We start from the raw sequence: 56,812 nt of genomic DNA, 5'->3' as shown, positions 1-56,812 counted from the left end.
AGGGTTTCGGGGATGTAGATGCCGGCTTCGCGGTACACCCGGTTCAAGGGCTCGACCGCGCCATGGCTGAGGATCGGGCCAATGCTGGCGTCGATGCCATGCAGGATGCGCTGGGCCTTGCCGAACGAATAACAGAACAACACGCTGGCCTTGCCGGCGGCGATGTTGGCCTGCCACCAGTCATTGATCCCGGCGAAGATCTGCGCCTGGGGCTGCCAACGGTAGATCGGCAGGCCGAACGTGGATTCGGTAATAAAGGTGTGGCAACGCACCGGTTCGAAGGGCGCGCAGGTGCCGTCGGGCTCGACTTTGTAGTCGCCGGAGGCGACCCAGACTTCGCCCTGGTATTCCAGCCGCACCTGGGCGGAACCCAGCACGTGCCCGGCAGGGTGAAAACTCAGGGTCACACCGTGGTGCACGAGTTGTTCGCCATAGGCCAGGGTTTGCAGATTGATGTCCTGGCCCAGGCGCGAGCGCAAGATGCCTTCACCGGGCGCGGCGGCCAGGTAGTGCTGGTTGCCGGTGCGGGCGTGGTCGCCGTGGGCGTGGGTGATGACCGAGCGCTCCACCGGCCGCCATGGGTCGATATAAAAATCTCCGGCGGGGCAGTAGAGGCCTTCGGGCCGGGCGATGACAAGGTCCATGGGCGTGCCGGGGGCGATGGGCTTATCAGGTATGAGGGGACGGTGGGGCGAGAAGTTCTATCGGAATGCATAAGGTCAATGTGGGAGCGGGCTTGCTCGCGAAGGCGGTGGTTCAGCCAACTATTGAGTGACTGATCGACCGCCTTCGCGAGCAAGCCCGCTCCCACATTTTTGATCCGGTTTCTTCAGTGAGAAACCGGGTTATTTGCCAGGCGTCAGGGTCAACCGGGTTTTGCCGTACACCTTGTCAAAGTTCTGCGGCTGCATCGGGAAGCTCAGGTATTGCGCCTTGAGCGACGGGTCGATGCCGTTCGCATAATTCGGGCTGGCCGGGTTGCCGGACTGGCCAATGCCGCCCTGGCCCATCATCGGTTCAATCTGACCGAAGTCGACAATCATGCGCAGCGCCGGCACCTGGGTGGTGGTGAAGTCCTGGCCCCAGCGGTAGGGCGCCGGGTTCAGGGTGTTGTGGTCGCCGCCGCTGGCGAACGGGCCGCGAATCACCTGGCCGTTGGTGTTTTTCCACGTGGTGGTGTGCAGCTTGCCCCATTGCCAGGCCTTGTGGTCGCCGCCCAATTGGCTGTCGCCGGCCGTGATCGCGGCGGCCAGGCTGTGGGCCAGGATCGCCGGTTTGTCTTCTTTTTGCGCCGTACGCACGTCGTCCCAGAACGGGCTGTCTTCGCGGCCCAGCAGGTGGTCGGCGCTGGCGGAGTAGGACAGGTTGGCGTTGCTGATAAAGGCTTTCCAGCTGGCGCTGTTTTCCGGGCCGAGTTCGTCGAGGAAGATCTGCTTGGTGCTTTCCTGCAGGAACAGCTCGTAGATCGCCGCGTCGGCAGACGTTGGCGCCAGTCGGCCATCAAACGCCATCAGGCGATTCAGCGCCTCGCGTGCCTTGGCCGCGTCAGCCGCCGGTAATGCATCAATCGCCTGTTTCAGCGGTTGGGCCATGCCCGGCGCCTGGAACATGGTCTTGAGTTTGGCGGCAAAGAGGGTGGTCTGGTCGTACTGCATGGCGATCATGCTGCGGCTGTCATGCTTGCCGGCGTTGGCCAGCTGCGCCAGGCGTTCGCTGCGCTCCGGTGCATCCCAGGAGTTGGACAGCTGCATGCCATAGCCGCGTGGCGCGGTGCGCTGGTTGGCGGTGCCGATCCAGCCTTGGGCCGGGTCCTGATCGTAGGGGTGCAGCATCGCGTCGGCGTAGCCGTCCCAGTCAAAGCGCGCGTCCCAGCCCGGCGACGGCAGCAAGCCCTGGCCTTCGCGACGGTTGGGGAAGCGGCCGGTGACTTGCCAGCCGATGTTGCTGGCGTCGGCGAAGATCATGTTCAGGGCGATGGCGCGGATTTCCCGGGTCGCGTCCGACGCCTTGCCGGCGTTTTGCGCACGGGACAGGTCGAAAAACGCGTCCAGGCTCTTGTCGTCCTTGAAGTCGGCGGTTTGCAGGGCCAGGCCGAAACCGCTGGTCAGCGCCTGGCTGCTGTTGAGCAGGGCGCCGTGGCGAGTTTCGTAGACCACTTCACGCAGTGGCCGCTGGCCTTTGGCGAAGTAGGTTTCGTTGCGCACGGTGGCCGGCAGCCATTTGCCGTTGTTCTCGTAGTACAACGCGTTGCCTTGGCGTTTGACCTTTTCCAGGAACAGGTCCTGGGTGTCGCCCTTGACCGCGCTCATGCTCCACGCGACTTTGCCGTTGAAGCCGGACAACAGGGTCGGCAGACCGGCAATCGAGGCGCCGACTGCCTGGTATTTGGGCGCACGGATCTGCACGTAATTCCACGGCGACGGCGCTTGCGGCTGGGCGGCAAGGTCGCTGGCCAGCAGGCTTTTGCCGCTGCGGCTGCGTTGTGGGCCGATGGCCCAGTTGCTGGAGGTGGCGACCGCCAGGGCGTTGAGGCTGCTCAACTGCTGGCCGACACTTTCCAGGCCCGCAAGGCCGGTGATCTGGCCCAGGTTCACGCCCTTGAGCTTGTCGGCCTCGTCCGCCGGGATTGGCTCATCCGGCGCACTTGGCGTGAGCCAGGCGAGCTTGTCGACGCCGACTTTCTGCGCCAGCACCAACGAGGAGAGCTCTTCTTGCAGGTTGCTCGATTCGCTGAAATTCAACAGGCAGAACAACAGCGCCGAATCCTCCGGTTTCCAGTACTCGGGTTTGTAGCCGGTCTGGGCGAGGTCCGGCGGCAGCTTGTCGCGGTAGCGGAACAGGTAGGCGTTGACGCCCCGCGCATACACTTCAAAGAAGCGCTTGAGGCGCGGCGACGAAGCGTTGTACAGCTCGCCGGCGCTTTTTTTCAGGTTGACCGCGCGCATGAAGCGGTCGACATCCAGCACTTCTGGCCCGGACATTTCCGCCAGACGGCCCTGGGCCAGCAGGCGCAAGGTGACCATCTGGGTGATGCGGTCGCTGGCGTGCACGTAACCGAGGCTGAACAGCGCGTCATGGAAGGTGTTGCTTTCGATCAGCGGCATGCCTTGGGCATTGCGGCGTACCGACACATTCTGTGCCAGGCCTTTGATCGGCTGCACGCCGGCAACGGGTGGCAGGGTGTCCTGGGTGCTCTGGAGCTGGCAACCGGCCAGGCTTAATGCACTGGCCACTGCCGCGGCAACGCCGAACCGGGGAAGAAAATGTGAGAGGGCTGGCGAGGCCATGGCAAAGCTCCTGCGGGGGGTAGCGTCATTAAAGGCGCTACGTTAGTGAGCGCGGCGAAACGACGCAAGCAGGAGTTTGAGTCTTGCGCAAATCAACTGTGGGAGCGGGCTTGCTCGCGAATGCGGTGTGTCAGTCAACGAAGGTCTGACTGAACCACCGCATTCGCGAGCAAGCCCGCTCCCACATGTTGACCGAGTAAGACTTCAGATCAGGCTTTGGGTGGGTTCACTTTTTGCACCAGCTCATATGCCCGAACCGTCGCTGGCCGTTCCTTGATGCTGTTGAACCATCGCTGCACATGGGGGAAATCTTCCAGGCGCTGGCTCTGCCACTTGTGGGAAACAATCCACGGGTAGATCGCCATATCGGCAATGCTGTAGTCATCGCCTGCCACGAACGGGCGATCCGCCAGGCGCCGGTCCAGCACGCCATACAGGCGCGCGGTTTCATCGACGTAGCGCTTGATCGCGTAAGGGATTTTTTCCGGTGCGAACTGGCTGAAATGATGGTTTTGCCCGGCCATTGGCCCCAGCCCGCCCATTTGCCAGAACAGCCACTGCAATGCCTCCTGGCGACCGCGCAGGTCTTTGGGCAGGAACTGGCCGGTTTTTTCCGCGAGGTACAGCAAGATGGCGCCGGATTCAAACAGTGAAATCGGCGCGCCGCCGTCGCTCGGGCGTTGGTCGACGATGGCCGGAATACGGTTGTTGGGAGCAATCTTCAGAAAGTCTGGTTTGAACTGGTCGCCCTGGCCGATGTTGATCGGGTGCACCTTGTAGGGCAAACCGGCTTCTTCCAGGAACAGTGAAACTTTGTGACCGTTGGGGGTAGTCCAGTAATACAGGTCGATCATGAAGCTCTCCAAATGAGCGAATGCCTGCAGGTATAGGTGATGATCGAAGGGCAATAATTCAATCAAACATTTGCGTCTAACCTTAGAAGCGTTTTACACAGCCCCATCGACCAGCACCTGCAACGACTGCTGCGAGCACCGTTCAATGCGCACCCGCACGCCGTAAACGTCGGCAAACAGTGCCGGGTCAAGCACCTCGTCCGCCACGCCACTGGCGTACAAGCGGCCCTGGCGCAGCACGGCAATGTGGTCGGCAAACCGCGCGGCGAGGTTGATGTCATGCAGCACTACCACGGCGATCAGGTTGTGTTCGCGTACCAGCCCTCGCACGCAGTCCATGACCTTCAACTGGTAATTGAGGTCGAGGGCGCTGGTGGGTTCGTCGAGCAACATCACCTGTGGGCGGCGTGCGATGAGTTGGGCGAGGCTGACCAATTGGCGTTGGCCACCGGACAAGGTGCTTAGCAGTTGATCGGCCAGGTGTGCGATACCGATGCGCTGCAATGCCTCAAACGCTTCACGCAGACAGGCCTCGCTGGACAAGGGAATGCCTTCAACATGGGCCACGCGCAGTGCGGCGATCACGCTTTCCATCACGCTGAGGCTCAGGCCCGGCGGCAGGTTTTGCGGCATGTACGTGACGCGGCGTGCACGCTCGGCCACGGACATGGCCGACAGGTCCAGTTCACCCAGCCTTACCACGCCTCGCATCTTTTCCAGTCCCGCCACGGCGCGCAGCAAGGTCGACTTACCGGCGCCATTGGGGCCGATCAGCGCGGTCAGGCTGCCGTGGGGCAGGGTAGGCAAGCTCAGGTCATGCACGATGTGCCGCCGGCCATAACTGACGTTGGCGTTGTGCACCGATAAGCCCAGGTTCATAGCTGCCTCCCGCGCTTGAACACCAGCACCACGAAAATCGGCACGCCCACCAGCGCAGTGACGATGCCGACCGGCACGATCACACCCGGCATGATCAGCTTGCTGGCAATCGACGACAGCGCCAGCAATAACGCGCCGGTCAAGGCGCTGGCGGGCAGCAGGAAGCGTTGGTCTTCACCCACCAGAATCCGCGCGATATGCGGACCGACCAGGCCGATAAAACCGATGGTGCCTACAAACGCCACGGCGGTGGCTGACAACAGGCTGATACGCAGCAATGAGAAAAACCGCAGGCGCTTCACGTCCACGCCAAAGCTTTGCGCGCGGTCCTCGCCCATGCGCAGCAGGGTCAGGCGCGGTGCGGCGACGAAAGAAAACGGCATCACCACCGCCACGACCAGCGCGAGGATGCCGAGCTTGTCCCAGTTGGCCCGGGTCACGCTGCCCAAGGTCCAGAACACCAGTTGCTGCAAGACATCTTCAGTGGCGACCAGTTGCAGCAGGGCCACGACCGCATTGCAACTGAACACCAGCGCGATGCCGAACAACACCAGGCTTTCCACGCCCGCGCCGCGTAGGCGTGACATGGCTTGCAGCAAAAATACCGAGGCCGCCGCGAAGATAAAGGCCGAGATGGAAATTGCCGTGTTGGCCGACACCCACAACGTGGTCACCGGAAATACGATGACCAGTGATGCGCCCAACGCCGCCGCCGACGACACGCCCAAGGTAAATGGACTGGCCAGCGGGTTGTTCAAAATCGCCTGCATCTCAGCGCCGGCCAGCGACAGCGCGCAACCGACCAGCACCGCCATCAGTGCATAGGGCAGGCGCACGTTCCAGATGATCACCTGGTCGGTGGCGCTCAGGTGCGAGGGGTGCAGGATGCCATCGAGCAACGCCAGCAGGCCCATGCCCGAGGGGCCACTGGCCAGGTCCACCAGCATCGCGCAGACCAGCGCCGTGCCCAACAGCGCGAGCAGCCAGGCGCGGCGTGCCAGCAAGCGGCGGTAGCCGTGAGTGGCAGTGGCGAGGTCAAGGGTTTGAGTGGTCATTGGGCTCACACACATTTAACAAACGATGAAAATCCAAATGTGGGCGCTGGCTTACCTGCAATAGCGGTGTATCAGTCGACTGATTCAGTGACTGACACTTTGCTATCGCAGGCAAGCCAGCTCCCACACTGACTGCATTCCAACAGGGCGATAGGTGTTACTTGGTTTTTGCGTCAACCCAATAAGCACCCTGCAACGGCATGCCCAGGAACTGTTGGTTGATTTGCTCCATAGTCGTCTGCGGATCGAGCGTGGCGAACAGCTGCGGGTGCACCCACTTGGCCAGCGCTTCGATCGCCAGCAGGTTGTACGGCGAGTTGTAGAAGTCATGCCACAGGCCGTGGGCATTGCCCTCGCGGATGGCCCGAAGATGGGCGAATTCTGGCCGCGCCAACACCCGGTCAAACGCCTCACGTGCTTCGTCAGTGCTCACGCCTGCGCCCAGGATCAAGCCCGGCTTGTGGTTGCCGGTGGCCACGTACACGTCCGGATCTGCTTTCAGTGCGTACTCGACGCTGATATCGCCCAGCGCACCCGGCACCACGTCGGCGGCGATATTGCGCCCGCCGACCAGCTTGATCACTTCACCCATGCCGCTTTTGCCGGTGGTGTGCCCTGGCGCCTGCCAGGCACCGGCCAGCAATTCGAGGAACACGCTGGGGCGTGGGCCAGCGGGCAAGGTGGCGACGGCATCGGTGATGACCTTGATGTGCTGGTCATAGAACGCCAGGAAGGCGTTGGCCTGGCTTTCACGACCCAAGGCCTGGCCCAGCGCGTTCATGCTGGTGTGAGTGCCTTGGACCGGGTTGATGCGAAAGTCGACGAACACCACCGGGATGCCGGCTTTGGCCAGCACGTCTGCCACCGCGCTGTGTTCGGTCGGGCCGTGGCCCGAAATGCTGAACACCGCCAGGTCGGGTTTGAGCGAGAGAATTTCCTCGGCGCTGACGCTTTGCTCCGACGCCTGCCCGATCAACGGGATGTCTTTCACCGAGGGAAACTTCGCCACATAAGCGTTGTAGGTGTGCGGGTCCAGCAGCTTCAAGTCGTTCTGCCAACCAACGATGCGCTGGAACGGCGCGTCCTTGTCGAGCAGGGCAAAGGCCGAAATCAAGCGGCCTTCTCCGAGCACCACACGTTTAACGTCGTCCTTTACCTCGACCTTGCGGCCCAGCACGTCGGTAACTTCATGGGCGGCGGCGGTTTCGGCATGGCCGAGTACCAGCGCGGCGAACAGCACGCCGAGCTTGAGCACGTTGCGGGGTTTGAACATGGACAGGACTCCTGGTGAGGGAAAATCAGAATTCATAATCGACACTGGCGGTGAGGGTGCGGCCTGCGCCTGGGATGCCGTAGAGCTGGAAGCCATCGAGGGACGCGCCGACCTGGCTGTAATAAAACGTGTTGAACACGTTGTTCAGGTTGAGGTTGACCGTGGTGTCCTTGTTGACCTTGTATTGCGCGGCCACGTTACTCAGCCAGTAACCGGGGGCTTTTTCGTGGTCTCGGGTGTAGATCGCATCGACGCCGGAAGGGCCATTGGCGTAGCTGCTGTTGTTGTTCAAACCGCCGACATACTTGTTGTCGCTGTAGCGACGACGGCCCACGTATTGCTCGCCGTAGCTGAGGCTCAGGGCGTCGGTGACGGCGTAGGTGGTCCACAGGTTGGCGGTCAGGTCGGGGACGTTCTTGGCTTCCGCGCCCTTGTTGATGCCTTTGGTCTGCGTGCTTTTGAGCGCCGAAAAGCCGGTGTAGGCGGTCCAGCGCGGGGTGATGTTGCCTTGCAGGCCGAGTTCGACGCCGTCCACGCGTTTGGCGGGCAGGGCGCGCACCGGGGCGGATTCGCCGTCCTGGTATTCCCAGGCGTTGTCCAGTTCGGTGCGGAAGATCGCCGCCGTAACATTGAGCCGGTCGTGGGCAATGTCCCACTTGGTGCCCATCTCGTAGGTTTTCGACTTGGCCGGGCTGTAGTTGCTGGTGGTGGACGCGCCGTAGATCTGGTTGTTGGTGGACGCGCCCAGCGCCGACGGTTGCGCCGCCTCGCTGTAGGACACGTAGATGCTGGCGTTTGGCAACGGCTTGTACACCGCGCCGACGCGCCCGCTGACCGCACCGTCGGTGCTGCTGATGGTGGCCTGGCCGCGCTGGCTGGTTTGCGCGCGCCAGTTGTCGTAGCGCAACGAGCCGAGCACTTGCCAGTGTTCGTTGAGGGTGACGGTGTCGCCCAGGTAAATGCCGGCGTTGTCGATCACCGAGCGCGGGTCGCCTTCGCCCTTGGTCACGTAGGTGCTGGCGAAGCTGTGGCTGGGGTCGTTCAGGTTGAAGAACATGTCGCCGGCCGGCACTTCAGCGTTACGTTTCAGGCCGCCGTAGGTCTCGTGGTAGAACTCCAGGCCGCTGACCACCGCGTGTTGCAGGCTGGCAGTGTTGAACGTGAAGCTGAAGTCGGTCTGGTTATCCAGGATGGTGTAGCGCTTGGACAGCCCGAAATCGCTGCCACGCAGAATGCCGTAGCCGGTGTTGCTGTTGTTCACGTAGTCGGTGTAGGCATTTACCGTGCTGCCCGGCACTTGGCTGAGCGGGCCTACACCCGTGTAGCCCAACGTCGCACAGCGCGTGCCGGTACAGGTTTTTTTGCCATTGGCGTCGGCGGCGAAAAAACGCGCCGGGGACAGCACCGCGAAGTTGTCGCTGCGCTCCCAACGCGTCTGGTTGCGCAGGTTGGCTTCGTTCCAGTCAAAGTCATGTTCGAAGCGTGCGGTCAGCGCGGTGGTTTCGTTTTGCTGCGTATACAGGCTCGAATCGCCGTACCCGTTGGAACGTTTCACACCCGGCATGCGATGGCCGTCGGTGCCACGCTGGATCGGCACGCCGCCGTCCGGGGTGTTGGTGTCTTTTTGATAGAAGGTGTCGACGAAGAACCGCGTGTCGGTGCCCAGGCCGAAGCCGAAGGAGGTGGCAATGCCCCAGCGGTCGTAGTCCACGTCGTCGCGGTCGGCCACCTGGTTGTAGTGCTTCATCAGGTTGATGCGTACGGCGCTGGTGTCGGTCAACTGCTTGTTGATGTCGGCAGTGAGGCGCCGGTAGCTGTCGGTGCCTATCCCTGCGGAGACTTTGCTGGCATCGCCCAGGTGCGCTTCTTTACTCACCAGGTTGACGCTGCCGCCCACCGCCGAAACCCCGGACTCAATGGAGCCGGTGCCCTTGAACACTTCGGCCTGTTGCAGGTTGAAAGTGTCGGTGCGCGTGGACATGCCGGCGTCGCGCACGCCGTCGACAGTCAGGCTTTGCTCGGACGAAAAGCCGCGAATCGAAAACAGATCGCCCCAGCCCAGGTTGCCCTCACCGGACATGAAGGTGATGCCCGGCACGTTGCGCAACACTTCCTGCAGGGTTTGCGCGTTCTGCTCTTTAAGCACTTGCTGCGGCACGATGGTCACGCTTTGTGGCGCGTTGAGCAGCGGCTGGCTGATTTTCGCCGAGGTCACCCGGTCGACTTTGAAGGCGGACGTGGTTTCTTCGCCGTCGACCTTGATTTGCGGCAGGCTCACCACCGAATCGTCAGGCGCGGCGGTGGGCGCATCGGCCCAGGCCGTCGGCGCGACGCTGCCGGCAGCAAGAAAGCCGAACATCGGTGCCAGGGTGGTGTGCAGCGTGTGACGGTGCGGGGTGGGCAGTGACATGGGCAGTGATCCGAGTCTAAATTACAATTACTCTCATTTAGGTTCGGTAGTCTAAAGAGCGATTCCGCCTGCCATACCCCGGCTTTGTATCGCTGATGCGTGATTATGGTTTCCCACAACATTCCATTACATTTGCGCGTACCACTGGCTGAGCTTTCGGCTATCTCCTGCGTTTTGAGTTTTCGGATTGACTGCCCATGGCAAAGCTTGACCACCTGTTGATCGTTGATGACGACCCGCAAATCCGCCAACTGCTCTGCGACTACTTGAGTGACGCGGGCTTTCAGGTGTCTACCGCCGCCGACGGCAAGGAAATGCGCCGTCGCCTGGCGCTGAATGTGATCGACCTGATCGTGCTCGACCTGATGCTGCCCGGCGAAGACGGCCTGAGCCTGTGCCGCGAGCTACGGGTCAGCTCCAACACGCCGGTGGTGATGCTCACGGCCAAGGGCTCGTTGATCGACCGCATCGTCGGCCTGGAAATCGGCGCCGACGACTACCTGCCCAAACCCTTCGACCCGCGTGAATTGCTGGTGCGCATCAAGGTGGTGTTACGCCGGGTACAGAGTTTTCCGGACCGTGCGCGCCTGGATGAGGCGCCCAGCATTCGGTTCGCCGGCTGGCAACTCGACACACGGGCGCGGCAGCTGCTCAGCCCCGAAGGCGTGGTGGTCAGCCTCGGCAATTCGGATTACCGCGTGTTGCGCCTGTTGTTGCAGCACCCCAATCGCCCGTTGAGCCGCGACTTTCTGCTCAACCATGTGTTCGACAAGGACAGCACGCCGTTCGACCGCTCCATTGACGTGTGCGTCAGTCGCCTGCGCTCGCAGCTGCCGGCGGGGCTGATCAAGACCGTGCGCAACGAGGGTTACATGCTCACCGCCGATGACGTGGTGCTGGGCTCGTGAGACTGCTGCCGCGTTCGCTGTTCGGGCGCCTGGTGCTGATTCTGGTCAGCGGCATGCTCGCGGCCCAGGCGCTGACCAGCAGCATCTGGTACGACCGGCGTCATGGTCAGGTGCTGGAAATCCCCGCACGGCTGATCGCCACGCGTTTGGCGGACGTGGTGCGCCTGATGCACAGCGACCCGCAGCAGGCCCACCAGTTGATCCAGCTGCTTGATACGCCGCACTTTCGGCTGGCCTTGAGCGACCAGGCCAGCAGCACGCCAAGCACGCTCACCGACAGCGACCGGCCCACCGAGCGCCTGATCAAGCAGGTGTTGGCGCAGAAAACCGGCTACGCGCAAACCCTGAGCCTTTTACGCCTGTCGCTGGTCGATGGCGAAGGGCAGACCGCCGGGCTTTCAACCTTGCTCAGCTCAAAGCCTGTGGTCGGGCAGTTTCTGATCGACCTGCGCCTGCCCGATGGGCGCTGGTTGCGCGTGGACGCCAGTGAAGAGCAGGGCTGGACCAGTACCTCACCGCTGGACCTGTTGTTCGATTACGTGATGCGCATCTATTTGCTGCGAGTGCTGGTGCTGGTGGTCATCGCTCTGGTGGCGGTGCGCCTGGCCATCCGCCCGCTGAATGCCCTGGCCAAGGCCGCAGAGGCGCTGGGTCGGGACATCCAGCGCCCACCGTTACCGGTGGATGGCCCGACTGAAGTGCGCCGCGCCGCCCAGGCGTTTAATGCGATGCAGCAACGGCTGATCGCCAATATCGCCGAGCGCACGCGCTTTCTTGCGGCAATTTCCCACGACCTGCGCTCGCCGATCACACGCCTGCGCCTGCGCACCGAAATGCTCGAAGACACGCGCACCCAGGAGCGTTTTCGCAGCGACCTGGAAGAAATGGAACACATGGTGGCCAGCACCCTGGACTTTGTCAGCAGCGGTGAGATCAACGAGACGCGACAGAACATCGACATCAATGCCTTGCTGCAAAGCCTGCAGGCGGACCTGGAAGACGTGGGCGAAAGCGTAACCATCGTGGGCCGCGCCAAGCAACCGTTGCCGGGGTATGCGCGCAGTCTCAAACGCTGTGTGCAGAACTTGCTGGAAAACGCGGTGCGTTATGGCAGCGAGGTGGTGGTGCGGGTCGAGGATCAGGCGGACAGCTTGCAGATTGTCATCAGTGACCGCGGACCGGGGATTCCCCAGGAACAGCTGGAGCAGGTGATGGAGCCGTTTTACCGAGTGGAAGGTTCACGCAATGCCGAAACCGGCGGGTATGGGTTGGGGTTGAGTATTGCGCATACGATTGCGCGGGCGCATGAGGGGCGGTTGAGTTTGAGTAACCGGGAAGGCGGGGGCCTGGAGGTGGTGCTGCTGTTGTGGCGAGCGGGCTTGCCCCGCGCTGGGGTGCGGAGCAGCCCCAAAACATGACATTGCGCTTTGTTGAGGAAACGCGTTGATCTTATTGGGGCTGCTGCGCAGCCCAACGCGGGGCAAGCCCGCTCGCCACGGCAAGCCCGCTCGCCACGGCAAGCCCGCTTGCCACGGCGAGCCGGCTCCTGCGGGGTCAGGGCATCAGGCCCCGTGGCACTTCTTGAATTTCTTCTCGCTGCCGCATGGGCAAGGATCGTTGCGGCCGACGTCTTTCAGGGCGTTGCGCACCGGCTCCTGGTGAGCGTGGCCGCAGTTCGGGCCGTGGACATGGCCGTGGTCGCGATCATGGTGATCGTGATCGTGGTTGCAGTCAGGACCATGGACATGGGGTTGCTGAGTCATCGATGTCGCTCCGGAATAAAATCGCCGGGGATTATCTCGCCATTGTGGTTCACCTGCACGTCATTACCGATGAATAATCCGGTTTTCAGCTCGCCTTCCAGGCGATAGGGCACGGGTTTGCTCGGGTTTTTAAGCATCTGTACCACATCGCGTATCTGCGGCCAGAGGTTGGTCCGCACCTTCACCCGGAAAAAAGCATGGCCGCGCGGTGGTACGGTCAGCCATTCGTTGGACTCGCCTTCGGTGAGCACGAAATCGCCCAGGCTGACTTTGTAGATCAGGCCGCGCACCGTGAGGTCGGCGTCGTCGCGGTTATCCACGCGAAAGTACAGCTTGAAGCGCTGCTCGAGCAATTTGGCGCGCACCACTTCAACCTTCACCAGGGAGACATGAGGCGGGGGCGAGCTGTCCTCGAACCAGGACGCGCACCCGGTGAGGCTCAGGGTCAACGCCAGCATCAAGCTGTACATCCGAAGCATGGCGTTTTCCCTGTCAGTTGATTAGAGGTAGCTGGAGCAGCACTTCTTGAATTTCTGCCCACTGCCGCACAAACATACATCATTGCGCCCGGCCTTCACCTCCACTGTCGGGTCGATGAAGTACCAGCGCCCCTCATTCTGTACGAAAGAGGACTGTTCACGGTGGCTGTGTTCTCCGGTGCTGTCGTGCCAGCGAGCAGTGAACGTCACGAACGCATGCTCCGGCTGGCCGCCAAACACCTCGGAGCTTTCCACTTCCAGGCCCAGCCAGGTGCTCTGAGCACTCCAGGCGCCGATGGCGGCGCGGTCCAGTCCGGCTTGTTGCGCGGGCAAAGTAGTGGCTACCAGGTAGTCCACCAACCCCAGCACGTAGGCGCTATAGCGCGAACGCATCAATGCGCTGGCACAGGGCGCCGGGTGACCGGCGTGATAATGGCCGCAGCACGCATCCAGCAGATTGCCGCTGCCGCACGGGCAAATGGATGTACTCATGGTTACCACCAATACTTTCCGAAGTTTTCCGGGTTGGCCCAGAAGCGGGCGTTGAGCCAGTCCGGCACCTGTTTATAGTCAAGCAGATCATAGGTAAACAGCGTCAAAACCTGATCATCACGCTGGAAACGCTCGCCGGCCTGCAGCGCCAGGGAGAAGAAATCGGTTTCTTTCCAGCCGCAGGCGTTCAGGTCTGCCAGCACCGCAATGCGACTGGCATTGAGGTTGCGAATGCCGCCGAGCAGCGTCAGGCCTTGCGGTTTTGACAGGTGCTCCAGGCAATCGACCACCAACGCCAGGTCAAAACGCTGCGCCGCAAGTTCTGCCGGTAACGGCCCGGGCGCCGCGATCGCCACTTGGGTGTCCGGGTGTTCGGCCTGAAAGGCATCCAGCGCCGGGAACTGGCTGGCACCCAACAACAACAGGCGTTTGGGCTGGTGCAAATCCAGCAAGGCGGCCAGGGCTTGCTGTGGCGTACGGGAAGAAATACCAGCGATCATCAGAGATCCTCACATCAGGACCCTAGAGACTAGCGCGGCTGAGCGTGCGGGCCTAGAGCGGGCGGCGTGCAAAAGTCCTGCACATAGGGCGATCTCCAATAAATACGGGGGTGCGGCGCAGTGGCGCAGATGAAAAGAGCGGTCTTTACTCCACCCGTCGGCCCCCGCCGATCCCCTCAGGAGAAATCAGATGAGCATCATGCGGACAGCTCTACCCTTGGTTCTGCTAACCGGAGTATTGACAGGTTGCGCAGGTTTGCAAAAAACCGATTGGCCCACCTGTGCAGCCGTCGGTGGTGTGACCGGCGCAGCGATTGGCGCCACTGAAAGTTCGGCGTACGCAGGTTATGGCGCGCTGCTGATCGGCGGCATGGCTGGCGCCTATTGCTGGGTGCACGGTGATGGCGACGAAGATGGCGATGGCGTGCCGGACAGCCGCGACAAGTGCCCGGGCACGCCTAAGGGCGTGCAGGTTGATGTCAATGGCTGCCCACCTGTAGCGGTGGCGGCCGTGGTGGAAGAGGTGGTCGTGGTCAAGGAAGAAACCATCGTGATCCGCGATGTGCACTTTGAGTTCGACTCGGCCAGGCTGACGGCGGCGGACAAAACCAAGCTCGACATCATCGCCACGCGCCTCAAACGCGAAGCCCCGAGCGCCCAGCTACGGGTCAGCGGGCATACCGACAGCGTCGGCAAAGACGCCTACAACCAGAAACTCTCGGAAAAACGCGCGCACTCGGTAACCGATTACCTGGTGAGTGCGGGCGTGCCGCGCAGCAACTTTGTATCGGTGGTGGGCGCGGGCGAAAGTCAGCCGGTGGCCGATAACAAAACCGCTGACGGTCGAGCCTTGAACCGTCGTGTGGAAATCAAAATCAACCGCTGACGGCCCTTGCCCCTGTGGGAACCCCAGGGGCATTGCTGGCGATCCTCGCCGAAACCGCAGGCAAACCGTGCCTTTATCAAGTTTTTTCATCCTTCACTGGCAAATCGCCTGCAGAAGTCGGTACTGTGCGCCCAAAGAATAATAGGCAGGGGCGTGCAGGATGAAGGTGTTTTGGGGGCTGGGAAAGTTTCTGACGTTGCTGTTCTGGGTTGTGGTGGTGGTCAATTTATTCCGGCCGCTCGCCAATCCGTTTCACCTGTTGGTCAGTCTGGCCGGCAGTCTGTTGTTGCTGACTCATCTATTGGAATTGCTGTTGTTCAACAGCAGCCTGAAACACCGTGCCCACCCCTGGCGTGACCGCCTGCAGATTCTGCTGGTGGGGATGTTCCATGTGCGGGGCCTGTCGGCGCCTGCCGTTATTGATGAAACAAACAAGGAGGCCAATCATGCGTAAGGTTTTTCTGTTGGCCCTGTTGGTCAGCCCCATCGCCCTGGCGCAGAGCGTCAGCGTTGAAACCAACTCGCTGATGCGCCTGCCCAGCAGCACCAACGTTTTGCAGCTCGAACGCCTGGATGTGGCGGATTACGGCACGTTGTTGATTCCGGCGACCATCAGCCAAGTGACGGTGGATGAGCTGCATTTGGGCCGTGAAGCCCGTATCGCTATCGCCCCCGGCAATACCGCGCTGCAGTTGCAGGTGCGTAACGCGCAACTGGAACATGGCAGCCAGATCACCTCGCGCGGTGCTCCCGGCACCCACGAACGAGCCGCCAAGTCGGGGCGTGACTTGGTCCTGCGCATCAACGCGCTGACCGCCGATGAACTGTCGGTGGACGCCCGTGGCGGCGCCGGCGCCCAAGGGTATGCCGGCCTGGATGGCGCCAATGGCGTGGACCCGGGCTGCACCTGGGGTTCAGCCGGTCGCGGCGCCAATGGCGACAATGGCGGCGATGGCCTGCCAGGCGCAGCGGGCGCGACCGTACGCGTGGAGCTGCCGCAGAGCTTCCCGGCCGAGCAGATCAAGGTCTGGGTGGATGGCGGTGCGGGCGGTTTGGCCGGCACGGCCGGTAAGCCGGGCAAAGGCGGGCAATCCAAGGGCTGCCTGGTGTACCGCGCCGATGGTGGCCAGAAGGGCCGGCCAGGGCTGGAAGGGCAACCGGGGCCGGCTGGGCCTGCGGGCGCTGTGACTATTCAGCGGCTTTGAGTCGATTGTTCTGACGCCTTCTCAAGCAAGCCCGCTCTCACATTGACATGCATTCCACATGTGGGAGCGGGCTTGCTCGCGAAGGGGCCATTAAGGCCAGCCTCAGAACATCGGCCGAGCCGAAGCAATCGCCACCACCACCAACCCGATAATCAGGTTAATCCCCACCAGCTTGCGAATCTGCCCCAGCGCAGCCGCACCTGCAGGCCAATCCTCAGCCGCCACCGCCGTGCGCAATTCCGGGAACTTCAATGCCTGGATACGGATGAACAGCGCGGTCATCACTAGATACAAGCCCATCATCACCTGCACATAGCGCGGTGCGGTCTCAAACCCACTGAAGCGCAGTTGCAACAGACCGATGCCGCTGATCGGCAAAACCAGCACCGCCACCCAGACCCACACGAAAAAACGTTGAAACACATTCGCCCACAGCTTGAGCCGGGCAGGGCCCTCAAGTGCCGCCATGGCAGCGGGGCGCAGGATCATCCAGGCGAAAAACATACCGCCGACCCACACCAGGGCGGCCAATACATGCAGGGTGTAAGCGAGGCTAAACGCGGTCATTGTGGTACTCCGTTCTGCGCGGGATTAATTAGCGGGGTATGATAGCGGCCGATCCGAACCACTGAAAATTTATCCAGCGTTTTTTGCGCCCGACTATCCATGATCAGCACTGAACTCAAAACCACGATCCAGGGCGCCTATTCGCGTTTTCTCGAAGCCAAGAGCTTGAAACCGCGTTACGGCCAACGCCTGATGATCGCCGAAGTGGCCAAAGTCCTCGGGGATATCGACACCGACGACGAAGGTCGGCGCAGTGGCGACCCCGCGGTCGTGGCCGTCGAGGCCGGCACCGGTACCGGCAAGACCGTGGCCTATAGCCTGGCCGCAATCCCTACCGCCAAGGCCGCCGGCAAGCGCCTGGTGATTGCCACCGCCACCGTCGCCCTGCAAGAGCAGATCGTCTACAAAGACCTGCCCGACTTGATGCGCAACAGCGGCCTGAATTTCACCTTCGCCCTGGCCAAGGGCCGTGGCCGTTACATGTGCCTGTCCAAGCTCGACGTATTGCTGCAGGAAGGTCACGCCCAGACCGCCACGGCTTCGCTGTTCGAAGAGGAAGGCTTCAAGATCGAGGTTGATGAAGTCAGCCAGAAGCTGTTTACCAGCATGATCGAGAAACTTGCCGGCAACAAATGGGACGGCGACCGTGACAGCTGGCCCACCGCCCTGGAAGACGCCGACTGGGCGCGCCTGACCACCGACCACAGCCAGTGCACCAACCGGCATTGCCCCAACTTCGGCCAGTGCGCCTTCTATAAGGCCCGCGAGGGCATGGGCAAGGTCGACGTAATTGTCACCAACCACGACATGGTCCTGGCTGACCTGGCCCTGGGCGGCGGCGCTGTGTTGCCGGACCCGCGCGACACTCTTTACGTATTCGACGAAGGGCACCACTTGCCCGATAAGGCCATCGGCCATTTCGCCCACTACACCCGTTTGCGTTCCACCGCCGACTGGCTCGAAACCACCGCCAAGAACCTGACCAAATTGCTCGCCCAGCACCCGTTGCCCGGCGATCTGGGCAAGCTGATCGAGCAGGTGCCGGAGCTGGCGCGCGAGATCAAGACCCAGCAGCAATTCATGTTCAGCGCCTGCGAGCAGGTCGCCGACTTCAAACCCGGCGAAGACGTCGAAGGCCGCGAACGGCCGCGTCACCGGTTTGTCGGCGGATTGATCCCCGAGCACATGCGTGAAATGGGTATCGAGCTGAAAAAAGGCTTCTCACGGCTGACCGACCTGTTCACCCGCCTGACCGACCTGCTCAAGGAAGGCATGGATGGCGAGGTCAACATCGGTATCGCCAGCAACCAGGCCGAGGAATGGTACCCCCTGTTCGGCAGCCTGCTGTCGCGCGCCCAGGGCAATTGGGAGCTGTGGACCGCCTTTACCGTCGAAGACCCGGAAGACAACCCGCCCATGGCGCGCTGGCTGACCTTGTCCGAAAGCGGTGCGCTGTTTGATATCGAGGTCAACGCCAGCCCGATCCTGGCCGCCGAAATGCTGCGCCGCAACCTATGGAACGTGGCCTACGGCTGCCTGGTGACCTCGGCCACGCTGACCGCGCTGGGCACTTTCGACCGCTTCCGCATGCGTGCCGGCCTGCCGAAAAAGGCCGTCACCGCCGTGGTGCCGAGCCCGTTTCACCATGCCGATGCCGGTGTGCTGCGAGTGCCGGACCTCAAGGCCGACCCTCGCGACGCGGCCGCGCACACGGCCGCGATCATCCGCGACTTGCCGGACCTGGTGGAAGGTTCACGCGGCACCCTGGTGCTGTTTTCCTCGCGTAAACAGATGCAGGACGTGTTCGACGGCCTCGACCGCGACTGGCGCAAGCAGGTGTTCATCCAGGGCAACCTGTCCAAACAGGAAACCCTGAACAAGCACAAAGCGCGTGTTGATGGCGGTGATTCCAGCGTGTTGTTCGGCCTGGCCAGTTTCGCCGAAGGCGTGGACTTGCCCGGCGCCTACTGTGAACACGTGGTGATCGCCAAGATCCCGTTCTCGGTACCGGATGACCCGGTCGAGGCGGCCTTGGCCGAATGGATCGAGGCCCGTGGCGGTAACCCGTTCATGGAAATCTCGGTGCCGGATGCTTCCTTGAAGCTGGTCCAGGCCTGCGGGCGCTTGCTGCGTACCGAGGAAGACCGAGGCACCATCACCTTGCTCGACCGCCGTTTGGTCACGCAGCGCTATGGCAAGGCTATCCTCAATGCTTTGCCGCCCTTCAGGCGCGAAATTTCTTAAGCCACTGTGGGCGAATTCGCCCACTTCGTGGTCTATCTCACTGCCAACGCTTTATGTCATCAGGCCATTCACCGGCCGTTTGGGAGAACCTTGTTCGTATGATTCGCACGCTGCCCGCTCTGTTTGCCTTGTTGTTTGCCGCGCCCTTGATGGCCGCGCCTGCCGGGCAACAAACGCTGTTCAACTTCGTCCGGCCTGCCGATGTGGTCAAGGTCGCGACCCAGGACGCGAGCCTGCCGCAATACAACGCCGAACAAACCGCTGAGGGCGAGGTGCTGCGCCGCATCACCTTCAACCCGGCGGCCGAACCGAGCCTGGTGCTCAGCCCGCAGACCGGCGTGTGGGACTGGTCGCAGTCCGGCGCCATGAGCCTGCGTATCCAAAGCGCCATGGACTGGGCGCTGACCCTCTACGTCAAGGTGCAGAGCACCGACGGCCAGACGCTGGTCAGCCGCATCGACCTGCCGGCCGGCCCCGCTCAAACCCTGCTGATTCCGCTGCAGGCCAACTCGCCGCTGAGCCAGGGCATGAAGGCCGGGCCGCCGATGCCGATTACCGTGGAAGGCCAGCGTGTGCTGTTGGCCAGCAGCGCCGGGGCAATCGATCGTAGCCAGGTGGCGTCGGTCACTCTGTCGATGATCAAGCCCAACGCAGCCCAAAGCATCCTGCTGGAACGCTTTGGCGTGCAGGACAGCGAGCCGGTGCTGAAGGCCGCCTACAGCGCGCTGGTGGATGCGTATGGTCAGTCCACGCGTGCGCGTTGGCCGGAAAAAGTCAGCAGCGACGAACAACTCAAAGCCGCAGCGGCCAAGGAGCAGCAACAGCTCAAGGGCTGGCTGGCTGAGCGCGACAAGTCTGCCCTGGACCAATATGGCGGCTGGAACAAAGGCCCGACGTTTGAAGCAAGCGGCTTTTTCCGCACCGAGAAGCGCGATGGGCGCTGGTACCTGGTGACGCCGGAAGGCCATCCGTTCTACTCCCTGGGGGTCAATACGGTTGCGCCGGACGATAATCAAACCTACGTGGCCGGCCGCGAATGGATGTTTGCCGCGCTGCCCAAGTCCGGCGAGCCGTTCGACAAGTATTACGGCCGTGCGGATAACCGCGGCGGCAACGGCGCTGACCAGGGCCGGGGCTTCAATGTGGGGCGCTGGTACGACTTCTATGGCGCCAACCTGCAGCGCACCTATGACACGCAAGGTTTCGACCACAAGCGCTGGGTCACCCACACGCTGGACCGCCTGCAAGCCTGGGGTTTCAACACCGTGGGCAACTGGAGCGACGAGGATTTGGCCAGCGCCGACCGCGTGCCCTACACCTTGCCGCTGTCGATTGTCGGTGACTACGCCAGCATCAGCACCGGCACGGACTGGTGGGGCGGCATGCCCGACCCGTTCGACCCGCGTTTCGCCATGGCCACCGAGCGCGCCGTGGCGATCGCGGCCCGCGATCACCGCGACGACCCGTGGCTGATCGGCTTTTTTGCCGACAACGAGCTGGCCTGGGCTGGCCCTGGCGATGATCCAAAGTCGCGTTACGCCCTGGCGTACGGGACCTTGCGCATGACCACCGACGTGCCGGCCAAACGTGCGTTCCTCAAGCAACTGCGTGACAAATACCGTAATGAAGAAGGCCTCTCCAAAGCCTGGGGCATTCACCTGTCAGGCTGGGAGCTGATGGAAGACCCGGGTTTCGAGCCGCCGATGCCAAGCCCTGAGCACCCGGAAATCGAAGCCGACTTCAAATACTTCCAGAAGACCTTCGCCGATGCTTATTTCAAGACCATCTCCGATTCGTTGAAGTGGCACGCGCCCAACCAGCTGCTGCTGGGTGGCCGCTACGCCGTCAGCACCCCGGAAGCCGTGGCGTCCTGCGCCCAGTATTGCGATGTGCTGAGCTTCAACATGTACACCCTCAAGCCTCAGGACGGCTACGACTTCGCCGCCCTGCGCGCGTTGGATAAGCCGGTGCTGATCACCGAGTTCAACTTTGGCTCGGCGGATCGCGGTCCGTTCTGGGGCGGCGTGACTCAGCTGGCCAAGGAGGAAGACCGTGGCGTGGCGTACAGCAACTTCCTCAAGCAGGCCATGGCTGAGCCGTCGATCGTCGGCGTGCACTGGTTCCAGTACCTGGATCAACCGGTGACGGGGCGTCTGCTGGACGGTGAAAACGGCCACTTTGGCCTTGTGGGCATCACGGATGTGCCGTTCCAGGGCTTTGTCGACAGCGTGCGCAAAAGCAACCTGGCGGCCGTCGACCAACTGGGCAAGGAAGCCGAAAAAGCCAAGGCTGCCAGCGGGGTGCGTGAGAGTGAAGCCGGCAAGTCGGGGCACGACGGCAGAGGCGCGGGGCAGGGCGCCGGGCATGCTGGCGGTCACTCTGGAAATGGCCATTGATTCATATTTGACGGGTTCACAAAACCGCCAATGACTGGAACAATGTCGGCCACTTATTACGGTGTTTTCCGAGGCGGCTTAGGTGCAGATTCAGGGTCATTACGAGCTCCAGTTCGAAGCGGTACGTGAGGCATTCGCCGCATTGTTTGATGACCCGCAGGAGCGTGGTGCCGGGCTGTGTATCCAGATCGGCGGCGAAACCGTCGTCGACCTGTGGGCAGGCACCGCCGACAAGGACGGTGCCGAGGCCTGGCACAGCGACACCCTCGTCAACCTGTTTTCCTGCACCAAGACCTTCACCGCCGTGACGGCCCTGCAATTGGTGGCCGAGGGCAAGTTGCAACTCGACGCCCCTGTCGCCAATTACTGGCCCGAGTTTGCCGCGGCCGGTAAGGAAGCCATCACCCTGCGCCAGCTGCTCTGCCACCAGGCCGGGTTGCCGGCGATTCGCGAAATGCTCCCCGCCGAAGCCCTCTATGACTGGCAACTGATGGTCGACACCCTGGCGGCCGAAGCCCCATGGTGGACGCCGGGCCAAGGCCACGGCTACGAGGCCATCACGTATGGGTGGCTGGTCGGTGAATTGTTGCGTCGCGCCGACGGGCGTGGGCCCGGTGAATCAATTGTGGCGCGGGTTGCGCGGCCATTGGGGCTGGACTTTCATGTTGGCCTGGCGGACGAAGAGTTTTACCGTGTTGCGCATATAGCGCGCAGCAAAGGCAATATGGGCGATGAAGCCGCTCAACGATTACTGCAAGTTATGATGCGCGAACCTGCGGCCATGACTACGCGTGCATTTGCCAACCCACCGTCTATTCTGACAAGCACTAATAAGCCTCAATGGCGGCGCATGCAGCAGCCAGCGGCAAATGGACACGGTAATGCGCGTAGCCTGGCGGGCTTTTATAGCGGATTGTTGGACGGTAGTTTGCTCGAGGCGGACATGCTCGAACAATTGACCCGCGAACACAGTATCGGACCGGATAAAACTTTATTGACCCAAACGCGTTTTGGCTTGGGCTGCATGTTGGATCAACCGCACTTGCCCAATGCGACGTTCGGCCTTGGCCCACGTGCGTTTGGGCATCCGGGGGCGGGTGGTTCGGTTGGTTTTGCCGATCCGGAACATGATGTAGCATTTGGTTTCGTGACTAATACACTGGGGCCTTATGTACTTATGGACCCGCGTGCACAGAAGTTGGTCGGAATATTGGCCGGTTGTCTGTAAAGAGCTTGCTGTTTCACGTTTTTTTGTTACAAAGGCAACTATAAGAAGGCGCTGAACGAAATTTTGTAACTTCAATGTTCTGTAAGCGTCTGTTTAACGGGTCAACCAGACCCTCCGGTTTTTTCTCATTTTGTGGATATCTCATGTTATCGAACAAGTCCTTGGCACTCGCGCTGTGCCTCACAATTACGGGTTGCGCACAAACTCCACAAAATGATGCCGAGGGTGGGCATTGGTGGTCATTTGGATCAGACAAGGCTGCTACCAAGGACGCAGTAACCAAAACCGACGCCGTGCCGGATGCAAAACCCGCCGCTGGCGCCAAGCCCGCAGCCCCGGTTGCCGCCGCCGCTGCTCCAGCGCCTGCCGCTGCTGCCGCCCCTGCGCCCGTAGCCAAGGCTGAGACCGGCTCCAGCTGGTGGCCGTTCGCCTCTAAAAGCGCCGATGAAAAAGCGGCTGATGCCAAAGCCGATCTGAAAGCCGACCTCAAGGCGGCAGACCCGACGACCCCGGCGGTGGCCAAGACCGACACCGATACCAAATGGTGGTGGCCTTTCGAAAGCAAGCCAAAACCATTGGCCAAGGTCGACGTGACCAACGTGCCGATGCCTGACCCGAAAATCACTCAAGCCTGGCTGGACGACTATGAGCCGCGCCTGCGTGCGGCCATCAAGGACAGCAACCTGCAATTGGAGCGTCGCGAAAACGTATTGGTCGTGATCGCCCCGGTTGATGGCTCTTACAACCCGAAACGCCCGGCGATGCTGCTGCCAGTTACGTTGGGCCCGTTCACTCGCGTGGCCAAGGCGGTTGAAGGCGATCCGAAGACCGCTGTGTTGGTCTTAGGCCACGTCGACACCAATGGTGCCGAGCCAGTGAGCCAGGCATTGACCCGCGAGCGCGCGCAGTCCATCGCTTCGATTTTCAGCCTCAGCGGCTTGAAGCAGGATCGCCTGATGATGCGTGGCATGGGCGACCTTATGCCGCGGGCTGCCAACGATAGCAATCAGGGGCGTGCGCTGAACCGTCGCATGGAAATCATGTTCACTCAGCGTACAACGATGTTGGCGTTGTTGAGCAAGTACAACTCGGGCAAGCCACCGGTTGCGGAAATGGTTGCCGTGCAGACTGCACCCGCTCCCGTACCGGCGCCTGCTGCGAAAAAAGCCGCTCCGGCGAAAAAGGCTCCGGTCAAGAAAGCCGCTGCCAAGCCTGTTGCGAAAAAAGCTGCCGCCAAGCCGGCCGCGAAAAAAGCCGCACCCAAGGCCGACGCTCCAGCGACAAACGACCAGGCGAAAAACTGATCTGTTGAACCAGAAGGATAAAGCCGCATGACCCAGGCATTGGCCGATATGCGCCGTGACTACACACGGGACGGTTTGAGCGAGGCCCAGGCCCCGGGCGAGCCGTTTGCATTGTTCCACCAGTGGTTTGCCGATGCGGTGAAAACCGAGCAGCCACCGGTGGAAGCCAATGCCATGACTCTGGCCACGGTAGACCAGGACGGTCGTCCGCACTGTCGTATCCTGTTGCTCAAAGGCCTGGATACACAGGGTTTTACCTTCTTCACCAATTATCAGAGTGCCAAGGGCGAACAGCTTGCGGCACAGCCATTTGCAGCCATGACCTTCTTCTGGCCCACCCTGGAGCGCCAGGTGCGCATCGAAGGGCGGGTGGTCAAGGTCACGCCTGAAGAGTCGGATGCTTACTTTCAGGTCCGCCCATTGGGAAGCCGTCTTGGGGCCTGGGCGTCGCCGCAGAGCCGGGTCATCCGTGATCGCGAAGAGCTGCAAGATTTGCTCAAGGCCACCGAGCAGCGTTTCAGCGACATCCAACCCGATTGCCCTGAGCATTGGGGCGGGTATCGCCTGCTGCCCGAGCGCATCGAGTTCTGGCAGGGTCGCGCCAGTCGCCTGCATGATCGCCTCAACTACCGCCTGCAAGCCGGCGAGTGGACTCGTGAGCGCCTGGCGCCCTGAGTTTCACCTTTCGTCACCTCGTTCGAATGTTGCCCGCCACGGCGAAGTCTTTATCCATATGTCTTCGGCGTGTGCTGCTGCGCGACTACAATAATGATGAACGCGTTCATGACATTCTTCGGAACAGTTGAGTGCAACCGTTCGTCTATTTTTCTGGTGCTGGCAGTCTGTACTAAGGCTGAATGAAAGCAATTTTCTGCGGTGCTCGCCGTGACAGGCGCCAAGCCGCAGCGTCTAATGAATACCTGTCCTTTGGAGTTGATGCTATGCGTAAGTCCGTTTTACTAGTTGCCTGCTTTACCACCCTGTCGTTGCTGTTGGGTGGCTGCGCCTCGAGTCTGACCGGCGACTCGTACTCTCGTGACGAGGCGCGTCGTGTACAGACCGTTCGCATGGGCACCATTGAATCCCTGCGTCCAGTGAAAATCGAAGGCACCAAGACCCCAATTGGCGGCGCTGCTGGCGCAGTCATCGGCGGCGTTGGCGGCAGCGCCATCGGCGGCGGCCGTGGCAGCATTGTGACCGCCGTGATCGGCGCCGTAGCCGGCGGCCTGTTGGGCTCGGCCACTGAAGAAGGCCTGACCCGCACCCAAGGCGTGGAAATCACCGTTCGCGAAGACGACGGCAGCATGCGTGCCTACGTACAAGCCGTGCAGGAAAATGAAATCTTCCGCATCGGCGACCGTGTACGCATCATGACCGTTGACGGTACCAGCCGCGTTACTCGTTAAACGCCGGTCCTGGCAATAAAAAACCCCAACCGAGTGATCGGTTGGGGTTTTTTATTGCAGGCGCGGTGTGCCGCGCACGCTGCGTGACTTCAAACCTGGAAGTGCTTGACCATCGTGTTCAACTCGTGGGCCAGGCTTGCGAGGGATTGCGAGGCTGCAGTCGTTTGGGTCGAGCCCTCTGCCGACTGAATCGATAGCTGCTGAATGTTCAGCAAGTTGCGATCGACTGCTCGAGCAACGTCGGCTTGTTCCGCCGCCGCCGTGGTGATCACCAGGTTGCGGTCATTGATTTCATCGTTGGCGGCCAGAATGTCTGCCAGCGCTTGTTGCGCCAGCTCGGCCAGCCCCAAGGTTTGCTGAGTCATGGCGCTGCTGTCGAGCATGGTGTTGACGGTGCTGGCCGTGTTGGCTTGAATGCTGCCGATCATCTGCTCGATTTCCTGGGTCGATTGGGCGGTGCGATGGGCCAGTGCACGAACCTCGTCGGCGACCACCGCGAAACCACGCCCGGCCTCACCGGCACGCGCGGCTTCGATGGCCGCGTTAAGCGCCAGCAGGTTGGTTTGCTCGGCAATGGTGCGGATCACATCGAGCACTTTGCCGATGCCTTTGGCCTGCTCGGCGAGGCCGCCCACTTGCCCTGAGCTGACCTCGACCCCACGGGTCAGCGCCTGGATCGAATTCAGTGCCTCGACCATGCGCTGTTGGCCCTTCAGCGCAATGCTGCGTGATTCCTGGGACAGGTCGGAGGTTGATGCCGCGTTTCGCGCGACCTCCTCAATCGCGGTGGTCATCTGAGTGACGGCCGTGGCTGCCTGCTCGATTTCGCCATGTTGCTGTTGCAGGTCGCGGCTGCCCTCTGCGGTGACGGCATTCAACTCTTCGGCCGCAGCGGCCAGCTGGCTGGATGAGCCGGTGATTTGCCGCAGGGTCTGCACCAGGTTGTTACGCATGGTTTCCTGTGCCCGGAGCAAGCGCGTGGCTTCGTCATTGCCCGTAGGGTTTATGGGCTGGGTGAGGTCGCCCTTGGCGATGGTTTCGGCCACCTGCACCGCTTCAATGATGGGGCCGGTAATGCTGCGGGTCAGCAACCAGGCCACCAGCACTGTGCCGGCACTGACCAGCAAAATGACGATTGTGATGCCGCTCACGGCATGCTGGTAAGCGCCTACGGAGGTTTGGCCGGCCTGTTCGGCGCCTTTGTTGGCGAGGTCGATCAACTGGTCGAAGTTCTTGGTCATCTGCTCGTAGCTTTCTCGAATACTGTTGAGAAAGTCGCGGGCGCCGGCTTTGTCGCCCGAGCGCGAGCGCTTGAGCATTTCGGTATGGTTCTTCGCGTAGGCATCCAGGCTCTGGTTGAACACATCCAGACGCGATTTTTCCTCGGGTGTGCGTAGCAGCGCGGCATATTGGGCCAGCTGTTCCTTGACGCTTTTCAGGCGGCCGGCGGATTTGTCTTCATAGGTCTGCATGTCCGCATCGCTTGACGACAGGATGTGCGCCATTTCGCCCAAGCGAAAACGGTCGAGCGACGCGTTGGCCAGGGCCAGAATCCTGACACGCTGCATCCAGTTGTTCTGAATGTCGGCCGCCTGGGACTGGACTTCGCCAATCTGTTTGAGGGCGAACAGACCGAGAAACACACTCAGCGACGCAATGGCCGCGAAGCCAATGAAGGCTCTGGCAGCGATTCTTATATTTCTCAGGAACATGGGATTTTCGCTCGGGCTGAATACGCGTTGGAGAGCTGTGTCGGGCGGGTGTCCCTGGCAGGGACAGTGGTAGCGCCACAATCACTAGTCGGCGGCGCGCGCAAAGTCTTTAGGCGTTTGAGGTAAGTGTCATCTTCAGAAAAAGAAAAACCCCAATCGGGCTCACCGATTGGGGTTTTGGGTGCTTTCGCAACCCTCAGGCTTTCTTGCGACTCGCCATCGCGGTCACGGCATAGCCAATACACGCGGCCAGGATCGACCCGGTCAGAATACCCATTCGATCCTCCCCGGCGAATTCGCTGGCACCCGGCACAAACGCCAGTGAACCGACAAACAGGCTCATGGTAAAGCCGATACCGCACAGGATCGCCACCCCGAACACCTGGCCCCAGTTCGCGCCGCTGGGCAGCGCGGCAAGGCCGGTCTTGATGGCGAGCCAGGTGAGGCCGAATACGCCGATGGTCTTGCCGATCAACAGGCCGGCGGCGATGCCCATGGGCACATGGTGAGTGAAGCTTTCCAGGCTCACGCCGGCCAGGGAAACGCCCGCGTTGGCGAAGGCAAACAGCGGCAGGATGGCGTAGGCCACCCACGGATGCAGGGCGTGTTCCAACGTCCTCAGGGGCGAGGGCTCGGCATTTTTGGTGCGCAGCGGGATGCAGAAGGCCAGGGTCACGCCGGCCAGCGTGGCATGCACGCCACTCTTGAGCACACACACCCACAGGATCAGACCGATGATCAGGTAGGGCCCGAGTTTGATCACGCCCAGGCGGTTCATCGCGATCAAGGCAATCAGGCACGCCCCTGCACCGGCCAGAGCAGCACCGGACAGTTCCGCGGAGTAGAACACGGCGATGACGATGATTGCGCCGAGGTCATCAATGATCGCCAGGGTCATCAGGAACAGTTTCAGCGATACCGGCACGCGCTTGCCCAACAGGGCCAGCACGCCCAGTGCAAAAGCGATATCGGTGGCCATGGGGATCGCCCAGCCGGAGAGTGCAGCGGGATAGTCCTTGTTGATAGCCCAGTAGATCAGCGCCGGCACCACCATGCCGCCAATGGCTGCGGCCCCCGGCAGTACCACTTGCGAGGGTTTGGACAGGTGGCCGTCGAGCAGCTCGCGCTTCACCTCCAGGCCGATCAGCAGGAAGAACAAGGCCATCAGGCCATCGTTGATCCACAGCAGGGCAGGCTTGGCGATTTTCAGCGCGCCAATCTGTGCCACCACCGGTACATCGAGAAACGCGTTGTACAGGTGTGACAACGGTGAATTGTTGATGATCAGCGCCAAGGCGGCAGCGGCGATCAACAACAGACCGCTGGCGGCTTCCAGCTGGAAGAAACGGGTGAAAGTGCTACGCAGAGGCAAGGGATGCTCTCCAATCCAGGTTCAATAGGTGGGTACCCTAACCCGTACCGTTAGTTGTTAAAACAAAAGTTATATTCTTATTTGTTATAAGGGACGGGCAGAGTCGGCGTTGCGCCAGAGCCTAGCAATTGTGTGTCTATTTGAGTCGCCACTGTATCTGTGTGCAGTGTAGGAAACTCCCTAAAATTGGCGCTGAAATCTTTAGAGACGCACCTTATGAGTGACCACCGTACCTGGGCCCGCGAAGCCATTCGCATCATTGAAGCGGACTTCCAGCGCAGCGCCGACACGCACCTGATCCCTTTGCCGTTGCCGGGGTTGCCGGGTATCGAGTTGTACTTCAAGGACGAGTCCAGCCACCCCACCGGCAGCCTGAAGCATCGGCTGGCCCGTTCACTGTTTCTGTACGCGCTGTGTAATGGCTGGCTCAAGCCGGGCGCGCCGGTAATTGAGGCCTCCAGCGGGTCGACGGCAATTTCGGAAGCGTATTTCGCGCGCCTGCTTGGCCTGCCGTTCATTGCGGTGATGCCAGCCACCACGTCTCAGGAGAAAATCGCCCAGATCGCCTTCTACGGCGGCAAGAGCCATCTGGTGAAGGATCCGACGCAGATTTACGCCGAGTCCGAGCGGTTGGCGCAGGAAAGTGGCGGTCACTTCATGGACCAATTCACCTATGCCGAGCGCGCGACGGACTGGCGGGCGAACAACAATATCGCCGAGTCGATCTTCCAACAGATGCGGTTTGAGCATTACCCCGAGCCGAGCTGGTTGATTTCCAGCCCTGGCACCGGCGGCACCACCGCGACGCTGGGGCGTTACGTGCGCTATCGCCAGCATTGCACCCGCGTGCTGTGTGCCGACGCCGAACGCTCGGTGTTCTTTGACTATTACCAGACGGGCGACGCCAGCTTGCGCCTGGATTGCGGTTCGCGGATCGAAGGGATCGGCCGGCCACGCGTCGAGGCGTCGTTTTTGCCCAAGGTGATTGATGCGATGGTCAAGGTACCGGATGCGCTGTCACTGGCGGCCATGCATTACTTGGCCGAGCGTCTCGGGCGGCGGGTCGGTGGTTCCAGCGGGACCAACCTGATCGGTGCCTTGGTGGCGGCGCGGCAGATGCAAGCGGCGGGGGAGTCTGGGTCGATCGTGGCAATTTTGTGTGACGGGGGCGAGCGGTATGCCACGACTTACTACGATCAGGCGTGGCTCGCCGGGCAACGGTATGAGTTGAGCGGGCTGATTGCCGCCGTTGCGGCCAGTGTTGAACGGGGTGAGCCGTTGCCGGAGACAATCCTGCGCGCAAACATCTGAAAACCGGCAAAGACCATTGTGGGGGCGGGCTTGCCTACGATGCCGGTGTTTCAGTCGATAAGTTCGGCGACTGAGACTCTGCCATCGCAGGCAAGCCCGCTCCCACCTTTGATCGGGGTTGGCTGTAATAGAGTGCTTAGGCCTCGATGCCGAGCATATCCCGCGCCAACGCCTCGGCAATCCGAATCCCGTCAACGCCCGCCGACAGAATCCCACCGGCATAACCCGCGCCTTCACCGGCCGGGAACAAACCTTTCACGTTCAAGCTCTGCATCGACTCGTTACGGGTAATCCGCAGCGGCGAGGACGTGCGCGTCTCGATCCCGGTCAGCACCGCATCGTGCAACGAGTAGCCTTTGATCTGCTTCTCGAACGCCGGCAACGCTTCACGAATCGCTTCGATGGCAAAGTCCGGCAAGGCCAGGGCCAAGTCACCCAGCGACACGCCGGGCTTGTAGGACGGTTCCACGCTGCCGATGGCCGTGGACGGCTTGCCCGCGATGAAATCCCCCACCAGTTGCGCCGGAGCCTCGTAGTTGCTGCCGCCGAGGATGTAGGCGTGGGACTCCAGGCGCTCCTGCAACTCGATGCCCGCCAGCGGGCCACCCGGGTAGTCCACCTCCGGCGTGATGCCGACGACGATGCCGGAGTTGGCATTGCGTTCGTTGCGCGAGTACTGGCTCATGCCGTTGGTTACCACGCGGTTCGGCTCGGACGTGGCCGCCACCACCGTGCCGCCCGGGCACATGCAGAAGCTATAGACCGAGCGGCCATTTTTGGCGTGGTGCACCAGCTTATAGTCGGCCGCGCCGAGTTTAGGATGCCCGGCGTATTTGCCCAGGCGCGCCGCGTCGATCAGCGATTGCGGGTGTTCAATCCTGAAGCCCACCGAGAACGGCTTGGCCTCCATGTACACGCCACGCCCGTGCAGCATGCGGAAGGTGTCGCGGGCGCTGTGGCCCAGGGCCAGGATCACGTGCTTGGAGAGCAGTTGCTCGCCACCGTCGATGACCACGCCGTTCAGCTGGCCGTCTTCGATCAGCACATCGGTAACGCGCTGTTCGAAACGCACTTCACCGCCCAGGGCGATGATCTGCTGGCGCATGTTTTCCACCACGCCGGTCAGGCGGAACGTGCCGATGTGCGGCTTGCTGACGTAGAGGATTTCTTCCGGCGCACCGGCCTTGACGAACTCGAGCAGGACCTTGCGACCGTGGAATTTCGGGTCCTTGATCTGGCTGTAGAGCTTGCCGTCGGAGAAGGTCCCGGCGCCGCCTTCACCAAACTGCACGTTGGACTCGGGATTGAGCACGTTTTTGCGCCACAGGCCCCAGGTGTCCTTGGTGCGCTGGCGCACTTCTTTGCCGCGCTCGAGGATGATCGGCTTGAAGCCCATTTGCGCGAGCAGCAGCCCGGCGAAGATCCCGCACGGACCAAACCCCACCACGATCGGCCGTTCGACCAGGCCTTCCGGCGCCTGACCCACCACCTTGTAACTGACATCCGGCGCCGGGTTGACGTTGCGGTCATCGGCGAACTTGAGCAGCAGGGCGGCTTCGCCTTTCACGTTCAGGTCGATGGTGTAGATGAAGCACAGCTCCGACGACTTTTTGCGGGCGTCATAGCTGCGTTTGAACAGGGTGAAATCGAGCAGGTCATCACTGGCGATGCCCAGGCGCTGCACGATGGCAGGCCGCAGGTCTTCTTCGGGATGGTCGATGGGCAGCTTGAGTTCGGTGATTCGTAACATGACGGGATCCGGTAGGCGGCGGACAAAAAGGCCGGCTGTTTTGCAAACCGGCGATTATAAGCCCCAAAGGCGGTTTTCCGACACGTTAAAACAGCGTTGGGCCGAATCAGTCGTCGCGAGAACCGCCGAATGCCGCGCAACCACGCTGCACTTGGCCGTTGACGCGCAACTCGGCGGTCATGTGTTGCAGGCTACCGCTGACGCTGTCGATGCAACGCTGCGGCGCGACCCAGAGTTCGATGTGCTGGTTATTGGCTTCGGTCATCAGGTTGAAACGGCCGTCGCCCAGTTGCTCTTCCACAAAAGGCACCGCCAAGGGTGGCTGGCCTTCGCGCTCCAGCACCATGCCCTTGGCGGTCACATTCATCGCCCAGGCGGGTTTATGGCCATTGGCGCGCAGCACCATGCGCTTGAAGTCCGGGTCGTTGCAGGCCGAAGTCGAACGTTCCATGCGATAAAGCTGTTGCAGCTCTACCGAGCCCTGGGTGCCAGTGGCAACCCCGGAAAACTTGCCGCGCAAGTCGGCAAACAGTGCGCCCTGTTGCCCAGCCAGTGAGGCGGCTTCCTGCAGGATGCTGGTGCCGCCGGCGTCGTTGACCACGTAGTTGCGTTTGTCACCGCAAGGCTGGAACAACAGCTTGCCGTCAACGGCCGTCAATTCACCCTGCATGCGGGTCAACCCGGCGGTAGACGGCTTTGCCGGCTCGCTCTCGAACATCTGGCAAGCGGTGAACAGAGGCAGCAGGGCAAACAGAACTAGGGTACGGGCGGCGCGCATTTATCGGGTCTCCAAACAAGTGCCGCCACGTTACGCAGGCTGACGCCGCACCACAACCCCAGTGCCCGGCTTCAGGCAATTCTGACAGACGCCGGATTCAGCCGACGATAAACGTCTGGCCGGTCTGCAGGCCTTCTACGCTTTTGGCGTAGGCCAGAGCTACGTCGGCACCCGGAGCCGGTTTGTAACCGCGGAAATACGGGGCGTAGCTGCCCATCGCTTCCAGCAGGACGGTCGGGCTCACGGCGTTGACGCGCAGGCCGCGTGGCAATTCGATCGCCGCGGCTTTGACGAAGGCGTCAATGGCGCCATTGACCAATGCGGCCGAGGCGCCGGTACGGATGGGGTCACGGTTGAGGATGCCGCTGGTGAAGGTGAACGAGGCGCCGTCGTTGGCATATTCGCGGCCGATCAACAGCAGGTTGACCTGGCCCATCAGCTTGTCGCGCAGGCCCAGGTCGAAATCGCTTTCGCTCATTTCACCCAGTGCTACGAAATTCACGCTACCGGCCGCGCAGATCAGGGCATCGAACTTGCCGGTCTGTTCGAACAGCTTGCGGATCGACGCGCTGTCGCTGATATCCACCTGAAAGTCGCCGCTTGTGCGACCGATGCTGATTACCTCGTGACGCTGAGCCAGTTCTGCCTTGACTGCCGAGCCGACCGTGCCGCTGGCACCAATCAATAGGATTTTCATCGTGCTGTTCCTCCAGGGGTAAGTGAAGGTTCAGTCTAGTGTGGCTTTTCAGGTGGATAAACGTGCTAATAGGCAACCTTTGGTTTTCAAATGGAAACAATCCATGAGCGAGATGGATGACTTGGCGGCCTTTGCCGTTCTGATCGAAGCCGGCAGTTTCACCCTGGCGGCCGAGCAACTGGGGTGCAGCAAGGGCCAGTTGTCCAAGCGTATCAGCCAGTTGGAGGCGCAGTTTTGCGTGGTGTTGCTGCACCGCACCACCCGCAAGCTCAGCCTGACCGCAGCCGGTGCAGCGCTGTTGCCCCAGGCTCAGGCGCTGGTGGTTCAAGTGGAACGCGCCCGTCAGGCATTGGCGCGGCTCAAGGACGATTTGGCCGGGCCAGTGCGTATGACGGTTCCGGTGTCGTTGGGAGAAACCTTCTTCGATGGCTTGCTGCTGGAGTTCTCCAAACAGTACCCCCAAGTGCAGATCGAACTGGAATTGAACAACCGTTATCGAGACCTGGCGCGGGATGGGTTTGACTTGGGTGTGCGTTCCGGCGCCATCGAAAATGAGCGTCTGGTGGCCAAACCGCTGCTGGCCTGGCATGAAATGACCTGCGCCAGCCCGGCCTACCTGGAGCAACACGGCGAGCCGCTGACCCCGGCAGACCTGGCGACGCACACCTGCCTGCTCAACAGCCACTACAGCGGGCGCGAAGAATGGCTGTACCACCAGCAGCACGAACTGCTTCGAGTGCGGGTCAGTGGCACCTTTGCCTCCAACCATTACAACCTGTTGAAAAAGGCCGCACTGGTGGGCGCCGGAATCGCCCGCCTGCCGTCCTACGTGTTACCCGCAGAACTGGCTGACGGGAGATTGCGCTGGCTCCTGCGCGATTATCAGACGCGTAGCATGCCGATGTACCTGGTTCACCCGTATCAGGGTGGCTTGCCGCGTCGCACCCAGGTGCTGGCCGATTACCTGGTGGATTGGTTCAAGCGCAGCGGCGAGGCCCTGGACCGTCTTCAGCGGTAGCGGCGTGCAATCAAATGGTCGATGGACAGGCAGCCCGGGCCCTTGGCGACCAACAGCAGCAGCACGGTGATCCAGGTGCCGTGGGTCGGGTAGGCGTCCGGGTAAACGAAGAGTTGAATGGTCAAGGTCATGCCGATCAGGGCCAGGGCCGAGAAACGCGTGGCAAAACCCACCAGGATCAGCACCGGGAAGAAATGCTCGGCAAACGCCGCCATGTGCGCGGCGATTTCCGGTGACAGCAGGGGCACGTGGTATTCACTGCGAAACAGCGGCAGTGTGGACGCCGCAAGACGCGGCTCGCCGAATTGGAACGTGCCGCTGATCAAGTCGATGGCAAAGCCCTCGACCTTGGTCTGCCCGGATTTCCAAAACACCGCGGCAATGGAAAATCGTGCGAGAAAGGCGATCAGGCTGTAGGGGATTTTCTCGAACAGAGCAATGACCCGATTGACCAGACTCGAAGGGGATGTGTTCATGGCAATACCTTTTGTTCGAGGTGCAAATGAGTGATGGCGTCGTGGCTGATCAACAGGGCCAGGCATTGGTTCAGGTCGAACTGCGCCGACGCTTCAAGCGCGTGCTGCACCGCCGTCTCCAGTGCCGTGCCGTGATTCAGGCTGTCGATGAACGCGACCGAGCCGCTGTCGATGGCGAATACCTTGACCGCCAAGCCTTGGCGTAACACCAGCGCGCTTTGGGCGTGCCAGGGATTCAGGGTGGCCAGGCCACCTTCTGTCTGGTGCGCAGCCCAAACGGCCACCACCGCGTAAGCGCTATTCAGGGTGGCCAGGGATGGATGCAGGTGCAGGCGCAGCTTGCCCAGGTCTGTCTGGCCTTGCAGTGTTTGGAGAATGGTTTGCTGGTCCAGCGGCTGAGTGTCTGCCGCGTGATAGGCACAAACCCGCAAGCGCTCGAGCCTGGCGACGTCAGCCAGATAGGGCACGCTGGCCGCCGGCTCAAAGGCCTGAATAAACCCTGCGAACGCGCTGCCGTACTCGCTCATCAGCGGGCTGTCAGGTGGGCTCGCCTGAACAAAAAGACCAGCCATGGCGCGAGAAAACTCATCGCCGACCAACTGCAAGGTTACGGGGTAAGCGGTTGCCAACGCGTTGATCAACGCGCTGTGAACATTGTTGCGATACACCGCGAAACGGCTGGCCGGGTCGGCGCCGTTGCGGCTGAACAGGCCGTCGGGGCACGCCAGGTCGGGATCGATCAGCGCGTCGGCAAATGCAGCGTGATGGCTCATACGTTCACCTGCAATAGATGCCAGTCGGCGTGTTGAGCTTCGGCATGCAGCACACTGAACGCAGGCAGCTGGTTATCCCGCTCGATCAGTGTGGCCACCGGGCCCGTGCGCGTGAGTACCTGTTCGTATAACTGCCACACCGCGTTATCGATGGGCGCGCCATGGTCGTCGATCAGCAGGCGATCGCCCAGGCTGTCAGTGTCTTCGGCAAACCCCGCCAGATGTATCTCCCGGACGGCGTGTAATGGCAGCGCGTCGATGTAGGAAAGCGCCTCGCGCTGGTGATTGATGCACGACACATAGACGTTGTTGACGTCCAGCAGCAGGCCGCAGCCCGTGCGGCGGATGACCTCGCTGATGAAGTCCGTTTCGTCCAGGGTGGAGCGCTCGAATTGCAGATAGGTCGATGGATTTTCCAGCAGCATCGGCCGCTTGAGCGTGCTTTGCACCTGGTCGATGTGCTCGCACACCCGGTTCAGTGTGGCGGCGTCGTAGGCCAGCGGCAGCAAGTCATTGAGAAACACCGGGCCGTGGCTCGACCAGGCCAGGTGTTCGGAAAACGAGTGGGGTTGATAGCGTTCGATCAGCAAGGCCAACCGTGCCAGGTGCTCACGGTTGAGCGGGCCTTCGCCGCCGATGGACAGGCCCACGCCGTGCAGTGACAGCGGGTACTGCTCGCGGATCAACCCCAGGTAATGATGGAACGGCCCGCCGGCCACCATGTAGTTTTCGGCGTGCACTTCAAAAAAACCGATATCGGGCGAGGTCTCGAGCACTTCGATGAAGTGCTCGTTCTTCAGCCCCAGCCCGGCCCTGTGGGGAAGGCCGGGCACCTGAGCCGGTGAGACGGTGTGTCGGGGTAAAAGCGTCATCATCAGTACTCAGGCTGTGGGCTGTTTCAGGACTTGGCGGTGAAGGCGGCTGCCTGGCCGAAACCGGTCGGCGAGGTGGAGCTTGGGGTCTTGGCGCAAGTGCCGGCCGGGACCAGCTTCCAGGCGTTGGCCTGGTCTTTGACTTTCGAGGTGCCGGCGCAGGACGTGCCGGCGCCTGCAGCGCAATCGTTCTTGCCGGCTTCAGCGACGCCGAAGCATTTGTCCATCTTGGCGTCGTCGGCGTGGGCCATGTTCGACAGGGCAGACAGGCTCAGGGCCGAACCGAGGGCCAGGATCAGGGTTGCGGCGGACAATTTAGTGGTCATGGTGTATCTCCAGCAATGAGGGTGGGTAAGGAAGCGTTTGTGCTTGCTTACCCCTCTAGAGTCAAGGCTTCAGGTTGCGTTACAGCAGGTTGCAAATAAATTTTCGATGCACAGCCAATGGCCCCTGAGCCTGAGGGTTCTGGTATCGGTGGCGCTGCACCACCTTGCAGTAGGATCGCGCAATGCCCGGCGACGTTACGACCAATAGGGAGCTTTGGTGTTGAACAAGCGCTTTACAGATTTTTTCATCAGCAGGAATTTTTCATTTCTTTGGCTGGGGCAAGCGCTTTCGTCGTTTGGCGAGTTCGTTTTCGAGAGCACTGTCATCGTCTGGTGGGTGACGGACCTGTTTCACAACAGCGCCTTTCTGCCGACGGCCGTAGGTCTGGCAGTGGCTGCCTCGGCGATACCTCGTGTGCTGGGGCACCACTGGCCATCGCCTCGCTTGCCGGCACGCTGGTGTGTTCCCAGACCCTAAGCCTGGCGCAGCGCGTTATCGGGTATTTCGACATGCCGTTGGACGTGTATGGCGTGTATATCTTTCTCGCTGCGGGCTTGCTGCTCACGGGCGCTGGCTTGATGCTCGTCGGCCAACGGGCCAGCAAAGGTCACTGGGCACGACGCGTTAAAAACCACATAAAAAAACGGCCCGAGGGCCGTTTTTGTTTACGCCAATGGCTCAGCCACCGAGGTAGGCTTCACGCACTTTCGGATCCGTGAGCAACTGCTCCCCGGTACCCTGCATCACCACCCGGCCGTTTTCCAGCACGTAGGCGCGGTCGGCGATTTTCAGCGCCTGGTTGGCGTTTTGCTCGACCAGGAACACCGTTACACCGTCCTTGCGCAGCTGTTCGATGATGTCGAAGATCTGCTGGATGATGATCGGTGCCAGGCCCAGCGAAGGTTCGTCGAGCAGCAGCAGCTTGGGCTTGCTCATCAGCGCGCGGCCGATGGCGAGCATTTGCTGCTCGCCGCCGGACATGGTGCCGCCGCGCTGGCTGAAGCGTTCCTTGAGCCTGGGGAACAAGTGCAACACCTTGTCCATCTGCTCCTGGTAGTCGCCCTTGTCGGTGAAGAACCCGCCCATGGCCAGGTTCTCCTCCACGGTCAGGCGCGAGAACACGCGACGGCCTTCGGGCACCACCGCAATGCTCTTGCGCATGATCTGCGAGGACTGTTGCCCCACCAGCTCTTCACCCATGTAGCGGATGCTGCCGCTGTGCGCCTGCGGCGAACCGCACAGTGTCATCAGCAAGGTCGATTTGCCGGCACCGTTGGCGCCGATCAGCGTGACGATTTCACCTTGGCGCACTTCCACGTTGACGCTGTGCAGGGCCTGGATCTTGCCGTAGAAAGTGGAAACGTTTTCGAATTGCAGCATTTTACGCTTCCCCCAAATAGGCTTTGATCACTTCAGGATTGTCGCGGATCTGTTCCGGTGTCCCGTCGGCCAGCGGCGTGCCCTGGTTGATCACCACGATGTGGTCGGAAATGCTCATGACCAGTTTCATGTCGTGTTCGATCAACAGCACCGTGGCGTTGTTTTCCTCACGCAACACGCTGATCAGCGCCTTGAGGTCTTCGGTTTCCTTGGGGTTCAGGCCGGCGGCCGGTTCGTCGAGCATGAGGATCCGTGGGCGGGTCATCATGCAGCGGGCGATTTCCAGGCGACGTTGCTGCCCGTAAGCCAGGGTGCCGGCAGGGCGGTTGGCAAACTCGGTGAGGTTGACCTTGTCCAGCCAGTACTCGGCGTATTCCATCGCCTCGCGTTCGCTCTTGCGGAACGCCGGGGTTTTGAACAGGCCAGCAAAGAAGTTAGTGTTCAAGTGACGGTGCTGGGCAATCAGCAAGTTCTCGACCGCCGTCATGTCCTTGAACAACCGCACGTTCTGGAAGGTGCGCACCACGCCCTTGCGGGCGATTTCGTGGCCGGCCAGGCCCTGGATCGGCTGGCCGTCCAGCAGGATGCTGCCACCGCTCGGCTTGTAAAAGCCGGTGAGGCAGTTGAACACCGTGGTTTTGCCGGCGCCGTTCGGGCCGATCAGTGCCACTACCTGTTTTTCTTTCACGGTCAGGGCCACGCCGTTGACCGCCAGCAAACCGCCGAAGCGCATGCTCAAGTTTTCGACTTTCAGGATCTCGCGGCTCATTTGCGCAGCTCCATGTGTGGGCGTTGCATCGGCAGCAGACCTTGGGGACGCCAAATCATCATCAGCACCATCATGGCGCCGAACATCAACATGCGGTATTCGCTGAACTCTCGCATCATCTCCGGCAGCAGGATCATTACGATGGCCGCCAGGATCACGCCCAGCTGCGAGCCCATGCCACCCAGTACGACGATGGCGAGGATGATCGCCGACTCGATAAAGGTGAACGACTCCGGGGTCACCAAGCCTTGGCGCGCCGCGAAGAAGCTGCCGGCGAAACCGGCGAACGTTGCCCCGAGGGTGAAGGCCGAAAGTTTGATGACGGTCGGGTTCATGCCTAGCGCTCGGCAGGCGATCTCATCTTCGCGCAACGCTTCCCACGCCCGCCCGATCGGCATGCGCAGCAGACGGTTGATCACGAACAGTGCCGCCAGTGCCAGCAACAGGGCCACCAGGTACAGGAACACCACTTTGCTCACCGGGTTGTAGTCGATCCCGAAGTACTCGTGGAACGTCTGCATGCCCTCGGCGGCGGTGCGGTCGAACGACAGCCCGAAGAACGTCGGCTTGGGGATGCTGCTGATGCCGTTGGGGCCGCCGGTGATATCGGTGAGGTTACGCAGGAACAGCCGGATGATTTCACCGAAGCCCAGGGTCACGATCGCCAAATAGTCACCGCGCAGGCGCAGCACCGGGAAGCCCAGCAGGAAGCCGAACGTGGCCGCCGCCATACCCGCCAGCGGCAGGCAGATCCAGAAGCCCCAGCCCAGGTAATGCGAGAGCAACGCGTAGGTGTAGGCACCCACGGCGTAGAAGCCCACATAACCCAGGTCAAGCAGGCCGGCCAGGCCCACCACGATGTTCAGGCCCAGGCCCAGCAACACGTAGATCAGGATCAGCGTCGCGATATCCACCGCGCCGCGTGAGCCGAAGAACGGCCAGATCAGCGCGGCAACGATCAGGCCGATGATGATGTAGCGTTGGGTGCGCGGCAGGGTCAGGAACTGGCTGACCTTGGGCGATACCAACGGCCCACGGTTGCCTTTGAACAAGGCGCCGACCTGCTGGGTGAACAGCACGCGCAGGAACATCAGCACCGAGCACAGGGCGATGATGGTCAGGGTCACGGGACCGGTGCCATGCACTTCCAGGTTGATGCCAACAATGCTCAGCTTGAGGCCCAGTACCGGAAAGGCCACGGCCCACACCAGCAAGGCGCTGAAAAACGCCGATTTAAGATATCTGCTCATACTTTCTCAACCTCCGGACGGCCCAGAATGCCGGTCGGACGGAACAACAGCACCAGAACCAACAGGCCGAACGCCACCACGTCCTTGTATTGGTCGCCGAAGATATCGGCACCAAAGGCTTCAGCCACGCCCAGCACCAGCCCGCCGAGCATGGCGCCCGGAATACTGCCGATGCCGCCCAATACCGCTGCGGTAAAGGCCTTGAGGCCTACCAGGAAACCGGCGTTGGGGTTGATCACGCCGTACTGCATGCTCAGCAGCACCGCCGCGACGGCCGCCAGCGCAGCACCGATGACGAAGGTCAGGGCAATGATGTTGTTGGTGTTGATGCCCAGCAGGTTGGCCATCTTGATGTCTTCGGCGCAGGCCCGGCAGGCGCGCCCCAGACGGGAGCGGGAAATGAACAGCGTCAGGCCCAGCATCGCCACCAGCGTGACGACGAACACCAGGATCTGCATGTAGGAAATCAGCACTTCTTGTGCGCCACCTGGGCCGAAGGAGATGCTCCCCGGAATCAGGTTGGGAATGGACTTGTCCTTGGAGTCCTGGGACAGCAATACAGTGTTCTGCAGGAATATCGACATGCCGATGGCGGAAATCAGCGGGATCAAACGGTTGCTGCCACGCAAGGGACGATAGGCAACCCGCTCGATGCTGTAGCCGTAGGCACTGGTTACAACAATCGACGCGATAAACGCGGCGGTCATCAACAGCGGCAGAGAGTGGATACCCATCATGGCCAGCCCGGCAAGGGCGATGAAGGCCACGTAGGAACCAATCATGTACACCTCGCCATGGGCGAAGTTGATCATTCCAATGATGCCGTAAACCATTGTGTAGCCAATGGCTATCAAGGCATAGGTGCTGCCAATGGTCAGGCCATTAACCAGCTGTTGGAAAAAATGATAGATCTCAGGCATTACAGCGCTCCTAAAAACCCGATACGCATTTCACTGGTGGAGTCATGTTCCGGCCCTGCGCTGTGTTCTATGAGCACATTTGCACAAAGCGTTTGCCAGCGAACCGCTGGTGACGGTTTTAAGATTTTCAGGTGAGCCAGCGCCCGGATCGCGGGTGACAGGCCCATAAACCTCGTAAAACAAAGCCCACTGCTTTCACAGTGGGCTTGTTAACCAGTAACGCCTGGCTTACTGAGGGGAAACTTCGGTTTTTGGTTTACCGAAGTGCCATTCGTAGACCACGAACTTGAAGTCCTTCAGGTCGCCCTTGGCGTCGAAGCTCAGATCGCCCGTAGGGGTCTTGAAAGTACCTGCGTGGATGGCAGCTGCCACCTTGGCGGTGTCTTCGCTCTTCGCGGCAGCGATACCGCCGGCGATGACTTCAACCGCAGAGTAAGCCGGGAACACGAACGGACCGGTTGGGTCCTGCTTGTTCTTGGCGAACTCTTCAACAATGGCTTTGTTGGCAGGGTCGGTGTCGAAGGATTTAGGCAGGGTTACCAGCAGGCCTTCGGAAGCGTCCTGGGCAATTTGCGAGATGGAGTCGTTGCCAACGCCTTCCGGGCCCATGAACTTGGCGCTCAGGCCTTTTTCCTTGGCTTGGCGCAGGATCAGGCCCAGCTCTGGGTGGTAGCCGCCGTAGTAGACGAAGTCGACGTTGGCTTGCTTGAGCTTCTGGATGATCGAGGAGAAGTCTTTATCGCCGGCGTTCAGGCCTTCGAAGACAGCGACTTTCACGCCTTTCTTCTCAAGGGTCTGTTTAACGGCAGTAGCGATGCCTTCACCGTATTGCTGTTTGTCGTGCAGTACGGCAACCACCTTGGGCTTCACGAAGTCGGCGATGTAGTTGCCGGCGGCCGGGCCCTGGGCGCTGTCCAGGCCGATGGTGCGGAATACCAGTTTATAACCACGGGCGGTGATTTCCGGGCTGGTAGCCGCCGGAGTGATCATGATCACGCCTTCGTCTTCGTAGATGTCGGTCGCTGGCTGAGTGGAGCTGGAGCAAAGGTGACCCACCACGAACTTGACGCCGTCGTTGACCACTTTGTTGGCTACGGCAACGGCTTGTTTCGGATCGCAAGCGTCGTCGTATTCTTTGGCTTCAAGCATTTTGCCGTCGACGCCGCCCTTGGCGTTGATGTCGGCGATTGCCTGCTTGGCACCCATGAATTGCATGTCGCCGTATTGCGTCACAGGACCGGTCTTTGGACCTGCGATGCCGATCTTGATGGTGTCGGCTGCGAACGAATGGCCGGCAACCCCAGCCAGGACCATAGCGGCAAACAGTTTGGAAATCTGCTTAGTAGCCTTATTCATAGTGCTCCACTCTTACTGTTGTATTTTTTATAGTTCTAGCGGCCTTGTGAGCTGCAGAACCGGATCAGATATCTCGGATATCCCCCCGGCATTGCCCTGGCAACTGTACCGGTACAGTGTAGAGCGCCGGTTGATCGCTTGAAAAGCTGGCTGCTGGGGGCAAACGCCGGGGATGTCGCTTTAATGAAAGAAAAAGACAGAATTGCGGCGGGGTGATGCCAGAGTTTCGGGCAATCCTTGGCTTTCCTGACACTTTCGTTCGATGCCTCATTTGCAACTGGGTTTTTCTGCCTGACGCCTGACGCTATGATTGCGCCGATTTTTTATTCAGGTGAATTCCCATGACGCAAGAACCTAGCACCCTCTATGCCAAGCTGCTCGGTGAAACCGCCGAAATTTCCTGGAAGGAGCTTGAACCGTTCTTTGCCAAGGGTGCCCTATTGTGGGTCGACGCCGGCCTGGATTTGATCGAAGCGGCCGAGGGAATGGCCGAGGATAACCGTGACAAAGTCGCTGCGTGGCTGGCTGCAGGGAGCCTGGGCGAGGTGTCTGCGACGCGGGCATTGGACCTGGTCGAGAGGGATCCAAGCCTGTGGGCGGTCGTGGTTTCGCCGTGGATTCTGATCCAGGAAAGGGCGGCGTAAGAAACCTGCGCACTAAAAAGGTGCGCTGCTCGGACCCTTGCAAGTGTGTAGCGGAGTAACCGCCGACGCCGTGATGGCACCTTGCCGTAGAGAAAGGTCACAGGTGAAGGTGACGTGCGCGTCACGGGAACAGTTTTGCGCGGGGCCGAAGGCTCGGGGAATTGTTTCTGGGTGTGGCAGGGATGAGGATTTTGCTTGCCTGGCAGACCGCTATCGCAGGCAAGCCAGCGCCCACATTTGAAATGCATTCCAAGTGTGGGAGCTGGCTTGCCTACGATGGCCGCGTCTCGGTCTAAGCCGTCTTGCCAGTATGGTTATTCAACGAAATAACCTTGGTCTTCCCGATCCGATGACGATAAATCTCACGCAAATACTTGATCGCTTTCTTCACGCAATCCCGTGACAGGCGAATATCGTTAATCGACACGAACTTCTCCTTGTCGTTAATCAACTCGCGGTACTTCTTCTCGTACATCGGCTTGATCGCGTACCAATTGGTGTCGAGTATCTTCGCCGGGTTCTCGAACTCATTGAGCAACTCGTCAATCCGGTCCTCATCAAAGTCATCATGGATGATGAAGTCCAAGATCGAGTTATCCAGCGTGTCATCAAACCGGTACGGGTTACGCGCAAAGCAACGCTTGATGAACGCCACGATCAGCGTGAGGAAATCATCCGACAGGCACGGGCTCTTGGCGATCAGCGTGGTCAGCGACAGGTTGGCCGACGCGCCGATCACCAGGGCGTAACGCTTGAGCGTGGTGTTGGGGAACAGGCTGTTCAAATGAGTTTTGAGCCGGTTCAAGTCCATGTAGGACAGCTTGTAATCCTTGGGCAAGGACACAATCGACACCACCGACGAGCAGTTCTTGAAGAAGTGCAGGTCATGCAGCGCCGCCGCGTCATACCCGGAGTTCTTGTACTGCTCCAACGACGCTTTGTAGCGCTTGGACTCGATCGGCAACAGGCTGATGCCCTCGATCGCCTGCGTCACTTTGTTGAAGTGCGGCAAATCAATCGAGCGGAAAAACAGGTCATCGATGTTCAGCCGCTGCGGCTCTTTATCGAACACCTTGAACTTGTCGCCCGAGGGCACCGGCGTCTCCGGCACCACCGATTCGGCGTAGGCAATCGCCACCGGCCCGGCCAGGCTCATGAACAAGTCGTTGGCATCCAGGCGGATGGTTTCGCCAATGTCGATGCCGGCCCGCCGGAAGTAGTTCTGGTCGTAGTCGGTGGTCACCGCCTGGGCCGTGAGGATGTTGAAGATCTGCTGCGAGATGTATTGGTTGGCGTGTTTTTCCATGGCATTGACGTCAATGTTCTGGATGTTGCCGTCATCGCTCTCTTCGGCGTAACGCATGATGTCGTTGGAGATCAGCATCATCGCGTTCCACGGCCGGATGCGGCCTTTCACGCTGGCTTCGCTGCTGTCTTCATTGTCGAAGTTGTATGAGAAATCCCATTCTTCCGACAGGTATTTGCACAACAGCCGCCCGGCGTTGATGTGCAGTGCCTCGGACATTTCGCTGCGGTGGTCGGAGATATTCGGCAGCACGCAAATGCCACTGGTGAAGATCGGCTCGAACACGAAGGCGTGGCCGCTCTTGCTGTCATGCTCGTCGGCCGGCTTGGTGTCGAACGTCTTGTTCATGTACGAGTGCTGCTGGGCCAGGCCGAACTCCGAGGCCATGCCCGAACCCGTACCGCCGCCGGCGCTGAAGATCGAGAAATACAGACGCGACTGGTTGGCCTTGATGCCACAGGAGTCGATCAGGTAGGAGTGGATCATCTTCCAGTCGGGGCTGGAAAAACGCTGGGTGTCTTTGTTGAGGATGATCTTGGCCAGGTACTGGCCCAGGATCGGCGCGTTACCGGCGCCGCCAGCGTGCACTTCTGACAGGTCCATGATTTTCATTTTGCTGTAGTCGCGCAGGAAGCCGCTTTTTTCGCCCTTGCGCGAGAAACGGATGCGCCCGGCGATGTCTTTGTCCAGGTCGCCCAGCATGACCAGCGGCTCCACCAGGAACACCGGTTTGGTGGCCTTGCCGCCACCCAGACGCAGGTTGTTTCGAATCCACTGGGCCGGGCTGTAGCCTTTATCGGCCGACTTGTCTTCGGTACTGAATTCGTTGAGGTAGAACTTGCGCGCGTTGTACACCAACTCTGCCACGTCCAGGGCAATGTTGGAGCCGCAGCGGCCCAGGCCGATCAGGCACACCGACGGAAATTCCTGCTCATTGCGCGCATCGCCATCACCTTCCTGCTGGGGCAGGCGCGGGAACACCATGTCACGCAGGCCGTCGAGGTTGTCGAGGATGCGGTCGGTATTGGTTTCGGTGAAGTACAAGTACTGCTGGGTAGCCAACGGGCGGGCGCTGCTCAATGACTTCGCGGCTGGGAATTTTTCCGCCGGTGCTGTCGGCACTGCGTCGCAGATCTCGGAGACAGAATTATTGTTGGAAGTCATTGGGCGCCATGTACCTGGACGGATGGCCAAAAAAATCACGGAGCCATCACTGAATGAGAGTTCGCGACTTCGCCGTGCCATCGGCGCAAGCGCGCCTACTGAACCAGGGCAACGCCACGTGGACTCTGATGAATCGGCCGTTCGTCGGCGTTCTTTAGGCAAATGATGGCTAAATGCCAAATATTCGGCGTCAGCGAATTGGCCTGACGATGGAAGGTGGGCCTATACGGCCGGTAACAGGGTCTTTGGGCGGTGTGGCGTCTTTGCTGCCTTCCACGCTGAAAGGGTAGAGCGGGTTACGCATCTGGATGCCCTGAATCACGCCAACCACATCGCTCAAAGGCACCGCTGGGCTCAGCAAGTAGCCCTGAATGTAGTCACAGCCATGGTTGAGCAGCAGTTCGAATTGCGCCTGGGTTTCCACGCCTTCGGTGACAACGTGCAGGTGCAGCGTGTGGGCCATGCCGATAATCGCCTGGACGATTTCGATATCGGCAGTCGATTTGGGAATGTCCTGGATAAAGGAGCGATCGATCTTCAACGTATTGAGCGGCAGGCGCTTGAGGTAGGCCAGTGACGAGTAGCCAGTGCCGAAGTCATCAATCGCCAGCGACACGCCCAGTGCCCGGATTTGCCGCAACAGCGCGAGCGTGCTGCTGATGTTGCCCATCAGGGCGTTTTCGGTGACTTCCAGTTCCAGGCGCCCGGCGGCGATGCCGGCGAAGCGCAGGGCGTCTTCGATTTCATCCGCCAGTTCGTCACGCGCCAGGTTGAGGGCCGAACAGTTCACGGCCATGGTCAGCTCGGTATAGCCGCGGTCAGACAGCAGGCTCAAATCGTGGCACGCCTGGCGTAATACCCAGTGGTCCAGTTCGGCAATCAGCCCGTTGCTTTCGGCAATGGCGATAAACCGGTCCGGCGCCAGCAGCCCGTGTTGCGGGTGTTGCCAGCGCACCAGGGCTTCCAGGCGGGTAACCTTGCCGAGTTTCATGTCGAAGATCGGCTGATAAAACAGGACCAGCTGGTTGCGCGTGCGCAGGGCGGCGCGCAGCTCTTCTTCCAGTTGCAGTTCGAGAAACGCGCGGGTTTTGAGGTTGGAACTGAAAAAGTTCAGGCTGTTGCGCCCGGTGTCTTTGGACTGGTAAAGCGCCAGGTCGGCGGTTTTCAGCAGCTCCTCACAGGTCACGCCGTCATCGGGAAACAGGCTGATGCCAATGCTGGTGGTCATCACCATGCGCCGGCCGGCCAGTTCGATCGGCTCTTTCATCTTCTGCATGATGCGCTGCGCCATATGCCGCGCTTCGTCACGATGGTGAATGCTGATCAGGATGCAGAACTCATCGCCGCCAAAGCGCGCGACCACATCGTCATGGCTGCGTACAGAGCCCTTGATATGCCCGGCCAACACGGTAAGTAACTGGTCACCGGCATCATGCCCAAGGCTGTCGTTGATGCGCTTGAAGTGATCGATATCGAGGAAAATCACCGCCATCATGCCGTGGCTTGCAGTTTTCTCGGCGACTTTCTCCGCAAAAATCTGATTGAAACCGCGGCGGTTGAGCAGGCTGGTCAGCGCGTCAAAGTGCGCTACCTGTTGCAGCGAGGCGCGGGCCTGGTCCAGTTCGCTGAGCAGCGCGTTGACCCGGCGCAGGTCGCGTTCCTTGTGCTGCAGTTTCTTGTCGGCCAGTGCTGCACTGACGCTGCTGCCAATCACCAACAGGGTGATCACGGCCACGGACAGACCAAGCTGGATGGGGTTGTTGTCCAGTGGCAAGGCGAGGTCCGCGCCATTGGGCACCAGCATTTGCATGGCCGCCATGCCGGTGAAGTGCATGCTCAGGATCCCGGCGCCCAGCACCAGGCTGGCGGCGTATTTGAGCAATTGATGGAACACCCCGGCGCCGTTGCGCAGGTAGCACGACAACAGCAGCGCGGCCAGGCTGGCGCCAATGGCGATGCCCACCGACGCCAGGAACAGCCCCGAATCGAAGTACACCTTTGCCTGGGAGCGCATGGCCGACATGCCGACGTAGTGCATCAAGGCAATGCCCAGCCCCATCCATACCGATGCCAGCAGGTATTGATGAAAGCGCAAATGAGCGTGACTGAGGGTTTGCATGGCAAACAACGAGGCAATCAGGGCGATCACCAGTGAGGCGAACGTCATGAGCAATTCGTAGTGAATGGCGATGGGTGCCTGGAAGGCCAGCATGCTGATGAAGTGAGTCGACCAGATGCCGCCTGCCAGGCATCCGGCCCCCAGCCAGCGCCAGTGGCGGCGGGCAGTAGGGTCTTCCACGTGGCCGACGCGCTCGGCCATGTCCAGGGTTCCGAACCCTGCTGCACAAGCGACCAGGTACGCCAGCAGCACCAGAAAGGGGTTATGACTGCAATTGAGTAATAAATGCCCGTTATCTGGAAGCTCGGTAAAAAAATACATACCTCGCCATTCCATAGCATGTCCCGTCAAAGTCAGTACGTCATTGCCTACAGCAATGGCCTATGACCTCGAGTATAGAAGCCTCGCGGGATTTGCCAGGAATAATGGCACTTTGCTCTGAATGATTTTGGCATGCCCACCATAGCGTTTGATGCTAAGCGCTGATCGGCAGCTCGAACTCGAAGGGCGCCTCGAGGGGCGGCAAGCCAAAGGCGGCGCGTGCCGTGTCGCAATCGACGTTCTGTTCACCCTGGCTCCACGACGCGTCGAACTCGCGACACGGGCTCGAACGCTGCTCATAAATCGTGCAACGGGTGCCTTTGCCGACTTCACCCTCAAGGCTGCAGCAACGCGCGGGTTTTTGGTCGGTGCCGATCATCGCCACGCGCGTGGGATTGATCTGCACCACCAGGTCATCGGGCACAGTGCCCCCCGATGAGGCGCACTCACCCCAGAAGAAAGACACACGAAAGTGTGAACAGCAGGCACCGCAACTCAGACACGGACTGGCTTCGGACATGGGCGTCATCGATAAGAAAAGTAGGATGTGGGTGTTACGGAAGGCTCGCCATTCTATCCTTGGCGTTGCCGTTGGGAAGGGGGGCGTGAACTTATATTTTTGTAGGCGAAGTCCCGTGATACCGGGTGAAATCATGCCCTATCAGCTTTACGAATCATTACAGACAACCGGCACCTGCCTGACTATGTTGCAGGTACCGGGCAGGATGCATCGGGCATCGCAGCTCTCATAACAATAAAAGAGACGGACCCATGCAGAACTCGACCCAAGCGGCGAATGCCTGGCGCATTCTGTTCCTGCTGTTCCTGGCCAACCTGTTCAATTTCTTCGACCGCACCATCCCCGCGATTATCATCGAACCCATCCGTATGGAATGGCACCTGAGCGACTTTCAGCTCGGCATCATCGGCACCGCCTTCACCATTGTCTATGCCATCGCCGGTTTGCCGCTGGGGCGCGTGGCCGACACCGGTTCGCGCAGCAAACTGATGGGCTGGGGCTTGTTTGCCTGGAGCGGTCTCACGGCTATTAATGGCATGGTCGGCAGTTTCTGGACCTTCCTGCTGGTGCGCATGGGCATCGGCATTGGCGAAGCCAGCTACGCGCCGGCGGCCAACTCACTGATCGGCGACCTGTTTCCCGCTCACCGTCGCGCCCGCGCCATGGGCATTTTCATGCTGGGCCTGCCGTTGGGCCTGCTGCTGGCGTTCTTCACCATTGGCGCGATGGTCAAGGCGTTCGACAGCTGGCGCGCGCCGTTCTTTATCGCCGCCGTGCCGGGGCTGATCCTGGCGGTGTTCATGTTCTATATCAAGGAACCCAAGCGCGGCGCGGCCGAAACCGTGCAGGTCTCGCAGGAACGCGTCGATCGCCCGATCCGCCGCGTGCTGGCGGTGCCGACCTTCCTGTGGCTGGTACTGGCCGGGCTGTGCTTCAACTTCGCCACCTATGCGTGCAACTCGTTTCTGGTGCCGATGTTGCAGCGCTACTTCCTGCTGCCGTTGCAGGAGGCGGCGGTTGCCACTGGCGTAATCGTTGGCGTCACCGGCCTGGTGGGCCTGACGTTGGGCGGCTGGATTGCCGACAAGATCCATCAGCGCATCGCCAATGGCCGACTGCTGTTCGCGGCCTGCAGCTTGATCATCTCCACCGTCACCACCGCGTGGGCGTTGCACGCCGGACGCATCGAGATTGGTGTGTTTGTGGCGCTGTTCAGTGTGGGCTGGCTGTTCGCCTACAACTTCTATACCTGCGTGTACACGGCGATTCAGGATGTGGTTGAGCCGCGCCTGCGGGCCACGGCGATGGCGCTGTTCTTCGCCGGGTTGTACCTGTTGGGCGGCGGCATGGGGCCGATTGTGGTGGGTGGGCTGTCTGATCACTTTGCCCATTCGGCGATGTATGCCGATGGCGCGGCGCAGATGACCGAAGCTTATAAAGCGGTGGGGCTGCACGACGCCATGTACCTGATTCCAGTGGCGCTGTTTTTGACCCTGCTGTTTCTGTTCCAGGCGTCGCGCAGTTTTGTGCGTGATGCCAAGCGCATGAAAGATGGGTTGGAAGCGGTAGAGGTGCCGGCTGCGGCGGCTACCGCTTGATACCGAGTTGACCCTGTCGCAGGCAAGCCCGCTCCCACATTTGAAGGTATTCACACATCAAAATGTGGGAGCGGGCTTGGCCGCGATGAGGCCCTCAAGCCAAACAAAAAAGGCCCGCATTGCGCGGGCCTTCTTTTTAGCAGGGCAGGGCGGTGATCAACCCGCCACCAGCACCCGAATCGCTTCCAGTCGCAGCGCCGCTTTGTCGAGCATGGCCAAACCTTGCTCGCGTTGCTGACGCAGGGCAACCAGCTCGCTGTCACGCACGGTCGGGTTGACCGCTTGCAACGCGGTCAGGCGCGCCAGCTCTTCGTCGGTGTCCGCCGCCAGGCGGCGCTTGGCCTCGGCCACACGCTCGGCGTGGCGCGGGGTGATCTTCTCTTCACCGGCGTTGATGCGCGGCGTGAGTTGGTCACGCTGAGCCTGCACGAACTTGTTGGCGCTGGCGCGTGGCACGCTTTCGAGCTGGTCGTTCAGGGTTTCAAACGACACGCGGCCGGACAGGTCATTGCCATTGGCATCCAGCAGGCAGCGCAAGGCTGCCGGTGGCAAGTAGCGGCCCAGTTGCAAGGAGCGCGGCGCAACCACTTCACTCACGTACAGCAATTCGAGCAACACGGTGCCCGGCTTGAGCGCCTTGTTCTTGATCAGCGCCACGGCGGTGTTGCCCATCGAACCGGACAGCACCAGGTCCATGCCGCCCTGCACCATCGGGTGTTCCCAGGTGATGAACTGCATGTCTTCGCGCGACAGCGCCTGGTTACGGTCGTAGGTGATGGTCACACCTTCGTCGTCGCCCAGCGGGAAACTGGCGTCGAGCATTTTTTCGCTGGGCTTGAGGATCAGCGCGTTTTCCGAATGGTCTTCGCTGTCGATGCCAAAGGCGTCGAACAGGGTTTCCATGTAGATCGGCAGGGCAAACTGGTCGTCTTGCTCCAGGATGGCCTCTACCAGCGCATCGCCTTCACCCGCGCCGCCGGAGTTGAGCTCCAGCAAGCGGTCGCGGCCGGTGTGCAGCTCTTGCTCCAGGCGCTCGCGCTCGGCGCGGGCCTCGTCGATCAGGGCTTGCCACTCGCCATCGTCGGCGTTTTCCAGCAACGGCAGCAGGCGCGGGCCGAACTGATGTTGCAGGGCGTTGCCGGTCGGGCAGGTGTTGAGGAACGCGTTCAGCGCTTCGTGGTACCACTGGAACAGGCGCTCTTGCGGGCTGGTTTCCAGGTACGGCACGTGCAATTCAATCACGTGCTTCTGACCGATCCGGTCCAGACGCCCGATCCGCTGTTCCAGCAGGTCAGGGTGGGACGGCAGGTCGAACAGCACCAAGTGGTGAGAGAACTGGAAGTTGCGGCCTTCACTGCCGATTTCCGAGCAGATCAGCACCTGGGCGCCGAACTCTTCGTCGGCGAAGTAAGCGGCGGCGCGGTCACGCTCGAGGATGTTCATGCCCTCGTGGAACACCGTGGCCGGAATGCCGGAACGCACGCGCAGGGCGTCTTCCAGGTCCATGGCGGTTTCGGCGTGGGCGCAGATCACCAGCACTTTGGTGCGCTTGAGCATTTTCAGCTGATCGATCAGCCATTCCACGCGTGGGTCGAAGCGCCACCAGCGGTTTTCTTCATCCATGTCCGGCTGCGACTGGAAGCTGACTTCCGGGTACAGCTCGGCGTGTTCGCCCAGCGGCAACTCGAGGTATTCGTCCGGGTTCGGCAGCGGGTAGGCGTGCAGTTTGCGCTCCGGAAAACCTTGCACGGCAGCCCGGGTGTTACGGAACAGCACGCGGCCGGTGCCGTGGCGGTCAAGCAGCTCACGCACCAGGCGCGCACTGGCTTCGGTGTCGCCATCGTTGACGGCGGTGAGCAGCGCTTCACCTTCGTCGCCGAGGAAACCCTGGATGGTCTTGTGTGCGGTCGGCGACAGGCGGCCCTTGTCCAGCAGCTCCTGCACGGCTTCGGCCACCGGGCGATAGTTCTCGCTTTCGGCGCGGAAGGCGTGCAGGTCGTGGAAGCGGTTCGGGTCCAGCAGGCGCAGGCGCGCAAAGTGGCTGTCCTGGCCCAGTTGCTCCGGCGTGGCGGTCAGCAGCAGCACGCCAGGAATCACCTCGGCAAGTTGCTCGACCAGCGAATACTCCGGGCTGGCCTTGTCTTCATGCCAAACCAGGTGGTGGGCCTCGTCGACCACCAGCAAGTCCCAGCCGGCCGCGAACAGCGCGTCCTGGGCCTTCTCGTCGTCCACCAGCCATTCCAGGGCCACAAGGGCCAACTGGGTGTCTTCGAACGGGTTGGTGGCATCGCTTTCGATGAAGCGTTCTTCGTCGAACAACGCAACCTGCAGGTTGAAGCGGCGGCGCATTTCCACCAGCCACTGGTGTTGCAGGTTTTCCGGCACCAGGATCAGCACGCGGCTGGCGCGACCGGAAAGCAGCTGGCGATGGATCACCAGGCCAGCTTCGATGGTCTTGCCCAGGCCCACTTCGTCAGCCAGCAATACCCGCGGCGCGATACGGTCAGCGACTTCACGGGCGATGTGCAGTTGGTGAGCAATAGGTTGCGCACGCGCGCCACCCAAGCCCCACAGCGAGGACTGCAGTTGGCGGCTGGTGTGTTCCAGGGTGTGGTAACGCAGCGAGAACCAGGCCAGCGGGTCGATCTGGCCGGCGAACAGACGGTCGCTGGCCAGGCGGAACTGGATGAAGTTGGACAGTTGGGTTTCCGGCAGGGTGACCTGCTCGTTCTGCCCATTGAGGCCGTGGTAAACCAGCAGGCCATCGACGTCGTCGACTTCCTGTACGGTCATTTTCCAGCCTTCGAAATGGGTGATCGAATCACCCGGCGAAAACCTCACGCGAGTGAGGGGCGCATTCCGTAGCGCATACTGACGAGTGTCGCCAGTGGCCGGATAGAGCACGGTCAACAAGCGGCCGTCCTGTGCCAGAACGGTGCCTAACCCCAGCTCTGCTTCGCTGTCACTAATCCAGCGTTGCCCCGGTTGATACTGCTGCGCCATGCTGCCTGACTCCCGCCGTGAAAAAGCCGACTATCTTAACGGAACAAGGCCCTCAGCCAAAGGACTCTGACAAAAACTACTCCGTTAACGCGCGGGTTCGAAAGCTGGATCGACGGGTGGCGGGCACTTGCGAGTGTCGACTGGGTCACAGCTTGGCGAGCTTGAGCTCAAGTCGCCCTGCAACCCGCCGACAGCCTGTTGATCAGGAGAATAATTATTATGCTGCCACCCATGCTGCCCGTCAGCGTTGTGCCGGTCACGTCACAACTTGACCCGGTGCGTCAGAAGCCGGATATCCCGCCCGTGGTGCCAGTGCAAGCAGGCTCCAACGAAAGCACGATCGACCTGAAAAAGGGCGATGCCGAGCAGTCAACCTTGCTGCTGCGCGAGGAACAGCGCCGCCAGCAGGAACAGCAGAAGCGCCGGCGCGAAGCCGATGAAGACCCCGAAGTACACCTGGCGATCCCCGGCGATGTGCTCAACGCCGACAACACTGTGCCGGTGGTGCCGCTGATCGAAGATGCGCCGCGCCAGGGCCTGTGGGTGGACGTCGAGGTTTAGTCACGCAATTCGCGTAGCGCGTCGATCAGCAGTTCAATGTCGTGTTCGGTGTTGAGCGGGCTGACCGACACCCGCGCAACGCTCGTCAGCCCTCGCGCCTGCATGTCCAGCGGCGTGTAGCCCACGCCATTTGCGCCGATGTTGATTCGTTTCAACCCCAGGCGTCGTTTGAGTTCGAAGGCGTCCCAGCCTGCGAGGTTGAAGGCGATCAGTCCTGAATGCGCCGTGCCCAGGTCGTGAAGGGAAACTCCCGGCAGCTGACGCAATGCTTCACGGATTCGCTCACTGAGTTGTAAGACCCTTTCCCACGTGTGCTCCACGCCCAGTCGATTCACCTCCTGCAACGCATTGCCCAAGCCAGCCAACAAGGCAAAAGACACCTCGCTGGTTTCAAAGCGCCGGGCGTCATCGCGCAGGTCGAAGCCTTCGGCGCTCCAGGGTGCGGAAAACACATCGCGCTGGGCGGGATTGAGCTGCGAGAGAAAATCCGGTCGCACATACAGTAACGCCGTGCCGCGTGGCCCACGCAGGTGTTTGCGGCCGGCCGACTTGAGCACATCGCAGTGCAGCGCCTGCACATCCACCGGCAGTTGGCCGACCGCTTGGCCGGCGTCGATGAAATAGGCAATGGCGTGGCGCCTGGCCACTGCGCCGATCGCCTGGGCAGGGTTGATCACGCCGCCGTTGGCCGGCAGCCAGGTCAAGTCGATCAGCTTGACCCTGGCATCAATCATCGACTCCAGCGCCACCGGGCAGACTGCGCCGGCTTCATCGCAGGGAATGACTTCTATCCGTGCGCCGGCTTGCACCGCCTGCTGCATGCTCGCCAGGTTGCCGCCCCATTCGTGGCGACCGACCAGAATGCGCTCGCCAGGTTGCCATGGGCCCAAGGCCTGGAAGGCCATGCTCCAGGCGCTTGAACCGCTGCTGGCGAATGCGATCGACGAGGTCGGCGCATTGAGCAGTTGCGCGGCTGCGCGCCGGGCCTTTTCTACCAGCACGGCACCCTGCTCGCCGGCCTCCATCGGTCCGTTGCGGGCTTCGCGTTGCAACTGGTCGATGATTGCGTCCAGCGTGGCCTGGCTGGGCAGCGAGGCACCCGCGTGGTTAAAGTGCACGATGCCCGACTGGCAGCCGGGCGTTGCGTCGCGCAGCTGCTGGACTTCGAGCGGGCTCACGGCTGCAACTCGAAAATCGCATCAACCTCCACCGCCACGCCGGCCGGCAGGCTGGACACACCGACGGCAGTCCGCACATGCCCGCCTTTGTCACCCAGAGCGTTGACCACCAGGTTCGATGCGCCATTGGCGACCACGCTTTGGCGCTGGAAGTCGCCGCTGCTGGCAATGAACACACCCAGGCGCAGAATGCGCACCACGCGCGACAGGTCATCACCGACGGCATCGCTCAATTGCCCCAACAGGCCCAGCGCCGCCAACTCTGCCGCCTGGGCGCCTTCTTCATCGCTGAGGGTTTCGCCTAACCGGCCGATGTAGGCCGGTTTGCCATCGATCATGGGAATTTGCCCAGAGATAAACAGCTGGTTCTGGCTGATCACATGGTTGATGTAGTTGGCCGCCGGCTGGCTGGGCGTTGGCAGCGTCAGGCCAAGGGCTTGCACGCGTTGGCGAAGGGAGTCGCGCATGTTGAATCCTCTAGGGGAGTAAGGTTTCAGCATGTGGGCTGAGCCGTCGGGCGACAAACGGATAGATCTCACCTGACGTATCGAAAAAATTCACGCGTCGCGGCAGGCATCCTTCAACCACTGGCTGAAGCATTCGGCCGCGTCGCTGGTGGGGCCTTGGGGCGCGATCAGCCAGTAGCCGATTTCGCTGTGATAGGGCGGCCGGTCGAAGGCTTCCACCAGGCTGCCCTCCTGCAGCTTGCGCTCGATCAGACGGTGCCGGCCCATGGCGATGCCCTGGCCGGCCACGGCGGCTTCGACCACGATGTTGTAGTCGTGCAGCATCACGCGGGGGTGGTGCTCGAGGTCGACGTGATAATGCGCGCACCAGTCCGTCCATTCGAAGGGACGGTGCGAGGTGGCCATCAATAACGCGCCATTGTGCAGTTGGCCGGCCTTGAAGGCCGGGCTGCACACCGGCGAGATCACTTCGGGCATCAGGCGGGTGGCGTGGACGTCCGGCCAATCGCCTTTGCCATAGCGGATGGCTAGATCCACCTCGGCCGCGGCGACGTTGGCCAATTGAATCGCCGGCAGCAACTCGACCTGGATATGCGGGTAACGGTTGAGAAAGCCGGCCAGGCGTGGGGCCAGCCACAGGGTGGCGAAGGATGCCAGCAGGCCGACGCGTAGCACGGTGGTAGCGGGCGCTGTTTTTTGGGCGCGCGTGGCGGCGGCGAGGGTGTCGAGGGCGGGGCGGATGTCGGCGTAGTAACGTTGGCCGTCGGCGGTCAGGTCTATCGCGCGGGTGCGGCGGATAAACAGCGGTTTGCCCAGATGCTGTTCGAGCTTGTGCACCTGGTGGCTCAGGGCACTTTGAGTGACCGACAGCTCGTTCGCCGCCTTGATAAAACTCAAGTGCCGTGCGACGGCCTCGAAGGCGCGCAGGGCCAGCAGCGGCGGAAGGTCCTTGTGCAGTGCCACCTGAGTGCGCCTCCTGAGTCGAGTGGGAAGGGTCGATTTTGGGCGATGCCCTGCATTTTGTCGCCCGCTGATTTGCCGTTGGGCGGGGGAGGCCGCATTATTGGGCCATTCCCGCCACAACGTAAGCCAAGCCATGAGTGATGACGACAAGCTGATTGACCTGAATGCCGAACGCGCCAAACGCGTGCATGACCTTAATGACAAGCGCCTGAATGAAGTGCGCCAGGCGTTTGAGCAAGCGATGCCACTGGGCAAAGTTAAGAAAAAGCCGAAGAACAAGCCGAAAAAGCGTTGAAACAACCTGCATCTGTTGATGCAGGTCAGTTATAGCCCTTCTTTACGCCCCGTTGCGGGCGACATTGATCCTCGTCAATTTTCCAATCCGCCTTCTCCCTTAACTTAGCCCTATCGCAACAGGGCACGAGCAGGAGGCCGGTCATGTTTTTCGATAATGTAGTGTTTGCCGGAGTGTTGACTGTCAGCCTCATGGTGTTGTTTTTTGTAGGGTTTGGAATTTTTATCTGGAAGGACGCTAATAAGCGTAAAGAACCGTAAGTTCTTCTGGGTTATATGAGCACGCAAGGCATTTTGGGCGACTTCGGTCGCCCTTTTTTTTGGCCGCGGTTTTAGGGGGTATATCCGTTGCTGCGGTAACGGCGGCTGGGGGTTGCGCTCTTACAGCGGGTCACTTTGGAAAAGCCCCAAAGTAACCAAAGGGCTCTTGCCCCACCACTCGGCACCTCGCCTAGGCTCGGTGTGCCCTCACTCCGGCTTGAATCCGTGGGCCGCCGTGACGGGCCATCCATGGCCCAACACGGCGGCCCACGGATTCAAGCCTGCGTTCGGCCAGCGTGGTTGACGGGGCCTGTCAGATCAAAGTCAAAAGCAAGATCAAGAGCAGAGCACGGCGGCCTGGTAGCCGACCTGAGTGGTTGAAGCAAAAGCAGGGCACAGCACAGCAACACACTTCTATCTGATGCACAGAGATCCAAATGTGGGAGCGGGCTTGCTCGCGAAGGCGGTATGCCAGCTACACATGAATTGACTGACCCACCGCCTTCGCGAGCAAGC

The 56,812-nt window shown here is 61.0% G+C and carries 51 protein-coding genes (1 of these 51 cut by a window edge); 18 read left to right on the top strand and 33 right to left on the bottom strand.

The window, feature by feature from the left end:
• From AC19YS_RS24570 to AC19YS_RS24540, 7 genes are all read right to left on the bottom strand, one after another.
• Positions 1-644, bottom strand: partial view of a ligase-associated DNA damage response exonuclease gene (locus AC19YS_RS24570; protein WP_500602820.1) — the 5' portion only. It extends 361 nt beyond the left edge of the window; 644 of the gene's 1,005 nt are visible here — the first part of the coding sequence; its start codon is at positions 642-644; the stop codon falls past the left edge of the window.
• Positions 645-845: 201 nt separating this feature from the next.
• The gene (locus tag AC19YS_RS24565) at positions 846-3,287 is read right to left on the bottom strand and encodes a penicillin acylase family protein (RefSeq protein WP_500602819.1); all 2,442 of its coding nucleotides are present in this window, start codon (positions 3,285-3,287) and stop codon (positions 846-848) included.
• 209 nt (positions 3,288-3,496) lie between these two features.
• On the bottom strand, positions 3,497-4,141 hold the full coding sequence (locus tag AC19YS_RS24560) for a glutathione S-transferase N-terminal domain-containing protein (protein WP_106577135.1): 645 nt from the start codon (positions 4,139-4,141) through the stop codon (positions 3,497-3,499).
• A gap of 93 nt (positions 4,142-4,234) precedes the next feature.
• Positions 4,235-5,020, bottom strand: coding sequence for an ABC transporter ATP-binding protein (locus tag AC19YS_RS24555; RefSeq protein ID WP_500602817.1), 786 nt, complete (start codon positions 5,018-5,020; stop codon positions 4,235-4,237).
• On the bottom strand, positions 5,017-6,075 hold the full coding sequence (locus AC19YS_RS24550) for a FecCD family ABC transporter permease (RefSeq protein WP_500602816.1): 1,059 nt from the start codon (positions 6,073-6,075) through the stop codon (positions 5,017-5,019). The genes AC19YS_RS24555 and AC19YS_RS24550 overlap by 4 nt, the downstream gene beginning before the upstream one ends.
• 157 nt (positions 6,076-6,232) lie before the next feature.
• Complete coding sequence (locus AC19YS_RS24545; protein ID WP_179606698.1) at positions 6,233-7,348, bottom strand: ABC transporter substrate-binding protein; 1,116 nt, start codon at positions 7,346-7,348, stop codon at positions 6,233-6,235.
• Positions 7,349-7,373: 25 nt separating this feature from the next.
• Complete coding sequence (locus AC19YS_RS24540; RefSeq protein WP_500602815.1) at positions 7,374-9,758, bottom strand: TonB-dependent receptor; 2,385 nt, start codon at positions 9,756-9,758, stop codon at positions 7,374-7,376.
• Between the two features lie 197 nt (positions 9,759-9,955).
• Here AC19YS_RS24540 and AC19YS_RS24535 point away from each other — a divergent pair, with 197 nt between their 5' ends.
• Entirely contained in the window at positions 9,956-10,666 is a 711-nt protein-coding gene (locus tag AC19YS_RS24535; RefSeq protein WP_119738797.1) for a response regulator, read from the top strand.
• Positions 10,663-12,084 (top strand): ATP-binding protein, encoded by a 1,422-nt coding sequence (locus AC19YS_RS24530; RefSeq protein WP_500602814.1) that lies wholly within the window; start codon positions 10,663-10,665, stop codon positions 12,082-12,084. Before AC19YS_RS24535 ends, AC19YS_RS24530 begins: the two co-directional genes overlap by 4 nt.
• 144 nt (positions 12,085-12,228) lie before the next feature.
• Here the strand turns inward: AC19YS_RS24530 and AC19YS_RS24525 are convergent, their stop codons facing one another.
• The 4 genes from AC19YS_RS24525 to AC19YS_RS24510 are packed head-to-tail and all read right to left on the bottom strand — an operon-like array spanning position 12,229 to position 13,900.
• A complete protein-coding gene (locus AC19YS_RS24525) occupies positions 12,229-12,429 on the bottom strand; it encodes an SEC-C metal-binding domain-containing protein (protein ID WP_500602813.1) in 201 nt (66 codons plus the stop codon).
• Positions 12,426-12,908 carry an LEA/WHy family protein gene (locus AC19YS_RS24520; RefSeq protein WP_179678088.1) on the bottom strand — a complete coding sequence of 161 codons (483 nt, stop codon included), beginning with the start codon at positions 12,906-12,908 and terminating at the stop codon, positions 12,426-12,428. The genes AC19YS_RS24525 and AC19YS_RS24520 overlap by 4 nt, the downstream gene beginning before the upstream one ends.
• Before the next feature lie 21 nt (positions 12,909-12,929).
• Positions 12,930-13,400 (bottom strand): YchJ family protein, encoded by a 471-nt coding sequence (locus AC19YS_RS24515; protein ID WP_106577127.1) that lies wholly within the window; start codon positions 13,398-13,400, stop codon positions 12,930-12,932.
• 2 nt (positions 13,401-13,402) lie between these two features.
• Positions 13,403-13,900, bottom strand: a complete 498-nt coding sequence (locus AC19YS_RS24510; protein WP_106577126.1) for a DUF6231 family protein — start codon at positions 13,898-13,900, stop codon at positions 13,403-13,405.
• A 190-nt stretch (positions 13,901-14,090) separates the two neighbouring features.
• Between AC19YS_RS24510 and AC19YS_RS24505 the strand changes: the two genes are divergently transcribed.
• From AC19YS_RS24505 to AC19YS_RS24495, 3 genes are all read left to right on the top strand, one after another.
• Positions 14,091-14,786, top strand: a complete 696-nt coding sequence (locus AC19YS_RS24505; protein WP_500602812.1) for a PA1041 family peptidoglycan-binding anchor lipoprotein — start codon at positions 14,091-14,093, stop codon at positions 14,784-14,786.
• 160 nt (positions 14,787-14,946) lie between these two features.
• On the top strand, positions 14,947-15,240 hold the full coding sequence (locus tag AC19YS_RS24500) for a DUF1145 domain-containing protein (RefSeq protein ID WP_500602811.1): 294 nt from the start codon (positions 14,947-14,949) through the stop codon (positions 15,238-15,240).
• Positions 15,233-15,991: a hypothetical protein gene (locus AC19YS_RS24495; RefSeq protein WP_106577123.1), complete on the top strand. Its 759-nt coding sequence runs from the start codon at positions 15,233-15,235 to the stop codon at positions 15,989-15,991. The genes AC19YS_RS24500 and AC19YS_RS24495 overlap by 8 nt, the downstream gene beginning before the upstream one ends.
• Positions 15,992-16,093: 102 nt before the next feature.
• Here the strand turns inward: AC19YS_RS24495 and AC19YS_RS24490 are convergent, their stop codons facing one another.
• A complete protein-coding gene (locus tag AC19YS_RS24490; protein ID WP_119738805.1) occupies positions 16,094-16,558 on the bottom strand; it encodes a CopD family protein in 465 nt (154 codons plus the stop codon).
• 99 nt (positions 16,559-16,657) lie between these two features.
• Between AC19YS_RS24490 and dinG the strand changes: the two genes are divergently transcribed.
• The 6 genes from dinG to AC19YS_RS24460 all read left to right on the top strand — a co-directional run bounded on the left by dinG (position 16,658) and on the right by AC19YS_RS24460 (position 25,136).
• Entirely contained in the window at positions 16,658-18,802 is a 2,145-nt protein-coding gene (gene dinG, locus AC19YS_RS24485; RefSeq protein ID WP_119738807.1) for an ATP-dependent DNA helicase DinG, read from the top strand.
• Positions 18,803-18,900: 98 nt separating this feature from the next.
• The gene (locus tag AC19YS_RS24480; RefSeq protein ID WP_169368411.1) at positions 18,901-21,198 is read left to right on the top strand and encodes a beta-galactosidase; all 2,298 of its coding nucleotides are present in this window, start codon (positions 18,901-18,903) and stop codon (positions 21,196-21,198) included.
• An 82-nt stretch (positions 21,199-21,280) separates the two neighbouring features.
• Positions 21,281-22,426 (top strand): serine hydrolase domain-containing protein, encoded by a 1,146-nt coding sequence (locus AC19YS_RS24475; protein WP_124416630.1) that lies wholly within the window; start codon positions 21,281-21,283, stop codon positions 22,424-22,426.
• A 143-nt stretch (positions 22,427-22,569) separates the two neighbouring features.
• Complete coding sequence (locus AC19YS_RS24470; RefSeq protein ID WP_106577118.1) at positions 22,570-23,730, top strand: OmpA family protein; 1,161 nt, start codon at positions 22,570-22,572, stop codon at positions 23,728-23,730.
• 27 nt (positions 23,731-23,757) lie between these two features.
• The gene (gene pdxH / locus AC19YS_RS24465; protein ID WP_106577117.1) at positions 23,758-24,405 is read left to right on the top strand and encodes a pyridoxamine 5'-phosphate oxidase; all 648 of its coding nucleotides are present in this window, start codon (positions 23,758-23,760) and stop codon (positions 24,403-24,405) included.
• Between the two features lie 266 nt (positions 24,406-24,671).
• Positions 24,672-25,136: an outer membrane lipoprotein gene (locus AC19YS_RS24460; protein WP_003189251.1), complete on the top strand. Its 465-nt coding sequence runs from the start codon at positions 24,672-24,674 to the stop codon at positions 25,134-25,136.
• Between the two features lie 89 nt (positions 25,137-25,225).
• Here the strand turns inward: AC19YS_RS24460 and AC19YS_RS24455 are convergent, their stop codons facing one another.
• Both AC19YS_RS24455 and nhaA read right to left on the bottom strand, forming a co-directional pair.
• Positions 25,226-26,848, bottom strand: a complete 1,623-nt coding sequence (locus AC19YS_RS24455; protein ID WP_119738811.1) for a methyl-accepting chemotaxis protein — start codon at positions 26,846-26,848, stop codon at positions 25,226-25,228.
• Between the two features lie 196 nt (positions 26,849-27,044).
• Entirely contained in the window at positions 27,045-28,220 is a 1,176-nt protein-coding gene (nhaA, locus tag AC19YS_RS24450; protein ID WP_500602810.1) for a Na+/H+ antiporter NhaA, read from the bottom strand.
• 216 nt (positions 28,221-28,436) lie between these two features.
• On the opposite strand from nhaA, the gene AC19YS_RS24445 reads away from it, so the two are divergent.
• Positions 28,437-29,531: a PLP-dependent cysteine synthase family protein gene (locus AC19YS_RS24445; protein ID WP_500602809.1), complete on the top strand. Its 1,095-nt coding sequence runs from the start codon at positions 28,437-28,439 to the stop codon at positions 29,529-29,531.
• A 136-nt stretch (positions 29,532-29,667) separates the two neighbouring features.
• Here the strand turns inward: AC19YS_RS24445 and AC19YS_RS24440 are convergent, their stop codons facing one another.
• The 3 genes from AC19YS_RS24440 to AC19YS_RS24430 form a co-directional block, all read right to left on the bottom strand.
• Entirely contained in the window at positions 29,668-31,281 is a 1,614-nt protein-coding gene (locus tag AC19YS_RS24440) for an NAD(P)/FAD-dependent oxidoreductase (protein ID WP_500602808.1), read from the bottom strand.
• Positions 31,282-31,387: 106 nt separating this feature from the next.
• The gene (locus AC19YS_RS24435; RefSeq protein WP_106577112.1) at positions 31,388-32,059 is read right to left on the bottom strand and encodes a COG3650 family protein; all 672 of its coding nucleotides are present in this window, start codon (positions 32,057-32,059) and stop codon (positions 31,388-31,390) included.
• 97 nt (positions 32,060-32,156) lie between these two features.
• Positions 32,157-32,756 (bottom strand): short chain dehydrogenase, encoded by a 600-nt coding sequence (locus tag AC19YS_RS24430; RefSeq protein ID WP_124416633.1) that lies wholly within the window; start codon positions 32,754-32,756, stop codon positions 32,157-32,159.
• A gap of 103 nt (positions 32,757-32,859) precedes the next feature.
• Here AC19YS_RS24430 and AC19YS_RS24425 point away from each other — a divergent pair, with 103 nt between their 5' ends.
• The gene (locus AC19YS_RS24425; RefSeq protein ID WP_106577110.1) at positions 32,860-33,774 is read left to right on the top strand and encodes a LysR family transcriptional regulator; all 915 of its coding nucleotides are present in this window, start codon (positions 32,860-32,862) and stop codon (positions 33,772-33,774) included.
• Here AC19YS_RS24425 and AC19YS_RS24420 read toward each other — a convergent pair.
• The 9 genes from AC19YS_RS24420 to AC19YS_RS24380 form a co-directional block, all read right to left on the bottom strand.
• The gene (locus AC19YS_RS24420; protein ID WP_106577109.1) at positions 33,765-34,250 is read right to left on the bottom strand and encodes a DoxX family protein; all 486 of its coding nucleotides are present in this window, start codon (positions 34,248-34,250) and stop codon (positions 33,765-33,767) included. The two genes, AC19YS_RS24425 and AC19YS_RS24420, sit on opposite strands and share 10 nt — an antisense overlap.
• On the bottom strand, positions 34,247-35,023 hold the full coding sequence (locus tag AC19YS_RS24415) for an HvfC/BufC family peptide modification chaperone (RefSeq protein WP_500602807.1): 777 nt from the start codon (positions 35,021-35,023) through the stop codon (positions 34,247-34,249). The genes AC19YS_RS24420 and AC19YS_RS24415 overlap by 4 nt, the downstream gene beginning before the upstream one ends.
• The gene (gene bufB / locus AC19YS_RS24410) at positions 35,020-35,898 is read right to left on the bottom strand and encodes an MNIO family bufferin maturase (RefSeq protein ID WP_500602806.1); all 879 of its coding nucleotides are present in this window, start codon (positions 35,896-35,898) and stop codon (positions 35,020-35,022) included. The genes AC19YS_RS24415 and bufB overlap by 4 nt, the downstream gene beginning before the upstream one ends.
• A gap of 23 nt (positions 35,899-35,921) precedes the next feature.
• Complete coding sequence (locus AC19YS_RS24405) at positions 35,922-36,221, bottom strand: BufA1 family periplasmic bufferin-type metallophore (RefSeq protein ID WP_119738828.1); 300 nt, start codon at positions 36,219-36,221, stop codon at positions 35,922-35,924.
• A gap of 679 nt (positions 36,222-36,900) precedes the next feature.
• Positions 36,901-37,602, bottom strand: a complete 702-nt coding sequence (locus AC19YS_RS24400; RefSeq protein WP_010212366.1) for an ABC transporter ATP-binding protein — start codon at positions 37,600-37,602, stop codon at positions 36,901-36,903.
• Position 37,603: 1 nt separating this feature from the next.
• Positions 37,604-38,371, bottom strand: a complete 768-nt coding sequence (livG, locus tag AC19YS_RS24395) for a high-affinity branched-chain amino acid ABC transporter ATP-binding protein LivG (RefSeq protein WP_016975067.1) — start codon at positions 38,369-38,371, stop codon at positions 37,604-37,606.
• Positions 38,368-39,621, bottom strand: a complete 1,254-nt coding sequence (locus AC19YS_RS24390; protein WP_064451210.1) for a high-affinity branched-chain amino acid ABC transporter permease LivM — start codon at positions 39,619-39,621, stop codon at positions 38,368-38,370. The genes livG and AC19YS_RS24390 overlap by 4 nt, the downstream gene beginning before the upstream one ends.
• Positions 39,618-40,541: a high-affinity branched-chain amino acid ABC transporter permease LivH gene (livH, locus tag AC19YS_RS24385; RefSeq protein WP_106577104.1), complete on the bottom strand. Its 924-nt coding sequence runs from the start codon at positions 40,539-40,541 to the stop codon at positions 39,618-39,620. Before livH ends, AC19YS_RS24390 begins: the two co-directional genes overlap by 4 nt.
• 228 nt (positions 40,542-40,769) lie before the next feature.
• The gene (locus AC19YS_RS24380; protein ID WP_106577103.1) at positions 40,770-41,897 is read right to left on the bottom strand and encodes a branched-chain amino acid ABC transporter substrate-binding protein; all 1,128 of its coding nucleotides are present in this window, start codon (positions 41,895-41,897) and stop codon (positions 40,770-40,772) included.
• Between the two features lie 341 nt (positions 41,898-42,238).
• Between AC19YS_RS24380 and AC19YS_RS24375 the strand changes: the two genes are divergently transcribed.
• On the top strand, positions 42,239-42,541 hold the full coding sequence (locus AC19YS_RS24375; protein ID WP_017530446.1) for a DUF2288 domain-containing protein: 303 nt from the start codon (positions 42,239-42,241) through the stop codon (positions 42,539-42,541).
• A gap of 292 nt (positions 42,542-42,833) precedes the next feature.
• Here the strand turns inward: AC19YS_RS24375 and AC19YS_RS24370 are convergent, their stop codons facing one another.
• From AC19YS_RS24370 to AC19YS_RS24360, 3 genes are all read right to left on the bottom strand, one after another.
• Complete coding sequence (locus AC19YS_RS24370; RefSeq protein ID WP_119738835.1) at positions 42,834-45,011, bottom strand: hypothetical protein; 2,178 nt, start codon at positions 45,009-45,011, stop codon at positions 42,834-42,836.
• A 190-nt stretch (positions 45,012-45,201) separates the two neighbouring features.
• Complete coding sequence (locus tag AC19YS_RS24365; RefSeq protein ID WP_500602805.1) at positions 45,202-47,466, bottom strand: putative bifunctional diguanylate cyclase/phosphodiesterase; 2,265 nt, start codon at positions 47,464-47,466, stop codon at positions 45,202-45,204.
• A 139-nt stretch (positions 47,467-47,605) separates the two neighbouring features.
• Positions 47,606-47,971, bottom strand: coding sequence for a YkgJ family cysteine cluster protein (locus tag AC19YS_RS24360; RefSeq protein WP_106577100.1), 366 nt, complete (start codon positions 47,969-47,971; stop codon positions 47,606-47,608).
• Between the two features lie 251 nt (positions 47,972-48,222).
• Here AC19YS_RS24360 and AC19YS_RS24355 point away from each other — a divergent pair, with 251 nt between their 5' ends.
• Positions 48,223-49,569 (top strand): spinster family MFS transporter, encoded by a 1,347-nt coding sequence (locus AC19YS_RS24355; RefSeq protein WP_500602804.1) that lies wholly within the window; start codon positions 48,223-48,225, stop codon positions 49,567-49,569.
• A gap of 156 nt (positions 49,570-49,725) precedes the next feature.
• On the opposite strand, the gene rapA is transcribed toward AC19YS_RS24355, so the two are convergent.
• Positions 49,726-52,572 carry an RNA polymerase-associated protein RapA gene (gene rapA / locus AC19YS_RS24350; RefSeq protein WP_200623560.1) on the bottom strand — a complete coding sequence of 949 codons (2,847 nt, stop codon included), beginning with the start codon at positions 52,570-52,572 and terminating at the stop codon, positions 49,726-49,728.
• 219 nt (positions 52,573-52,791) lie between these two features.
• On the opposite strand from rapA, the gene AC19YS_RS24345 reads away from it, so the two are divergent.
• Complete coding sequence (locus tag AC19YS_RS24345; protein WP_106577096.1) at positions 52,792-53,133, top strand: aspartate-semialdehyde dehydrogenase; 342 nt, start codon at positions 52,792-52,794, stop codon at positions 53,131-53,133.
• Here AC19YS_RS24345 and AC19YS_RS24340 read toward each other — a convergent pair.
• From AC19YS_RS24340 to AC19YS_RS24330, 3 genes are all read right to left on the bottom strand, one after another.
• Entirely contained in the window at positions 53,130-54,311 is a 1,182-nt protein-coding gene (locus AC19YS_RS24340; protein ID WP_500602802.1) for an aminotransferase class V-fold PLP-dependent enzyme, read from the bottom strand. The two genes, AC19YS_RS24345 and AC19YS_RS24340, sit on opposite strands and share 4 nt — an antisense overlap.
• On the bottom strand, positions 54,308-54,778 hold the full coding sequence (locus tag AC19YS_RS24335) for a RidA family protein (protein ID WP_500602801.1): 471 nt from the start codon (positions 54,776-54,778) through the stop codon (positions 54,308-54,310). Before AC19YS_RS24335 ends, AC19YS_RS24340 begins: the two co-directional genes overlap by 4 nt.
• Positions 54,779-54,868: 90 nt before the next feature.
• Complete coding sequence (locus tag AC19YS_RS24330) at positions 54,869-55,741, bottom strand: LysR substrate-binding domain-containing protein (RefSeq protein WP_500602800.1); 873 nt, start codon at positions 55,739-55,741, stop codon at positions 54,869-54,871.
• 133 nt (positions 55,742-55,874) lie between these two features.
• Between AC19YS_RS24330 and AC19YS_RS24325 the strand changes: the two genes are divergently transcribed.
• Both AC19YS_RS24325 and ccoM read left to right on the top strand, forming a co-directional pair.
• The gene (locus tag AC19YS_RS24325) at positions 55,875-56,036 is read left to right on the top strand and encodes a hypothetical protein (RefSeq protein WP_017844811.1); all 162 of its coding nucleotides are present in this window, start codon (positions 55,875-55,877) and stop codon (positions 56,034-56,036) included.
• Positions 56,037-56,179: 143 nt separating this feature from the next.
• A complete protein-coding gene (ccoM, locus tag AC19YS_RS24320) occupies positions 56,180-56,296 on the top strand; it encodes a cytochrome c oxidase subunit CcoM (protein ID WP_017137226.1) in 117 nt (38 codons plus the stop codon).
• Positions 56,297-56,812 lie beyond the last annotated feature (516 nt).

Source organism: Pseudomonas sp. MF08831 (assembly GCF_059862645.1).
Note: the sequence above shows the minus strand (reverse complement) of the source record. Positions and strands in the feature narration are given on the sequence as shown.

Coding starts and splice junctions, on each gene's coding strand:
- AC19YS_RS24565 (WP_500602819.1), bottom strand. CDS start 3,287: ATGGCCTCGCCAGCCCTCTCACATTTTCTTCCCCGGTTCGGCGTTGCC.
- AC19YS_RS24560 (WP_106577135.1), bottom strand. CDS start 4,141: ATGATCGACCTGTATTACTGGACTACCCCCAACGGTCACAAAGTTTCA.
- AC19YS_RS24555 (WP_500602817.1), bottom strand. CDS start 5,020: ATGAACCTGGGCTTATCGGTGCACAACGCCAACGTCAGTTATGGCCGG.
- AC19YS_RS24550 (WP_500602816.1), bottom strand. CDS start 6,075: ATGACCACTCAAACCCTTGACCTCGCCACTGCCACTCACGGCTACCGC.
- AC19YS_RS24545 (WP_179606698.1), bottom strand. CDS start 7,348: ATGTTCAAACCCCGCAACGTGCTCAAGCTCGGCGTGCTGTTCGCCGCG.
- AC19YS_RS24540 (WP_500602815.1), bottom strand. CDS start 9,758: ATGTCACTGCCCACCCCGCACCGTCACACGCTGCACACCACCCTGGCA.
- AC19YS_RS24535 (WP_119738797.1), top strand. CDS start 9,956: ATGGCAAAGCTTGACCACCTGTTGATCGTTGATGACGACCCGCAAATC.
- AC19YS_RS24525 (WP_500602813.1), bottom strand. CDS start 12,429: ATGACTCAGCAACCCCATGTCCATGGTCCTGACTGCAACCACGATCAC.
- AC19YS_RS24520 (WP_179678088.1), bottom strand. CDS start 12,908: ATGCTTCGGATGTACAGCTTGATGCTGGCGTTGACCCTGAGCCTCACC.
- AC19YS_RS24515 (WP_106577127.1), bottom strand. CDS start 13,400: ATGAGTACATCCATTTGCCCGTGCGGCAGCGGCAATCTGCTGGATGCG.
- AC19YS_RS24510 (WP_106577126.1), bottom strand. CDS start 13,900: ATGATCGCTGGTATTTCTTCCCGTACGCCACAGCAAGCCCTGGCCGCC.
- AC19YS_RS24505 (WP_500602812.1), top strand. CDS start 14,091: ATGAGCATCATGCGGACAGCTCTACCCTTGGTTCTGCTAACCGGAGTA.
- AC19YS_RS24500 (WP_500602811.1), top strand. CDS start 14,947: ATGAAGGTGTTTTGGGGGCTGGGAAAGTTTCTGACGTTGCTGTTCTGG.
- AC19YS_RS24495 (WP_106577123.1), top strand. CDS start 15,233: ATGCGTAAGGTTTTTCTGTTGGCCCTGTTGGTCAGCCCCATCGCCCTG.
- AC19YS_RS24490 (WP_119738805.1), bottom strand. CDS start 16,558: ATGACCGCGTTTAGCCTCGCTTACACCCTGCATGTATTGGCCGCCCTG.
- dinG (WP_119738807.1), top strand. CDS start 16,658: ATGATCAGCACTGAACTCAAAACCACGATCCAGGGCGCCTATTCGCGT.
- AC19YS_RS24480 (WP_169368411.1), top strand. CDS start 18,901: ATGATTCGCACGCTGCCCGCTCTGTTTGCCTTGTTGTTTGCCGCGCCC.
- AC19YS_RS24470 (WP_106577118.1), top strand. CDS start 22,570: ATGTTATCGAACAAGTCCTTGGCACTCGCGCTGTGCCTCACAATTACG.
- pdxH (WP_106577117.1), top strand. CDS start 23,758: ATGACCCAGGCATTGGCCGATATGCGCCGTGACTACACACGGGACGGT.
- AC19YS_RS24460 (WP_003189251.1), top strand. CDS start 24,672: ATGCGTAAGTCCGTTTTACTAGTTGCCTGCTTTACCACCCTGTCGTTG.
- AC19YS_RS24455 (WP_119738811.1), bottom strand. CDS start 26,848: ATGTTCCTGAGAAATATAAGAATCGCTGCCAGAGCCTTCATTGGCTTC.
- AC19YS_RS24445 (WP_500602809.1), top strand. CDS start 28,437: ATGAGTGACCACCGTACCTGGGCCCGCGAAGCCATTCGCATCATTGAA.
- AC19YS_RS24440 (WP_500602808.1), bottom strand. CDS start 31,281: ATGTTACGAATCACCGAACTCAAGCTGCCCATCGACCATCCCGAAGAA.
- AC19YS_RS24435 (WP_106577112.1), bottom strand. CDS start 32,059: ATGCGCGCCGCCCGTACCCTAGTTCTGTTTGCCCTGCTGCCTCTGTTC.
- AC19YS_RS24430 (WP_124416633.1), bottom strand. CDS start 32,756: ATGAAAATCCTATTGATTGGTGCCAGCGGCACGGTCGGCTCGGCAGTC.
- AC19YS_RS24425 (WP_106577110.1), top strand. CDS start 32,860: ATGAGCGAGATGGATGACTTGGCGGCCTTTGCCGTTCTGATCGAAGCC.
- AC19YS_RS24420 (WP_106577109.1), bottom strand. CDS start 34,250: ATGAACACATCCCCTTCGAGTCTGGTCAATCGGGTCATTGCTCTGTTC.
- AC19YS_RS24415 (WP_500602807.1), bottom strand. CDS start 35,023: ATGAGCCATCACGCTGCATTTGCCGACGCGCTGATCGATCCCGACCTG.
- bufB (WP_500602806.1), bottom strand. CDS start 35,898: ATGATGACGCTTTTACCCCGACACACCGTCTCACCGGCTCAGGTGCCC.
- AC19YS_RS24405 (WP_119738828.1), bottom strand. CDS start 36,221: ATGACCACTAAATTGTCCGCCGCAACCCTGATCCTGGCCCTCGGTTCG.
- AC19YS_RS24400 (WP_010212366.1), bottom strand. CDS start 37,602: ATGCTGCAATTCGAAAACGTTTCCACTTTCTACGGCAAGATCCAGGCC.
- livG (WP_016975067.1), bottom strand. CDS start 38,371: ATGAGCCGCGAGATCCTGAAAGTCGAAAACTTGAGCATGCGCTTCGGC.
- AC19YS_RS24390 (WP_064451210.1), bottom strand. CDS start 39,621: ATGAGCAGATATCTTAAATCGGCGTTTTTCAGCGCCTTGCTGGTGTGG.
- livH (WP_106577104.1), bottom strand. CDS start 40,541: ATGCCTGAGATCTATCATTTTTTCCAACAGCTGGTTAATGGCCTGACC.
- AC19YS_RS24380 (WP_106577103.1), bottom strand. CDS start 41,897: ATGAATAAGGCTACTAAGCAGATTTCCAAACTGTTTGCCGCTATGGTC.
- AC19YS_RS24375 (WP_017530446.1), top strand. CDS start 42,239: ATGACGCAAGAACCTAGCACCCTCTATGCCAAGCTGCTCGGTGAAACC.
- AC19YS_RS24370 (WP_119738835.1), bottom strand. CDS start 45,011: ATGACTTCCAACAATAATTCTGTCTCCGAGATCTGCGACGCAGTGCCG.
- AC19YS_RS24365 (WP_500602805.1), bottom strand. CDS start 47,466: ATGGAATGGCGAGGTATGTATTTTTTTACCGAGCTTCCAGATAACGGG.
- AC19YS_RS24360 (WP_106577100.1), bottom strand. CDS start 47,971: ATGTCCGAAGCCAGTCCGTGTCTGAGTTGCGGTGCCTGCTGTTCACAC.
- AC19YS_RS24355 (WP_500602804.1), top strand. CDS start 48,223: ATGCAGAACTCGACCCAAGCGGCGAATGCCTGGCGCATTCTGTTCCTG.
- rapA (WP_200623560.1), bottom strand. CDS start 52,572: ATGGCGCAGCAGTATCAACCGGGGCAACGCTGGATTAGTGACAGCGAA.
- AC19YS_RS24345 (WP_106577096.1), top strand. CDS start 52,792: ATGCTGCCACCCATGCTGCCCGTCAGCGTTGTGCCGGTCACGTCACAA.
- AC19YS_RS24335 (WP_500602801.1), bottom strand. CDS start 54,778: ATGCGCGACTCCCTTCGCCAACGCGTGCAAGCCCTTGGCCTGACGCTG.
- AC19YS_RS24325 (WP_017844811.1), top strand. CDS start 55,875: ATGAGTGATGACGACAAGCTGATTGACCTGAATGCCGAACGCGCCAAA.
- ccoM (WP_017137226.1), top strand. CDS start 56,180: ATGTTTTTCGATAATGTAGTGTTTGCCGGAGTGTTGACTGTCAGCCTC.